The 56,298-nt window shown below is 56.3% G+C and carries 56 protein-coding genes and 1 riboswitch (2 of these 57 cut by a window edge); of the genes, 29 read left to right on the top strand and 27 right to left on the bottom strand.

The genetic code is table 11. The features are described 5' to 3' along the window. The 7 genes from ACR0EO_RS05780 to secG all read right to left on the bottom strand — a co-directional run. Window positions 1-27: the beginning of an ABC transporter ATP-binding protein gene (locus tag ACR0EO_RS05780; protein WP_480687879.1), read on the bottom strand. It extends 750 nt beyond the left edge of the window; 27 of the gene's 777 nt are visible here — the first part of the coding sequence; its start codon is at window positions 25-27; the stop codon falls past the left edge of the window. A gap of 125 nt (window positions 28-152) precedes the next feature. Then, window positions 153-905, bottom strand: coding sequence for a phosphate/phosphite/phosphonate ABC transporter substrate-binding protein (locus ACR0EO_RS05775; RefSeq protein WP_480687877.1), 753 nt, complete (start codon window positions 903-905; stop codon window positions 153-155). Continuing rightward, window positions 902-1,339: a tellurite resistance TerB family protein gene (locus tag ACR0EO_RS05770; protein ID WP_480687875.1), complete on the bottom strand. Its 438-nt coding sequence runs from the start codon at window positions 1,337-1,339 to the stop codon at window positions 902-904. Before ACR0EO_RS05770 ends, ACR0EO_RS05775 begins: the two co-directional genes overlap by 4 nt. Window positions 1,340-1,360: 21 nt before the next feature. Further along, window positions 1,361-1,810, bottom strand: coding sequence for a tellurite resistance TerB family protein (locus ACR0EO_RS05765; RefSeq protein WP_480688245.1), 450 nt, complete (start codon window positions 1,808-1,810; stop codon window positions 1,361-1,363). Window positions 1,811-1,932: 122 nt separating this feature from the next. Beyond that, the gene (locus ACR0EO_RS05760; protein ID WP_480687873.1) at window positions 1,933-2,706 is read right to left on the bottom strand and encodes an isocitrate lyase/PEP mutase family protein; all 774 of its coding nucleotides are present in this window, start codon (window positions 2,704-2,706) and stop codon (window positions 1,933-1,935) included. A gap of 101 nt (window positions 2,707-2,807) precedes the next feature. Then, window positions 2,808-4,451, bottom strand: a complete 1,644-nt coding sequence (locus ACR0EO_RS05755; protein WP_480687871.1) for a CTP synthase — start codon at window positions 4,449-4,451, stop codon at window positions 2,808-2,810. Between the two features lie 157 nt (window positions 4,452-4,608). Next, window positions 4,609-4,974, bottom strand: a complete 366-nt coding sequence (secG, locus tag ACR0EO_RS05750) for a preprotein translocase subunit SecG (RefSeq protein WP_480688243.1) — start codon at window positions 4,972-4,974, stop codon at window positions 4,609-4,611. A gap of 151 nt (window positions 4,975-5,125) precedes the next feature. Here secG and nthA point away from each other — a divergent pair, with 151 nt between their 5' ends. From nthA to ACR0EO_RS05725, 5 genes are all read left to right on the top strand, one after another. Further along, window positions 5,126-5,740, top strand: coding sequence for a nitrile hydratase subunit alpha (nthA, locus tag ACR0EO_RS05745; RefSeq protein ID WP_480687869.1), 615 nt, complete (start codon window positions 5,126-5,128; stop codon window positions 5,738-5,740). After that, complete coding sequence (gene nthB / locus ACR0EO_RS05740; protein ID WP_480687867.1) at window positions 5,737-6,414, top strand: nitrile hydratase subunit beta; 678 nt, start codon at window positions 5,737-5,739, stop codon at window positions 6,412-6,414. The genes nthA and nthB overlap by 4 nt, the downstream gene beginning before the upstream one ends. Continuing rightward, window positions 6,411-6,746, top strand: a complete 336-nt coding sequence (locus ACR0EO_RS05735) for a nitrile hydratase accessory protein (protein WP_480687865.1) — start codon at window positions 6,411-6,413, stop codon at window positions 6,744-6,746. Before nthB ends, ACR0EO_RS05735 begins: the two co-directional genes overlap by 4 nt. A gap of 184 nt (window positions 6,747-6,930) precedes the next feature. Continuing rightward, the gene (locus tag ACR0EO_RS05730) at window positions 6,931-8,226 is read left to right on the top strand and encodes an adenylosuccinate synthase (RefSeq protein ID WP_480687863.1); all 1,296 of its coding nucleotides are present in this window, start codon (window positions 6,931-6,933) and stop codon (window positions 8,224-8,226) included. After that, complete coding sequence (locus ACR0EO_RS05725; RefSeq protein ID WP_480687861.1) at window positions 8,226-8,468, top strand: DUF2842 domain-containing protein; 243 nt, start codon at window positions 8,226-8,228, stop codon at window positions 8,466-8,468. Before ACR0EO_RS05730 ends, ACR0EO_RS05725 begins: the two co-directional genes overlap by 1 nt. A gap of 43 nt (window positions 8,469-8,511) precedes the next feature. On the opposite strand, the gene ACR0EO_RS05720 is transcribed toward ACR0EO_RS05725, so the two are convergent. Together ACR0EO_RS05720 and ACR0EO_RS05715 are read right to left on the bottom strand one after the other, a co-directional pair. Further along, window positions 8,512-9,072 (bottom strand): N-acetyltransferase family protein, encoded by a 561-nt coding sequence (locus tag ACR0EO_RS05720; protein ID WP_480687859.1) that lies wholly within the window; start codon window positions 9,070-9,072, stop codon window positions 8,512-8,514. Window positions 9,073-9,263: 191 nt separating this feature from the next. Beyond that, on the bottom strand, window positions 9,264-10,895 hold the full coding sequence (locus ACR0EO_RS05715) for a hypothetical protein (RefSeq protein WP_480687857.1): 1,632 nt from the start codon (window positions 10,893-10,895) through the stop codon (window positions 9,264-9,266). 121 nt (window positions 10,896-11,016) lie between these two features. Here ACR0EO_RS05715 and ACR0EO_RS05710 point away from each other — a divergent pair, with 121 nt between their 5' ends. Next, complete coding sequence (locus ACR0EO_RS05710) at window positions 11,017-11,724, top strand: thiamine diphosphokinase (protein WP_480687855.1); 708 nt, start codon at window positions 11,017-11,019, stop codon at window positions 11,722-11,724. Here the strand turns inward: ACR0EO_RS05710 and ACR0EO_RS05705 are convergent. The 4 genes from ACR0EO_RS05705 to ACR0EO_RS05690 are packed head-to-tail and all read right to left on the bottom strand — an operon-like array spanning window position 11,669 to window position 15,147. Next, window positions 11,669-12,583 carry a DMT family transporter gene (locus tag ACR0EO_RS05705; protein ID WP_480687853.1) on the bottom strand — a complete coding sequence of 305 codons (915 nt, stop codon included), beginning with the start codon at window positions 12,581-12,583 and terminating at the stop codon, window positions 11,669-11,671. The genes ACR0EO_RS05710 and ACR0EO_RS05705 overlap by 56 nt on opposite strands. A 10-nt stretch (window positions 12,584-12,593) precedes the next feature. Then, window positions 12,594-13,034 (bottom strand): GFA family protein, encoded by a 441-nt coding sequence (locus tag ACR0EO_RS05700; protein WP_480687851.1) that lies wholly within the window; start codon window positions 13,032-13,034, stop codon window positions 12,594-12,596. A gap of 36 nt (window positions 13,035-13,070) precedes the next feature. After that, window positions 13,071-14,444, bottom strand: coding sequence for an L-serine ammonia-lyase (locus ACR0EO_RS05695; RefSeq protein WP_480687849.1), 1,374 nt, complete (start codon window positions 14,442-14,444; stop codon window positions 13,071-13,073). A gap of 1 nt (window position 14,445) precedes the next feature. After that, window positions 14,446-15,147, bottom strand: a complete 702-nt coding sequence (locus tag ACR0EO_RS05690; protein WP_480687847.1) for a glutathione S-transferase family protein — start codon at window positions 15,145-15,147, stop codon at window positions 14,446-14,448. 167 nt (window positions 15,148-15,314) lie between these two features. Between ACR0EO_RS05690 and rpiA the strand changes: the two genes are divergently transcribed. The 6 genes from rpiA to ACR0EO_RS05660 all read left to right on the top strand — a co-directional run bounded on the left by rpiA (window position 15,315) and on the right by ACR0EO_RS05660 (window position 21,520). Then, on the top strand, window positions 15,315-16,100 hold the full coding sequence (rpiA, locus tag ACR0EO_RS05685) for a ribose-5-phosphate isomerase RpiA (protein WP_480687845.1): 786 nt from the start codon (window positions 15,315-15,317) through the stop codon (window positions 16,098-16,100). A 148-nt stretch (window positions 16,101-16,248) separates the two neighbouring features. After that, window positions 16,249-17,607 (top strand): glutathione-disulfide reductase, encoded by a 1,359-nt coding sequence (gene gor / locus ACR0EO_RS05680; RefSeq protein WP_480687843.1) that lies wholly within the window; start codon window positions 16,249-16,251, stop codon window positions 17,605-17,607. Window positions 17,608-17,679: 72 nt separating this feature from the next. Then, entirely contained in the window at window positions 17,680-18,825 is a 1,146-nt protein-coding gene (hflK, locus tag ACR0EO_RS05675) for an FtsH protease activity modulator HflK (protein ID WP_480687841.1), read from the top strand. Beyond that, window positions 18,825-19,703 (top strand): protease modulator HflC, encoded by an 879-nt coding sequence (gene hflC, locus ACR0EO_RS05670; protein WP_480687839.1) that lies wholly within the window; start codon window positions 18,825-18,827, stop codon window positions 19,701-19,703. The genes hflK and hflC overlap by 1 nt, the downstream gene beginning before the upstream one ends. Then, window positions 19,703-19,897 carry a DUF2065 domain-containing protein gene (locus ACR0EO_RS05665; RefSeq protein WP_480687837.1) on the top strand — a complete coding sequence of 65 codons (195 nt, stop codon included), beginning with the start codon at window positions 19,703-19,705 and terminating at the stop codon, window positions 19,895-19,897. The genes hflC and ACR0EO_RS05665 overlap by 1 nt, the downstream gene beginning before the upstream one ends. Before the next feature lie 132 nt (window positions 19,898-20,029). Further along, window positions 20,030-21,520 carry a Do family serine endopeptidase gene (locus tag ACR0EO_RS05660; protein ID WP_480687835.1) on the top strand — a complete coding sequence of 497 codons (1,491 nt, stop codon included), beginning with the start codon at window positions 20,030-20,032 and terminating at the stop codon, window positions 21,518-21,520. Between the two features lie 219 nt (window positions 21,521-21,739). Here ACR0EO_RS05660 and ACR0EO_RS05655 read toward each other — a convergent pair whose 3' ends face one another. The 5 genes from ACR0EO_RS05655 to ACR0EO_RS05635 all read right to left on the bottom strand — a co-directional run bounded on the left by ACR0EO_RS05655 (window position 21,740) and on the right by ACR0EO_RS05635 (window position 26,013). Then, window positions 21,740-22,408, bottom strand: coding sequence for a Crp/Fnr family transcriptional regulator (locus ACR0EO_RS05655; RefSeq protein ID WP_480687833.1), 669 nt, complete (start codon window positions 22,406-22,408; stop codon window positions 21,740-21,742). 159 nt (window positions 22,409-22,567) lie between these two features. Continuing rightward, window positions 22,568-23,173, bottom strand: a complete 606-nt coding sequence (locus tag ACR0EO_RS05650; protein ID WP_480687831.1) for an inner membrane-spanning protein YciB — start codon at window positions 23,171-23,173, stop codon at window positions 22,568-22,570. Window positions 23,174-23,189: 16 nt separating this feature from the next. After that, window positions 23,190-24,092, bottom strand: coding sequence for an EamA family transporter (locus ACR0EO_RS05645; RefSeq protein WP_480687829.1), 903 nt, complete (start codon window positions 24,090-24,092; stop codon window positions 23,190-23,192). Between the two features lie 81 nt (window positions 24,093-24,173). Further along, window positions 24,174-25,316: a signal recognition particle-docking protein FtsY gene (gene ftsY, locus ACR0EO_RS05640; RefSeq protein WP_480687827.1), complete on the bottom strand. Its 1,143-nt coding sequence runs from the start codon at window positions 25,314-25,316 to the stop codon at window positions 24,174-24,176. A 58-nt stretch (window positions 25,317-25,374) separates the two neighbouring features. Next, a complete protein-coding gene (locus tag ACR0EO_RS05635; RefSeq protein WP_480687825.1) occupies window positions 25,375-26,013 on the bottom strand; it encodes a lysoplasmalogenase family protein in 639 nt (212 codons plus the stop codon). Window positions 26,014-26,148: 135 nt separating this feature from the next. Between ACR0EO_RS05635 and ACR0EO_RS05630 the strand changes: the two genes are divergently transcribed. Next, a complete protein-coding gene (locus ACR0EO_RS05630) occupies window positions 26,149-26,544 on the top strand; it encodes a hypothetical protein (RefSeq protein ID WP_480687823.1) in 396 nt (131 codons plus the stop codon). Between the two features lie 10 nt (window positions 26,545-26,554). Here ACR0EO_RS05630 and xseA read toward each other — a convergent pair whose 3' ends face one another. After that, window positions 26,555-28,048, bottom strand: coding sequence for an exodeoxyribonuclease VII large subunit (gene xseA / locus ACR0EO_RS05625; RefSeq protein ID WP_480687821.1), 1,494 nt, complete (start codon window positions 28,046-28,048; stop codon window positions 26,555-26,557). 75 nt (window positions 28,049-28,123) lie between these two features. On the opposite strand from xseA, the gene purD reads away from it, so the two are divergent. Beyond that, a complete protein-coding gene (gene purD / locus ACR0EO_RS05620; RefSeq protein ID WP_480687819.1) occupies window positions 28,124-29,386 on the top strand; it encodes a phosphoribosylamine--glycine ligase in 1,263 nt (420 codons plus the stop codon). Window positions 29,387-29,477: 91 nt separating this feature from the next. Here purD and ACR0EO_RS05615 read toward each other — a convergent pair whose 3' ends face one another. Together ACR0EO_RS05615 and ACR0EO_RS05610 are read right to left on the bottom strand one after the other, a co-directional pair. Continuing rightward, window positions 29,478-30,224: an FG-GAP repeat domain-containing protein gene (locus ACR0EO_RS05615; protein WP_480687817.1), complete on the bottom strand. Its 747-nt coding sequence runs from the start codon at window positions 30,222-30,224 to the stop codon at window positions 29,478-29,480. Further along, window positions 30,224-30,547: a 2Fe-2S iron-sulfur cluster-binding protein gene (locus ACR0EO_RS05610; RefSeq protein WP_480661255.1), complete on the bottom strand. Its 324-nt coding sequence runs from the start codon at window positions 30,545-30,547 to the stop codon at window positions 30,224-30,226. Before ACR0EO_RS05610 ends, ACR0EO_RS05615 begins: the two co-directional genes overlap by 1 nt. A 127-nt stretch (window positions 30,548-30,674) precedes the next feature. Here ACR0EO_RS05610 and ACR0EO_RS05605 point away from each other — a divergent pair, with 127 nt between their 5' ends. Together ACR0EO_RS05605 and gntH are read left to right on the top strand one after the other, a co-directional pair. Continuing rightward, complete coding sequence (locus ACR0EO_RS05605) at window positions 30,675-31,046, top strand: OB-fold nucleic acid binding domain-containing protein (RefSeq protein ID WP_480688241.1); 372 nt, start codon at window positions 30,675-30,677, stop codon at window positions 31,044-31,046. A gap of 119 nt (window positions 31,047-31,165) precedes the next feature. Next, a complete protein-coding gene (gene gntH / locus ACR0EO_RS05600) occupies window positions 31,166-32,512 on the top strand; it encodes a guanitoxin biosynthesis MBL fold metallo-hydrolase GntH (RefSeq protein WP_480687815.1) in 1,347 nt (448 codons plus the stop codon). Between the two features lie 103 nt (window positions 32,513-32,615). Here the strand turns inward: gntH and ACR0EO_RS05595 are convergent, their stop codons facing one another. Further along, complete coding sequence (locus ACR0EO_RS05595) at window positions 32,616-33,305, bottom strand: glutathione S-transferase N-terminal domain-containing protein (protein WP_480687813.1); 690 nt, start codon at window positions 33,303-33,305, stop codon at window positions 32,616-32,618. Between the two features lie 287 nt (window positions 33,306-33,592). Further along, window positions 33,593-33,670, top strand: a riboswitch (SAM riboswitch). Between the two features lie 65 nt (window positions 33,671-33,735). Between ACR0EO_RS05595 and metZ the strand changes: the two genes are divergently transcribed. Continuing rightward, on the top strand, window positions 33,736-34,926 hold the full coding sequence (gene metZ / locus ACR0EO_RS05590; RefSeq protein WP_480687811.1) for an O-succinylhomoserine sulfhydrylase: 1,191 nt from the start codon (window positions 33,736-33,738) through the stop codon (window positions 34,924-34,926). A 170-nt stretch (window positions 34,927-35,096) separates the two neighbouring features. Continuing rightward, window positions 35,097-36,200 carry a GTP cyclohydrolase FolE2 gene (folE2, locus tag ACR0EO_RS05585; protein WP_480687809.1) on the top strand — a complete coding sequence of 368 codons (1,104 nt, stop codon included), beginning with the start codon at window positions 35,097-35,099 and terminating at the stop codon, window positions 36,198-36,200. Between the two features lie 694 nt (window positions 36,201-36,894). Here the strand turns inward: folE2 and ACR0EO_RS05580 are convergent. Then, window positions 36,895-37,248: a hypothetical protein gene (locus ACR0EO_RS05580; RefSeq protein ID WP_480687807.1), complete on the bottom strand. Its 354-nt coding sequence runs from the start codon at window positions 37,246-37,248 to the stop codon at window positions 36,895-36,897. 148 nt (window positions 37,249-37,396) lie between these two features. Between ACR0EO_RS05580 and ACR0EO_RS05575 the strand changes: the two genes are divergently transcribed. Together ACR0EO_RS05575 and ACR0EO_RS05570 are read left to right on the top strand one after the other, a co-directional pair. Then, window positions 37,397-38,845 (top strand): TrkH family potassium uptake protein, encoded by a 1,449-nt coding sequence (locus tag ACR0EO_RS05575; RefSeq protein WP_480687805.1) that lies wholly within the window; start codon window positions 37,397-37,399, stop codon window positions 38,843-38,845. Beyond that, window positions 38,845-40,419 (top strand): thiamine pyrophosphate-binding protein, encoded by a 1,575-nt coding sequence (locus ACR0EO_RS05570; RefSeq protein ID WP_480687803.1) that lies wholly within the window; start codon window positions 38,845-38,847, stop codon window positions 40,417-40,419. The genes ACR0EO_RS05575 and ACR0EO_RS05570 overlap by 1 nt, the downstream gene beginning before the upstream one ends. Window positions 40,420-40,471: 52 nt before the next feature. On the opposite strand, the gene ACR0EO_RS05565 is transcribed toward ACR0EO_RS05570, so the two are convergent. Next, window positions 40,472-42,211 carry a serine protease gene (locus ACR0EO_RS05565; RefSeq protein WP_480687801.1) on the bottom strand — a complete coding sequence of 580 codons (1,740 nt, stop codon included), beginning with the start codon at window positions 42,209-42,211 and terminating at the stop codon, window positions 40,472-40,474. A 205-nt stretch (window positions 42,212-42,416) separates the two neighbouring features. On the opposite strand from ACR0EO_RS05565, the gene ACR0EO_RS05560 reads away from it, so the two are divergent. Continuing rightward, complete coding sequence (locus ACR0EO_RS05560) at window positions 42,417-43,346, top strand: glycine--tRNA ligase subunit alpha (protein ID WP_480687799.1); 930 nt, start codon at window positions 42,417-42,419, stop codon at window positions 43,344-43,346. 8 nt (window positions 43,347-43,354) lie between these two features. Here ACR0EO_RS05560 and ACR0EO_RS05555 read toward each other — a convergent pair whose 3' ends face one another. After that, window positions 43,355-43,987: a MarC family protein gene (locus ACR0EO_RS05555; protein WP_480687797.1), complete on the bottom strand. Its 633-nt coding sequence runs from the start codon at window positions 43,985-43,987 to the stop codon at window positions 43,355-43,357. Window positions 43,988-44,078: 91 nt separating this feature from the next. Between ACR0EO_RS05555 and ACR0EO_RS05550 the strand changes: the two genes are divergently transcribed. The 8 genes from ACR0EO_RS05550 (at window position 44,079) to glmM (ending at window position 54,962) form a co-directional block, all read left to right on the top strand. Continuing rightward, a complete protein-coding gene (locus ACR0EO_RS05550; protein WP_480687795.1) occupies window positions 44,079-44,600 on the top strand; it encodes a DUF6446 family protein in 522 nt (173 codons plus the stop codon). Window positions 44,601-44,607: 7 nt separating this feature from the next. Further along, on the top strand, window positions 44,608-45,822 hold the full coding sequence (gltS, locus tag ACR0EO_RS05545; RefSeq protein ID WP_480687793.1) for a sodium/glutamate symporter: 1,215 nt from the start codon (window positions 44,608-44,610) through the stop codon (window positions 45,820-45,822). 9 nt (window positions 45,823-45,831) lie between these two features. Beyond that, the gene (gene glyS / locus ACR0EO_RS05540; protein WP_480687791.1) at window positions 45,832-48,051 is read left to right on the top strand and encodes a glycine--tRNA ligase subunit beta; all 2,220 of its coding nucleotides are present in this window, start codon (window positions 45,832-45,834) and stop codon (window positions 48,049-48,051) included. A 64-nt stretch (window positions 48,052-48,115) separates the two neighbouring features. Beyond that, window positions 48,116-50,656 (top strand): putative PEP-binding protein, encoded by a 2,541-nt coding sequence (locus ACR0EO_RS05535; protein WP_480687789.1) that lies wholly within the window; start codon window positions 48,116-48,118, stop codon window positions 50,654-50,656. A 187-nt stretch (window positions 50,657-50,843) separates the two neighbouring features. Continuing rightward, window positions 50,844-51,485, top strand: a complete 642-nt coding sequence (locus ACR0EO_RS05530; protein WP_480687787.1) for a cell wall hydrolase — start codon at window positions 50,844-50,846, stop codon at window positions 51,483-51,485. A gap of 183 nt (window positions 51,486-51,668) precedes the next feature. Then, window positions 51,669-52,589: a dihydroneopterin aldolase gene (locus tag ACR0EO_RS05525; RefSeq protein WP_480687785.1), complete on the top strand. Its 921-nt coding sequence runs from the start codon at window positions 51,669-51,671 to the stop codon at window positions 52,587-52,589. After that, entirely contained in the window at window positions 52,586-53,584 is a 999-nt protein-coding gene (folP, locus tag ACR0EO_RS05520) for a dihydropteroate synthase (protein WP_480687783.1), read from the top strand. Before ACR0EO_RS05525 ends, folP begins: the two co-directional genes overlap by 4 nt. A gap of 34 nt (window positions 53,585-53,618) precedes the next feature. Next, window positions 53,619-54,962 carry a phosphoglucosamine mutase gene (gene glmM / locus ACR0EO_RS05515; RefSeq protein ID WP_480687781.1) on the top strand — a complete coding sequence of 448 codons (1,344 nt, stop codon included), beginning with the start codon at window positions 53,619-53,621 and terminating at the stop codon, window positions 54,960-54,962. On the opposite strand, the gene ACR0EO_RS05510 is transcribed toward glmM, so the two are convergent. Both ACR0EO_RS05510 and ilvC read right to left on the bottom strand, forming a co-directional pair. Then, window positions 54,959-55,861 carry a DMT family transporter gene (locus tag ACR0EO_RS05510; RefSeq protein WP_480687779.1) on the bottom strand — a complete coding sequence of 301 codons (903 nt, stop codon included), beginning with the start codon at window positions 55,859-55,861 and terminating at the stop codon, window positions 54,959-54,961. The genes glmM and ACR0EO_RS05510 overlap by 4 nt on opposite strands. A 127-nt stretch (window positions 55,862-55,988) precedes the next feature. Then, window positions 55,989-56,298: the end of a ketol-acid reductoisomerase gene (gene ilvC, locus ACR0EO_RS05505; RefSeq protein WP_480688239.1), read on the bottom strand. The gene runs 815 nt beyond the window's last position; the window shows 310 of its 1,125 coding nt (coding positions 816-1,125); its start codon lies beyond the right edge, outside the window; it ends in the stop codon at window positions 55,989-55,991.

Below are 56,298 nucleotides of genomic sequence, written 5' to 3'. Positions count from 1 at the left end.
TTCGATGACCGGAGTGGAATCTGTCACGGGTGGTCCAGGTGTTATTGGTGTTAGTGCGGTAATAGGGCTTAAATTTGGGTTCAATGCAATGCGCAAATCGTAAGGTTTGGGCCAGATACGTCCAAATTGACCGGACGTTTGCTACAAAACGATCAGAGAGTAATCAGTTGAGACGCGCCCGGCGGCGGATTGGGGACTGCAAGATAGCTCTCTGCCGGGATGTTAACGAGCCCGCGAAGATGCAGAAATTTCCGGTCATCGGCCGAAAGATCGTCAATCGCATCGCGGACGGCCTGGGCAATTTCTGGTGCGTCTTGCCCGATTGCGGTGATGTAGGGCAACGCCGGGGTAGGAGTGGTCACGTCGACCTCACGTAGTTCGACGCCCAGATTTGAATGTGTTTTCAGAAGTTCCCAAGTTAGGGCATCCAAGGAGGCGTAATCGGCACGTTTCTCAACGACCGCTTGGGCCGACAAAGCGTGGCCACCAGTTTCAACAACTCTTTCGGGCAGGCGGCTATGCCGAGACAAGTGGACCATGGGAGCAGCCCAACCGGACTGAGACAAAGCTTCGTTATAGGCGAAGCTCCCGTTCGCGAGACTATGCAGGTCGCGGGTATCATCATTGCGAGCGACAAAAACCGATCGGTAATACCCCGAAGGACATCCGGTCAGACCATAATCTGGCGTACCAACCAATTGAACTTTGCTGTGCAAACGGGTGCGATAGGGCATTCCGCAGGTTTGGGCGAAGACAAGATCCGGACTTTGCCACATCTCCCAGACATCGCGCTCCCGGGACAAGCGTTCAGGACCATAGCTCAAGTGTTTGCGAATCAAGCTCCAGAACCGGTCATTGGCCGATTGCAGCGCGGGCATGTCATACATGCCCAGCATCGCGATCACGATTTGGCGGCCTTTTGACGGGCCAGAGCTGAATCAACGTCACTGACACCCAAAAGGCTTACCACGAGGCGCAACAGCGAATCCTCTTCGCCGGTGCGATGACCGTCGGCAAGGGCGACCGACCACATGGCTTGAACGACGGCCAGACGGTCGTCATAGGCGACGGCTTCCTTAATCGCTCGGGTGAAGCGCACAGTATCGGGGGCTTCTGCCTCCAGATCTTCGGCGCGGGCACGCAGGGCAGCGGCTTCGAAAGGTGACAAGCCATAACGCTCGGCCGAAATTCGGTCGATTCGGGCCATCTCGCTATCGGCATAGTCGTTGTCGGATCGGGCGATGCGCACAAGGAGCGACGTCAAAGCAAGACGGGCGTCGTCATCGGCAAGCGGGTCGGGGGCGGGCTGGGTCAGCCGGGACAGGAAATCACTGAACATGTTGGTAGATATAGATGCGGTCTAACGCTCTTCCAAGCTTCTTTGCACGCGCTCACGGGCGGTTTGACTGTCATTGAAGCTCAGGCCCATTGCTATGCGCGCTTCTTCGACGATCTTCATCTCGCCTTCGTCAGAGTTTCCATCGGCAAGAACGACCTCCCACAAAGCATCCAGTGCGGCTAGGCGTTCGTTAAGGTCAGTGGTTTCCCGGATGAGCTTACCGAACGTGTCGGTTTCCGGGGCGGCTGCATGCAGTTTTTCACAAGTTGCACGAACTTTTGCGGCTTCAATCGCATTGTGCTGATAGAGCCGCGCAAGGATACGGTCGATGAGGCTGATTTCCTCAAGTTTGTAATCCCGATCGGCCTGCGCCACACGCACCATCAGCGCGCCGAGTGCCAATTCGGCGTCCGGGTCGGGCAGGTGGTCATGCTGCGGCGGGCGAAAAGCCTGTAAAAACTTCTTCAACATACCGTGAGGATATTCCATATTTTGTAGTCCGCCAAGCGCGGACTACACGTCATAGGCTCAAATATCCTCACCCGCATAAAGTCCGGCAAGAACACGCTGAGGGCGAATTGCTAAGTCGTCTATCAGCCAACCTCGAACGCCTGTTTCGCTTGTTGCTCCAACCAGCCTAACATCTGGCGATATGGAACAGGGCCATAGCTGATCCTCGCAACACCTAATGAGGCCAGAGTGGCAGTGTCCGGAGTGCCGGGTAGGGCAATGATGTTAAGCGGCAAATCGGTCGATTCGCACAACCGGGCAATCAGCGCTTTATCCTTCAGTCCGGGTGCAAAGAACCCACTGGCCCCAGCGTCAGCATAGGCTTTGGCCCGAGCGATCGCTTCGTCCAGCATCGCATCATCATGGGTTTCTGGCTTGGCTTTCAGAAAGATATCGGTGCGAGCGTTAATAAATGCCGGAATTCCAGCTGTATCACAGCCTTCACGCATAGCGCGGACGCGCGCTTCCTGCGTTTCGATATCGTACAGATCACTGGTGCCGACGATCTGATCCTCAAAATTAAAGCCCACGACTCCGGTCTCCAACGCCTGTTGAACGTTGGCGGCGACACCCAGAACATCCGGGGCGTATGCGCCTTCGAAATCGAGCGTTACAGGAAGGTCAACGGTCGCGACGATTCGACGGGCATTATCCAATGCGGCATCCATGGGGATGTTTTGACCGTCACCGAACCCTTGAGCCATTGCAACAGGAGCACTGCCCGTGGCGATAGCTTTGGCGCCTGCATCGCGCACCGCGCCAGCACTGCCAGCATCCCAGATGTTGTAGAGAATGACCGGTTCACCCTTTTTGTGCAGGGCTGCGAACTCTTCCGCTTGAGTGATCTGGTTGGTCATGGCGGTCTCCTGTCACTGATTTTCGACAGTTAACCGTGGAAACGGCAGACGCGTATAGGTTTTTTTGCGTCTGCCGTCACAATGGGGTGATTGGTCTGCTATCAGACCAAACGCGAGCTGTCCTTTGCGGCGCGCACAAAATCGCGGAACAGCGGGTGTGGGGCAAAAGGTTTGGACTTGAGCTCGGGGTGGTATTGTACACCAATGAACCAAGGGTGGTCCGACCATTCTACGATTTCCGGTAGTCGCCCATCCGGAGACATGCCTGAAAAGTTCAGGCCGGCCTTTTCCAGCTTTTCCCGGTACTTGATGTCCACCTCATAACGGTGACGGTGGCGTTCTTCGATTTGGGTCGCGCCGTAGACTTCGGCCACTTTTGAACCTTCGGCCAGCACGGCATTGTAGGCACCCAGGCGCATAGTACCGCCCTTGTCGTCGCCAACTTTGCGTTCCACCTTATGGTTACCCTGCACCCATTCCTTGAGGTGATACACGACTGGCTCGAAACGCCGTTTCCCGGCTTCGTGATCGAACTCTTCCGACCCAGCTTCGGTGATCCCGGCTGCGTTACGTGCAGCTTCGATCACTGCCATCTGCATGCCCAGGCAGATACCAAGGTAGGGGACCTTATGCTCACGCGCATATTGGGCCGCCTTGATTTTACCCTCGGTGCCACGTTCGCCGAATCCACCAGGAACCAAGATAGCGTGGAAACCCTCCAGGTAAGGCGCGGCGTCTTCGTTATCGAAGACTTCGGCATCGACCCACTCGATCTTGACCTTGACCCGGTTGGCCATGCCGCCGTGCGTTAGCGCCTCGGCAATCGACTTATAGGCATCTTCGAGCTGGGTGTATTTACCAACAATGGCGACCTTAACTTCTCCTTCGGCGTGATGGATGCGGTCGCTGACGTCTTCCCACTTGGCCAGATCTGGTTTGGGAGCAGGGCTGATCTGGAACGCGTCGAGAACCGCTTGGTCCAGGCCTTCACGGTGATAGGCCAGCGGAGCGTCATAAATGGTGCTCAGATCCTGCGCCGCGATAACGCTGTCGGGGCGGACATTACAGAACAGGGCCAGCTTCTCACGTTCCTTGGTGGGGATCGGACCTTCTGAACGGCAGACCAGAATGTCGGGAGCCAGACCAATCGAGCGCAGCTCTTTAACCGAGTGCTGGGTGGGCTTGGTTTTCAACTCGCCCGAGGCTTTGATGTAGGGCAGCAGCGTCAGGTGCATGAAGATACACTGACCGCGCGGCTTATCCTGGCTGAACTGACGGATCGCCTCAAAGAAGGGCAGGCCTTCGATGTCACCCACAGTGCCGCCGATCTCACACAGCATGAAATCGACCTCATCCTCACCAATCGAGATGAAATCCTTGATCTCGTTGGTGACGTGGGGGATCACCTGAATGGTTTTGCCGAGGTAGTCGCCGCGACGCTCTTTCTCGAGCACGTTAGAGTAAATTCGGCCTGAGCTGACCGAGTCGGTCTTGCGGGCTGCCACACCGGTGAAACGTTCGTAGTGGCCAAGGTCCAAATCGGTCTCGGCGCCGTCGTCAGTTACGAACACTTCGCCATGTTCAAAGGGCGACATCGTGCCAGGGTCAACGTTCAGGTAGGGGTCTAGCTTGCGCAAGCGAACCGAGTATCCCCGGGCCTGCAACAGCGCGCCAAGAGCCGCCGAAGCCAGTCCTTTACCCAAGGACGAAACAACACCACCAGTGATGAAAATAAAACGCGCCATGTTTTCGGCTGCTCCCGTGAGACGTCAATACCAACTGCCCGGCGGTTCAAAAAACCGCTGCATCACGGGACTTCACATATAAAGGATTCGCGCGCATAGCGCAAGAGAACCGCAAGATGCTGTTGCAGCTCTCTTTTAGATTTCTAAGTGTAGTGGATCAGTCTGCTTGCGGAATCAGCGGCGCGTTGTCGCCCTGAGTCGGAGGCAGAAGGTCATTCGCAGAGGGAACCGCAGGTGTGGCTTCCTCGGTCGCCGCCGGTGCCGGAACACCTAAACGATCGATAACCGAGCTACCCGAGGATTTCTGAGCGGCCAGAATGGTCAGCGTGATTGAGGTCACGATAAAGCAAGCCGCAAGGATCCAAGTGACCTTGCCCAACGCGGTTGCTGCCGCGCGGCCGGTCATGGCACCGCCACCGCCGCCACCCATGCCGAGGCCACCGCCTTCGGACCGCTGCATAAGGACAACGGCGATCAGGCCCAGAGCCAAGAGAAGATGGATGATGAGAACGACGTTTTCCATGGTGGTCCTGTACAGCGTGGCGTGTATCGCGTGGTACTTATGCAAGTTTGCCAGCGGGGGCAAGGGAGGAGTTGCCATCACCCATCGTGATGCGTGTTATCACAGCAAAGAGACTGGACAGACGTGTTGATCTTAACGCAGGCTCCGGCGCATGCCTCACGATAATCACGACCACCCGCACGCCCTGTTACCACCCGAACCAGCGTTACGAGTCAAAGCGCTTGAGACGATTCTAACCCGGAAAGGACTGATCGATCCGGAGGCGTTGGATGAGATCATTGACACCTATCAGAACAAGATTGGTCCCAAGAATGGAGCGCGTGTCGTAGCCAAGGCGTGGAGCGATCCGGCGTTCAAACAGGCGTTGCTTGAGGATGCGACGCCTGTTGTAGCTGAGCTTGGCTACTACGGTCGGCAGGGTGAGCATATGGTTGTCGTCGAGAACACCCCGGAGCAGCACAATATGGTCGTTTGCACCCTGTGCAGTTGCTATCCTTGGCCTTTGTTGGGAATTCCACCGGGTTGGTACAAATCTGACGCCTATCGTGCACGCGCAGTGCGTGAACCGCGTAAGGTTTTGTCTGAATTCGGCGTCGAACTTCCGCGTGAGACTGCTGTGCGCGTTTGGGATTCTACGGCCGAAATCCGCTATCTGGTTTTGCCAATTCGGCCAAAGGGGACCGAAGACCTTAGCGAGGACGACCTAGCGGCTCTTGTGACGCGCGACAGCATGATCGGAACAGGCTTGGCAAAGGTGCCCTCATGACCCGCGTTCACGATATGGGCGGGCGTTTTGGGGACGACGCCATTCAGCCCGAAGCCGAGGACGCTCCGGTATTCGCAGAGGATTGGCACGCGCGCGCTTTGGCGGTGACATTGGCCACCGGGTTTTTAGGTCAATGGAACATCGACACTTCGCGCCACGCCCGCGAGAGGTTGTCGCCGAAAGACTACGCTCGGTTTTCCTATTATGAAAAGTGGATATCGGGTCTGGCAGATCTTTTGGTTGAAAAAGGTGTTCTGACCAAAGAGGACCTTACTGGCGTTGATGCAGATATGGTGCATCCATTGTCTGCTCGAGTTCTAAAGGCTGATGCAGTCTCTGGGGCTCTTGCAAAGGGGGGGCCTGCCGACCGGCCGTCAAGCGTACCGGTTCGCTTCGAAGTTGGCCAAGAAGTTCGCACTCTGCGTCCAGCGCATAACCGTTTGGTGGACGGGGGGCATACGAGGTTACCGTTGTACGCCGCTGGCGCAAAAGGACGAATACTTCAGTTACACGGTACGCATGTCCTGCCGGATTCCAGCGCGCATGGCTTGGGTGAGGCGCCCGAACCTCTATATGCTGTCGTGTTCCCTGCATCAGAGCTTTGGGCAGAACCGGAACACCCCAAGGATGAGGTGGTTTTGGATTTGTGGCAAAGCTATTTGGAGCCGCTATGACCACGTGCATCTCTCACTCCGCACCAGAACCCGTCTTTGCCGAACCTTGGCACGCTCAGGTTTTCGCGGTCACCGTTGCCTTGAACGAAGCAGGGCGATTCGATTGGTCGGAATGGGCAGCGCGGTTTTCAGAAACTCTCAAACGCCACGGCTTGAGTCGCGAGCTTGACGGTGGAGACGACTACTTTCACGCTTGGCTAGAAACCTTGGAACAGCTTTTGGATGAGAACGGCGCAGCTGCGCTGGGTGAAGTTGAAAGAACCCAAGAGGCATGGGAACAAGCCTATTTGACCACGCCCCATGGTGAACCTGTGCGTTTAAGCCAATCCTAGCAAGGTGCTGATTGCCCTTGCGAAGGCTTTCGGTCGGATTACCGCAGGCATCAAATCCACCCAAAAACGCTCATCGGAACTGCATTCAGCAAGGTTGTTTATCTGCGGCGAATTACCGGTTCCCCTAGCGCTTTGTCCCGGCTATACGAGCGAGGTTTGATAACTCAGCGCAAAAGGACCGGATATGGCCAATGTGGTTGTTGTCGGCGCCCAGTGGGGTGACGAAGGAAAAGGCAAGATTGTCGACTGGCTTAGCGAGCGGGCGGACGTCATCGCGCGTTTCCAAGGCGGGCATAACGCCGGTCACACGCTGGTCATCGATGGTGAGGTCTACAAATTGAACGCACTGCCTTCGGGCGTTGTGCGTGGCGGCAAGCTCAGCGTCATTGGAAACGGCGTTGTGCTGGACCCATGGCATCTGGTGAATGAAATCGCGTCGATCCGTAAACAGGGCGTTGAGATCACGCCTGAAACGCTGATGATCGCGGAAAATACCCCTCTGATCCTGCCGATCCACGGTGAGTTGGACCGCGCGCGCGAAGAAGCTGCGAGCAAAGGCACTAAAATCGGAACTACTGGTCGCGGTATCGGCCCGGCTTACGAGGACAAAGTCGGCCGTCGCTCGGTTCGTGTTGCTGATCTGGCTGATGAGGCGACCCTTGAAGCGCGTGTCGATCGCGCGTTGCAGCACCACGATCCGCTCCGCAAAGGTCTGGGCATCGAGCCTGTCGATCGGGATGCCTTGGTTGCACAGCTTAAAGAAATCGCTGTCGAGCTTCTGCCGTATGCCGCTCCGGTTTGGAAAGTGCTGAACGAAAAGCGCAAGGCTGGCAAACGTATTCTGTTCGAAGGTGCGCAGGGTGCACTGCTGGACATCGATTTCGGCACCTATCCGTTTGTTACCTCATCGAACGTGATCGCAGGTCAGGCCGCCACTGGTGTCGGCATCGGGCCCGGTTCGATCGATTTCGTTCTTGGGATCGTCAAGGCCTACACCACTCGTGTGGGTGAGGGGCCTTTCCCAACCGAGCTTGACGACGACGATGGTCTGCGCTTGGGGACACGTGGGCACGAATTCGGAACCGTAACTGGCCGTAAGCGTCGTTGTGGCTGGTTCGATGCCTGCCTGGTGCGCCAGACTTGTGCGACCAGCGGCGTAAACGGAATTTCTCTGACCAAGCTTGACGTTTTGGATGGTTTCGAGACGTTGAAGATCTGCGTTGGCTACGAACTGGATGGTGAACGCCTGGATTACCTGCCGACAGCAGCCGATCAACAGGCGCGCTGCAAGCCGATCTACGAAGAGATGCCGGGGTGGAGCGAATCCACTGAGGGCGCGCGTAGCTGGGCGGACTTGCCTGCAAATGCGATTAAATACGTGCGCCGCGTAGAAGAATTGATCGAGTGCCCTGTCGCACTTCTTTCCACAAGCCCGGAGCGGGACGATACCATTCTGGTGACCGACCCGTTTGCCGACTGATGGCAGAGCAAGAGAAAACTGGCCTCAGCTACAAAGCGCGCCGCCGCTGGTCGCTGGTGCTGCTGTTGGTTGGCTTGCCAGTTTACATTGTAGCGGTGGTTACAATCGTGAACTGGCTTGATCGCCCACCTATCTGGCTGGAATTGCTGGTTTATATCGCCCTTGGTATCGTTTGGGCCCTGCCGTTCAAATTCGTCTTTAAAGGCGTCGGCAAAGAAGACCCAGACCATCCTTCTGAATAAAGAACTACCCAGTCGCCACTTAATTTGCGGCGATTGGGTGAGGTCAACCTGTACGTTGGTCCGGAGAGGGCCAACTCAGGATCGCGCGGGCGATGGCATGGTACTCTCCTGATATTTCTTCGGCCACGCTGAACGGGGTAGGCCACGGCGCAGTTAACGTGGCTTCGATCTGACCGGTCACAATATTCAATTCGGCGTCGTGCTTGGCCGCGAGACGCCTCATCTTTTGGTTAGTTGCCAGACAAAGCATGTGCACTTCGCGTATGCCTCGGTTTCGCGCCGCAGTGATAATGCGAGAGAGAAGGGCGTCTCCGATACCACGGTCCTGCCATGCGGCTTCAACGGTAAAGGCGGCTTCTGCAACTTGGTTGTGACCGTCAGGAAATAGACGGAGTTCTCCAACGCCGCGCAGGCAGAAATCCGGGAAAGCTCCAAATACCAGCGCGCCGTCGTCAAACAGACCGGAAAGATACGTCTGAATAAACGCCGCAGGGACCGGTGCTCCGAACCTAGATGTCAGAGCTTCGTCGTCCAGGCTATTGAAATGACTTATGACTTTCGGCTTGTCGTAAATTCTGAGACGCCGAACTGCCAATTCATACATGGTATGACCTCTGTTCGTGCGGAAGATGAATTTGAACCAGTTTGATGGCATCAATCTACCACGTTTCTGCGTTGCAGCATAGGAAATCAGGGTAGCGCGCCTAGGAAATGCAAGTTTCAGAGAGTTTGCGCAAAAGAAATGGGCCGAAGAAACTCTCCGACCCACTATTTGTCATGTACAGGTTTCAGTGATTAGCCAGCGGCACGTTCGTCGTCTGGACGGAACCCGATCTGAGTTGAAGCTGCGAAACGGCCACCACCTGCTTTCTCGATTTTCCCGTCGCGCAGCAACTGTCCAAACATGCGCAGGCTTTCTTCTCGGTTGAAGTCGTCCTGCTTGAGCGAGCGGATTTTGTTCATCAGTTGGGGACGCGAAAACTGTTCTTGACCTTCGATGAAGGAAAGATAAGCAGCGGCCGCTTCCAGCAAATCGGGCAAGGACTGTGCGCCTTGCTCTTGCGCGAACAGGGCGAAGCCGCCTTCTTCGGGTGTTTCTTCTTCTTCAACGTCCGCCGTGACACGGCGGGGGGTTACCGGTCCGGTCTCTTCGTCTTGGTTGTCGATCCGCTGCTCAGCAATCAGCTTCAAGGGCGCAGATGCATCGCTTGCAGGGCGCGCGCTAGTCACTTGAACCTCAGGGCGGCGGGGGCTGACCACCGAGGTCAAATCGCTGCGGTATCCTTCGTCGCCTTTGCCGGCAGCTGTGGCATCGCTGCGCTCGGCTTCGGTTGCAGCAACTGCAGCGCGCAGGCGCGAATAGGTTTCACGCTTGTTGCTGGTGTCCGGGTCGTTCAGTTGCTCTCCGGCCTTGTCCATCAGACGCGATACGTCGTGGTCCAGAGTGCCAGATGTCTTAGGTGCGCGTTCTGCCAGAATGTTTTCCACTTCGGAAATCTCGTCCAGCAGGTCGATCTCGTCTTCCTCAGTCAGGATACCGGTCTGAATTTCCTCTTCAGCGGGTTGAAACTCGGCATCATCATTCTCTTCGATTTCCTCGCTGAGAATATTCGTTGTTTCTTCAACTTCGGGCTCGTTCTCTTCGATATCCGAAAACAGAACGTCAGAGGTCTCGGCCTCTTCTTCTGCCAATAGATCAGAAACAAGCGCTGCGCCTTCCGCGGCACTTTGGGCATCGTCGCCGTCCGCGACTTCGTCCTCTGCATATGTTTCGGCAGTTGGCAGATCATGATGCGGAGCGGCGCCCTGTTCCTCTGCGACTTCAGTAGGCGCCTCGGAGACGGCTGGGCTGTCCAGATCTTCCGGTTCCAATGACCCGGCCGCGAATGCGGCTGCGACTGCGTCCGAGGGGCCCGCTGCGCTTTTCATAAGCGTAGTTTCTTCGTCTTCCGTGTAGATGACCGAGTTTTCCTCGGAATGCGAAACGACGGCCCGAATGCGCTGCAGTTTGGCGGCGATGCTATCTGCTGCGGGGGCAGGGGTTTCTTCGACGGGTTCGGCCTCGGCAAAGAAAGTCTGTGGCGGCTGCGAGGGGGAAGGTGCAGCGGTAGGGGTGCTTATGATGTTCAGATCCGGTGCAGTGGGGGCGGACTGCAACGGGGTGGTGGGTTCTTCGGTTGCCCGCAAGACTAGTCCTGCTTCGCTATGGCTTGCTTCGATTTTTCTGGATGCGTCACGACGAGCGATACGAGCCAGCATTTCAGAGTCTGGCTGCGGAGGTTCTGACCCAAAATAACGATCGTCGGCCGCGAGATCCCGAAAGTACTCTGCAATTGCTTTCATTGTCTCGAAGGAATCGTCGAACCCTTCTAAAGTGCACGAGAAGGTTCCATAGGATACGGTCAAAACCTTGTTATTCTGTACCATCAGACGCACGTCCTTTACAAACTACGAGAGCCACTCACCCGGCGACGGGCACACCAATGGCTCGAAACTTTCTGCATGAACCTACCATTTTGTGGTCTCAATGTGTCCAAATCCGGGAAAAATGATCAATCTTAGAAAAAATGTGCCAATTGTACGGTCATCAAAGCCAATTGGACTGGTCGGAGGCGGCCAAATCGGTGCGGATGACCTGAATCTGCTGCTGATTCGCGTCAGTGAGGTTGTTGCAGCGGATGGTGGCGCGGCCCCGCTGATAGAATCGGGGCGTATGCCAGATGCGGTTATCGGCGATTTTGATTCGCTTGATGATAGGTGCCGAAATTTGATCCCGGACGAGCGTTTGTTTCCGATCCGGGAACAGGACAGTACAGATTTTGACAAAGCCTTACGCCATATCGAGGCGCCTATAGTCTTAGGTGCAGGGTTCCTTGGTGGGCGATTGGATCACCAGCTGGCAGTTCTTAACGTGCTGGTTCAGCACCAAAACCGTCCGTGCATCCTTATAGGGAAGCATGAGATCGTCTTTCATGCGCCGCCGCATATCGCATTCAGTCTTACATCCGGCGATGTTGTTTCATTGTTTCCATTTAAGCGCGTAATTGGGCGCAGCCGCGGTTTAGAATGGCCAATCGACGATTTGGTGCTGGAGCCGGATGGTCGTGTTGGCACGTCCAACCGCGCATTGGCAGATGTTGATCTAGTGATGGATGGCCCAGGTCTTTTGGTGATGGTTCCCAGATACGCACTCGATCAGGTCATGCAGGCGTTTCTGTCGGAGCAGACCGAGCGCTGGCCCGCTCACGCAGAATAACGTACAGCCCGGCTGCTATGGTGATCCCGATACCAACGGCCGCTGTTCCATTCGGCAAGGCATGAAATATCAACCACCCAATGAGGGTGGCGGCCGGTATTTCAAGATACTGCATCGGAGCGAGGGTCGCCGAGGGCGCATAACGAAGCGACCAGGTCATGAATAAATGCGCGGCGGTTCCCAAAAGGCCAATTGCGACCAGCAACACCAAGCTATCGCCTTTCGGCAAGGCTAGGGAAAGCTCCCACACGTTTCCGAACGTTCCGATCAACAGGACTGGAAGCAGAAGGGCAGAGGCCACTATGCCGGACACAGCCTGCAATGCGATGGGATCAGCCTCTTTGGCGATCTGGCGCGTTACCAGCATGAAAAACGAAAACACAATTGCCACGACAAGCGGCAACAAGGCGGCCGCGCCGACCTGTGCAAAGCTGGGTTGAATAACCAGCAGTGTTCCAACAAACCCAACAGCGCAGGCGATCAGCCGGCGTAGGCCGACTTCTTCATCCAGCACGTATTTGCCCAGGATCAACATGATGAACGGCATAACAAAGACGATGGCGACTGCATCGGCCAGCGGTAAAAATTGCAAGGACGTGAACATCGCTGAAATGCCAATGATTTGCAGGATAGTCCTGACGAATGTCAGGCGTAGAACCCGGCCCCGCATACGTAAGGAACGATTGCTCAGCAAAGCCAAAGGGACCAAAACCCCGGCTTGGACAGCGAAACGCGCGAAGACCAAAAGACCCAGAGGAGTTGTTTCGCCAAGCAATTTAGCGATTGCATCCCCCATCGGTGCAAGCACGCAAAAACCAAGCATCAAGACGATGCCGAATACTGGTCGATCCTGTGTCATGCGCAGGACGCTAGGGGTTTTTCCAACCACTGAAAAGCGCCGAAGGCAACGGTTGAACTTTTGTGTAATCCGGTCCGATGCAGTGGGGCAGCCCGTCATAGAGCTTAACCCAGTTCAGCTTTTCTTCATGCGCGACGTGGAGGGTGGGTTGAAGGGCCTCGGGGTCTTCCAGCGTCGCAACATAGAGGTGCATTACATCCGACATGGATTGCGATCGGAAAGAAATAGGTGTGCCGCAATTTGGGCAAAAGCTGCGTTCTACTCCGGGGGAGGAGTTGAAGGTTTTAGGCACGTCGCCGGTCCAGCGCCATTGTCCGTCGCGGACGCCGAAATAGGTCGTCATCGGCGCCGCGCATTGTCGTCTGCAACTGTCGCAATGGCAGGTCACGCAGGACAGAACTGGTGGATCGACTTGAAACCGAACGGCTCCGCATAGGCAATGTCCTTGCATTTCGACCCCCGCAAATCTCCGTCCTGAGTGACGGTATCAGCAGTTTGGCACGTTCACCGCCAGACCGCCCAGTGAAGTTTCCTTGTATTTTTCGTGCATGTCATGGCCGGTTTGGCGCATCGTCTCGATTGCGGCGTCAAGCGGCACGAAATGATGCCCGTCACCGCGCAGCGCAAGTGATGCTGCAGACACTGCCTTGATCGCGCCCAGACCGTTGCGCTCGATACATGGTACCTGAACCAGTCCGGCGACGGGGTCGCAGGTCATGCCCAAGTGATGCTCCAATGCGATTTCGGCAGCGTTTTCGACCTGCTCAGGTGTGCCGCCCATGACAGCGCACAAACCCGCTGCGGCCATGGCCGACGCGCTGCCGACTTCTGCCTGGCATCCTGCTTCGGCACCTGAAATCGAGGCATTGAACTTGACCAGCCCGCCGATGGCAGCCGCTGTCAGCAGGAAATCTTCGATGTGTGTTTCAGATGCGCCGGGCACGTGATCGAGGTAGTAGCGTAGTACTGCGGGCAGCACACCAGCAGCACCGTTGGTCGGCGCGGTGACGACCTGTCCACCAGCAGCATTCTCTTCGTTCACGGCCATCGCGTAAACGCTCATCCAATCGTTGATTGTGTGTGGCGCATTCAGGTTCATGCCCCGTTCCGCTTGCAGCGCGTCATGAATGCCTTTGGCACGGCGACGCACGCTCAAACCGCCTGGGAGGATACCGTCGGTGCTTAGACCGCGCTCGATGCAGTCGTTCATCACCTGCCACAACCTCGCTGTTCCCTTGGCAAGGCTATCCTTGCAGCCGCGCGAGATTTCGTTGGCCCGTTTCATTTCGGCGATGCTTTTTCCGCTCGCCTTGGCCATGTCGAGCATCTCGACGGCGGATTTGAAGGGGAAGGGGACTGGTGCGCCTTCGTCGGTGGCCTTGCCCTCGGCTAGTTCTTCTTCGGTCAGCACGAACCCACCACCGATCGAATAAAAGACCTGGCGCAGGATCACGTCGCCCTGAGCGTCGGTTGCCATAAGGATCATGCCGTTGGCGTGGCCGGACAAGTGATGTTCGTAATCAAAGATCAGATCGGCCTTTGGGTCGAAATGCAGTGTCGGCAACCCTTCGGGGGTCACCGAGTGTGTTTCCGCAATCGCAGCCAGTGCCGCCTCTGCTTTTTCGTTGTCATAGGTGTCGGGGACAAATCCAGCCAACCCAAGAATGGTGGCTCGGTCGGTTGCGTGGCCAACGCCGGTAAAGGCCAGCGACCCATGAAGCGAACCGCGCAGACCGGCGAATTCGAATGGAGACGCGCGCATCATGTCAAGGAACCGGGCAGCGGCGACCATGGGCCCCATGGTGTGAGACGAAGACGGGCCGATGCCCACTTTGAACATATCGAAGACAGAGAGAAACATGTCAGGTAGCTGAGCCTTCTGGAGGGTTAGCGTAAGTCGGAGATGTGAACGGTGAAAGCCCCAGCCCCTCTGCCGCGACAGCAGTTTGGGTCGCGGGACGGGTTTCGAGCTCGGTTAGGATAGTCTGCAGGTGCGGGGTGTCCGCCAGCTGGAACCAGCTGCGATCAGCATTTGAAGGGTACAGCGCCATCCACCGCATTTGGCAGGCCAGATAGTAGGTTAGCACTGAGGGTTGATCCGGGTTCAACCACTTGGGCGTCTTTGCAGCCTCTGCGTCCAGCAACTTCAGGTGTTGTGCCAGACGAGGGCGTATACCGTCGCGCAAGGTGTTTGCTTGGGCTGCGTTGATGTATTTTTCGGCATAGAACAGGATGCGTAGATCGGCGTGCAAAGTGTTAGATGCAAAGAACAGCCATTTCAGAAAAGCCGCGCGGTCGGGGCTATCAGGGGTAGGGGCCAACCGCTTATTTGAGTCCGCCAGCCACAGCAGAATGGCGGCTGTTTCAAAGATCGGACCTTGCGGGGTTTCCAAAACGGGGATCAGGCCATTCGGGTTCAGCGCCCGATAGGCAGCACCATACTGTGCGTTGTTGCGACGATCGACTAAGGCCGTATCATAAGGCAGACCCATCTCCTCCATAACCAGCCGGATCACCAGCGAGGCGTTGTCGGGGGCATAGTGTAGAAGGTAGGGCGCGTTCATAGGAACTATGTATACCCCAGCCAGAATGTCGAAAGCCTCGATTGCGACGTTTCCCTTCGGAAACGCGTATTTTCGTCACATGTTTGCTAAGGAAAACGGTGTATTCGCTCTCGCAGTCGTCCTCCGCATTCCGTATAAGTCCGGCAGCAATAAAGGGGAACGCTGCCATGACCGGAGAAATGTCACCCATCGACAAGGCCAAATGCGTCGCTGCTCGGCGTGCGGCCGATATGGTGCAGGACGGTATGCGCGTTGGGCTGGGTACCGGATCAACTGCCGCCTGGATGGTGCGTCGTCTTGGTGAACGCGTGCAGCAAGAAGGTCTGAAGGTTAAAGGCGTTCCAACTTCTACTCGTACTGCGCAGCTGGCCCGTGAAGTCGGGATTGAGGTCGTCTCATTGGATCAGGCCGGTTGGCTGGACATGACCATCGACGGTGCTGACGAATTTGACGGAGAGCTGAACCTGATCAAGGGCGGTGGCGGCGCGCATTTGCAAGAAAAGATCGTGGCCACGGCCAGCGACCAAGTGGTGGTGATCGCCGATGCTGGCAAAGAGGTTGAGACACTCGGCGCGTTCCCATTACCGGTCGAGGTGATCCCCTTTGGATGGCAGACAACGCGCACGTTGATCGAAGAAGCCTTGGACACCATGGATGTTCTGGGAACGACGGCCGTTCTGCGCATGAGGGGTGAGGCGCCATTTGTTACGGACGAGGGCAATCACATTCTGGATCTGCACCTGCAACGCATTGGTAATGCAAGGCAATTGGCTCTGGTGCTCAACCAAGTCCCCGGCGTTGTCGAAAATGGGCTGTTCATCGATATCTGTGACAAGGTTGTCATCGGATTTGGTGATGGTCGTGTTGAACTGCGTGACATCAACGAAGGAACCGTGGAAACGGATCTGCCTGCAGATAGTGGTGAGAACCTCTTTTCTGACTTGGCGGACTGATTTACCCCTTGGCGAGCGGGAGCGCGTTTCAAAGCAAATGAAATAGTTATGACTTTGGCGGCATTTCTACACGGACAAGGGTTGGCACCGTGCCATTCAACCCCAGATAAACAACGAATTTTGGCCAGACTGAATAAAGGAACCCAGGATGAGCTTTGACTATGATCTGTTCGTCATCGGCGGAGGCTCTGGCGGGGTCCGCGCAGCGCGTGTGGCAGCCGGCGAAAACGGAGCCAAAGTGGCACTGGCGGAAGAGGACCGTTATGGCGGAACCTGCGTCATTCGGGGCTGTGTGCCGAAGAAACTGATGGTATTTGCCAGTGAGTTCTCGGGCATGGTCGGTGACGCGCAAGCCTATGGCTGGGACATTCAGCCTGGCGCTTTGGATTGGAACACATTCCACGACAAGCTGGTGACAGAACTCGACCGGCTGGAAGGTATCTATCGCAATATCCTCAAGAACAACGGCGTCGAGAGCTTTGATCAGCGTGCCACCGTCGTTGATGCACATACGGTTGAGCTGGCCGACGGCACACGCAAAACAGCCAAGCATATCCTGATCGCTACCGGTGGCCGTCCGGTCGTGCCCGAATTCCCGGGCTCGGAACTGGCCATTACATCGAATGAGATCTTTCACCTTGAGAAACTGCCCGAGAGCATCCTGATCGTTGGTGGAGGTTACATCGCCAGCGAATTCGCCGGGATCATGAACGGTATGGGCGTTAAAACCACTCAGTTCTATCGCGGTGCGCAAATCCTGCGTGGGTTTGACGAAGAGGCGCGTGGCCTGATCTGCGAAGAGATGCGCCAGAACGGTATCGATGTGCGTCTGGGCACTAACGTTCTTGAGATGACCAAAGAGGGTGACAAGATCCGAGTCAAAGCCACCGACGGCACTGAGGATCAGTTTGACGTGGTCATGTACGCTACTGGCCGTGCGCCGAACGCAGACAATCTTGGTCTTGAGGGTTTAGGCGTCGAGCGGGGCCGCAAGGGCGAGATCGTGGTGGATCAATACAGTCAGACCGCCGTGCCTTCGATCTATGCGATTGGCGATGTAACTGATCGTGTGAACCTTACTCCGGTCGCAATCCGCGAGGGGATGGCCTTTGTTGAAACTGTGTTCAAAGGCAATCCTACTCCGGTAGATCACGAGCTGATCCCAACTGCGATCTTTACGCAGCCGGAATTTGGCACTGTGGGCCTTAGCGAAGAAGAGGCCGCTGCACAGGAACCGATTGAGGTGTACGCAACATCGTTCAAACCTATGCAGAAGGCCTTCGCAGGTGGAACGCAGCGTGTGTTAATGAAACTGATCGTCAGCCAGGCCACCCGTAAGGTGCTTGGCTGTCATATCGTCGCTCCGGGTGCGGGGGAGATGATCCAACTGGCCGGTATCGCCGTAAAGATGGGCGCTACTAAGGAAGATTTCGACCGCACGGTCGCCGTTCATCCGGTAATGGCCGAAGAACTGGTGACAATGCGGCAACCTGTTCGCACTGCTTGATTTGCAACTGCGCGCACACAAGTTACAAGGGAAACCGTGATCACACGGTCCAACACAAGGGAATAGATTCATATGGCGGGCAACAGCGGTGGCCCCTGGGGGGGCGGAGGCTCTTCAGGCGGTGGAGGAAATCGGGGTAACAACGGGGATGGGCGCAAGCCCCCCGAAGGCGATGGCCCGCAGATCCCTGAGATCGATGAGCTGATGAAAAAAGGCCAGGAGCAGCTGCGCGTCCTGATGGGCGGCCGTGGCGGCTCGGGTCGTGGCGGCAGCGGCGGCGGTCAGGGCGGCGGTGGCCCTCTCTTTACCAAGGGCACGCTTTTGATCGGTGTTGCGGTAGCAGCAGTTTTGTGGGGCGCGGCCAGCTTCTATACCGTCAAGCCTGAAGAACAATCTGTTGAGCTGTTCCTGGGTGAGTTCTCGGCCGTGGGCAATCCGGGTCTGAACTTTGCTCCGTGGCCGTTTGTGACCGCCGAGGTCCTTCCGGTCACTCGCGAACAGACCGAAGACATGGGCGGCGCGCGCGGTACCGACGATGGTCTGATGCTGACAGGCGACGAAAACGTGGTTGATATCGACTATCAGGTCGTTTGGAATATCAATGACCCCGCCAAATTCCTGTTCAATCTTCGCGACGCGCGTCAAACTATCCGTGCGGTGTCGGAATCGGCCATGCGTGAGATCATCGCGCAAAGCGAACTGGCCCCCATCCTGAACCGGGATCGCGGTGTCATCGCAGACCGCCTGCAGGAACTGATCCAGTCGACGATGGATAGCTACGAGTCTGGCGTGAACATCATCCGCGTCAACTTTGACAAGGCTGACCCGCCGCAGGACGTTATTGCTGCCTTCCGCGACGTTCAGGCCGCGGCACAGGAACGCGACCGCGAGCAGAACATTGCGGATGCGTATGCAAACCAGGCGTTGGCTCAAGCTCGTGGTGAAGCTGCGCAGGTCTTGGAAGAAGCCGAAGCCTATCGTGCTCAGCAAATCAACAGCGCTCAGGGTGAGGCCAGCCGCTTTAGCGCGGTTCTCGAAGAATACTCCAAGGCTCCAGACGTGACTCGCAAACGCTTGTATCTCGAGCGGATGGAGCAGGTTCTGGGTGATGTTGACAAGATCATCCTTGACGAAAACTCGACCGGACAAGGGCAGGGGGTTGTTCCTTATCTTCCCCTGAATGAACTGCGTCGCAATCAATCCGGGGAGAGCAACTAATGCGTAAATCACCCATTATTCTCATCCTCATCGTTATTCTGGGCGTTGTCGGTCTTTCCTCGATCTTCATCGTCGACGAACGTGAACGCGCGTTGGTTCTGCAATTCGGTCGCGTCGTCGCTGTGAAGGAAGAGCCTGGTCTGGCATTTAAGATTCCTCTGATCCAGGAAGTCGTTCGCTATGACGACCGTATCTTGTCGATCGACGTTCAGCCACTTGAGGTAACGCCTTTGGACGATCGTCGTCTGGTGGTTGATGCCTTCGCCCGTTACCGGATTTCTGATCTGGAGCAATTCCGTCAGGCCGTAGGTGTCGGTGGTATTCCGGTGGCCGAAGATCGACTGGATCGTATCCTTCGCGCGGAAACCCGCGAAGTTCTGGGTTCGGTGTCGTCGCGCGACATCCTTAGTTCCGACCGTGCCGCCCTGATGCTGCGCATTCGGAACAGCGCAATTGCCGAAGCTCGCGCGCTGGGCGTTAACGTGATCGACGTGCGCCTTAAGGCAACTGACTTGCCGCAGGCAAACCTTGAAGCAACGTTTGACCGTATGAAGGCCGAACGTGAGCGTGAAGCAACAGACGAACGCGCACGTGGTAAAGAAGCCGCGCAGCGCATCCGTGCTCAGGCAGACAGAACAGTGGTTGAACTGGTATCGGACGCCAACCGCGAAGCCGAGATCATCCGTGGTGAGGCAGACGCCGAACGTAACGCGATCTTTGCGGAAGCCTATGGTGCTGATCCTGAGTTCTTTGAATTCTACCGCTCGCTTTCTGCGTACGAACAGGCTCTGGGCGGCGGCAACAGCTCTATGGTGCTGAGCCCGGACTCTGAGTTCTTCAACTACTTGAAATCACCCACAGGTCAGGCTGGCCGATAATGGGTATGATCCTTCTGGCCTTTGGGCTGGTATTGATTGTCGAGGGGCTGGCGTATGCGCTGGCCCCTTCGCTTATTGAACGTATGCTTGAGGCGCTGCGATCCCTGCCAGAGCAGGCGCGGCGGCTGGCCGGATTGATATGTGTTGTCAGTGGCCTGATAATGTTGTGGGGCGCATATCAGGTCGGCTTTTAATACATTGCTTTCAATTGCTGGTGATTTCCCCGCGATCCCGAGTTGCTAGCTTGGGTAAACTGACTACATTGGTTGTTAAGCAAGGTTGCCGAGGGGCGGCCGAAAGAAGAATTGTCGACAAGGAGTTCCCAAGTGCAGGCACAAGCACGCAGTATTACCGTCCGGCGGGACGACAGTGTTGGTTTCATGCGGCTAATGTGGCTGGCTTTTGCGGGGATGGTACTTGTGCTGGCCCAAACTGTCGCTGCGCAGGCGCGAAGCGAAAGTTTGGCGCCCTTGGCCGAAAAGATCAGCCCGGCCGTTGTTAACATCACCACGTCAACGTTGATCGAAAACCAAACGGGTCCTCAGGGGATCGTACCCGAGGGCTCGCCGTTCGAGGACTTTTTCCGCGAGTTTCAAGATCGCAACGGTGATGACGACAACCGACCGCGCCGAAGCAATGCACTCGGATCGGGGTTCGTGATTTCCGAAGATGGCTACATCGTTACGAACAATCACGTCATCGCCGAAGCCGATGAAATCCTCGTGGAGTTTTTCCCAGGTGATGGCCAGCCCAAGAAAGAATTGCCGGCAAAGGTCATCGGTACGGACGAGAAAACCGACATTGCTTTGTTGAAGGTCGAAGCTTCGGGGCCTCTGCAATACGTCCAGTTCGGTGATAGCGACGTGGCGCGTGTTGGCGATTGGGTTATCGCGATGGGAAATCCGCTGGGGCAAGGGTTCTCGGTCTCGGCTGGCATTGTTTCAGCTAGGAACCGCGCTCTGAGCGGGTCTTACGACGACTACATTCAGACCGACGCCGCGATTAACCGGGGTAACTCTGGCGGACCGCTGTTCAACATGAACGGAGAGGTTATCGGCGTGAACACAGCAATCCTCTCACCCAATGGCGGTTCGATCGGGATTGGTTTTTCGATGGCATCTAATGTGGTCGTGAAGGTTGTGGACCAACTGCGCGAGTTTGGTGAGACCCGCCGTGGCTGGCTGGGTGTGCGCATCCAGGATGTTACCGAGGATATGGCCGAGGCCATGGGCTTGGACAAACCCACAGGCGCTTTGATCAGCGACGTACCAGATGGTCCGGCCAAGGATGCCGGATTGCTCGCCGGGGACGTAATCCTGAGCTTTGATGGCGTCGAAGTCGAAGACACACGTGGCTTGGTTCGTCAGGTTGGTGAGACGACCGTTGGCAAGTCGGTACGTGTTGTTGTGCACCGCGAGGGCGGAACCCAAACCGTGCTGGTGACACTGGGTCGTCGCGAAGATGCTGAACGTTCTGACGACGGGGAAGAGGCCACTCCGGAAGCACCTGTGGAAGAAAACGCAGATGTTCTGGGGCTGACGATCGCGCCGCTCACCGATGCTATGCGTGCAGATCTTGGTTTGGACGCCGATGCCGAGGGGCTGGTTGTTACAGAAGTCGATGAAGCGTCCGAAGCCTTCTCAAAGGGACTGCGGGCAGGGGACTTGATTACAGAGGCGGGCCAGCAAAAGGTAACCTCAATCGAAGACCTGGAGGCTCGTATGGATGAGGCACGCGAGGCCGGTCGCAAATCCTTGCTGCTGCTGGTGCGTCGTGGTGGAGAACCTCGCTTTGTGGCGCTAAGCCTAGGCGAATAAGCCATCAGAACTGAATTGTGGAAGAGCCGGAGTATTCGCTCCGGCTTTTTCGTTTCAGCTATCTGAAAAGAAACGAGCCACACACCGGGGAGGTGTGTGGCTCTGATACAGGGAGAGGTCAGTGGACAGATATCGGGGATGATTCTCTGACCTCCTACGGTAACACCTACCAAGATAGGATTAACGCGGTAGGGTGTATGTGAAGCAGGTCACAAGAGATCAAATCAGGTCTGAGTCAGCTAATTCTCTAAGGGCGTCAAAGTCCTGAATCATCAAACCGCCGCGTGAAGCTTCGACGACGTTGTCCCGTTTCCAGGTGGAAATCGTTTTGGACACAGCCTCACGTGTTGCACCGACGAATTCGGCCAATTCGCTTTGAGATAGGGTGATCCGCATGGTTGGATCGTCCTGCAATTCGGATAAATGCAACAGTTTGCGCGCCAACCGGATTGGCATTGGTAAGAATACCTGCTCGTTCAGTTGCGATCCCATCCAGCGCATTCGCAGGCCGGCCAAGCGGATCATATCGACGGCCAGGTCGGGGTGCTTACGGATCTGGTTCATCACATCGCCCTGTCGCACGCGCAAAACACGCGACGGGTCAGCCGCCGCAATTGTTGCAGTGCGAGGGCCGCTATCGAATAAAGCGATCTCTCCAAAGACTTCACCCGGCCTCATCAACGTCAATGATAGTTTGCGGCCGCTCATTGCCAGAAAGGACACCTCAAGTGTGCCTTCCAAAATGGCATAGAGCGCATCACCTTCGTCGCCTTGCTCGAATAGAACGTCCCCTCGCTCCAGGTGAATTTCGGACGCCTGGGCAGAAAGCATTGCTTTCAGTCGGTCGGATGCTTCGGACAAGAAGCCGCTGTCTGGGAAAGCAGTCATGAGTGGTTGGAGCTCCGGCTGCAGTTGCTGAGTGGTGTCCCAGCTTTCCACAGCTTCAGAGCCAAGCCAAGGCTTTTGTCCAGTTTTTCGGCCAATTTACCCGTTAAACAACTCAATTCCCTGATATTCTTTGGGTTGAGTAGTGGGTTTAACGTTCGCCTATTGGCGGTCAGGGTCATCCATGTAGCTTTGCAGCATGTTGAACTGCACCATCAAATAGACCATGAGTGCGATTGGAAATCCAAAGGTCTCAATTTTTACCCATAGGTCTGTCGACATCGTGCGCCATACCAGTTCGTTCGCTACAGCCAGTACTGCAAAGCAGCCGCACAAGCGACGTGTCAGGATCATCCAACCCTCGTGCCGCATTGGCAGCATCTCGTCCAGAACATAGGCCAGATACGATTTACCCTGAAGCAATCCGATGCCCAGAATGACCGAGAAAAATCCGTAAACCAGCGTGGTTTTCATCTTGAAGAACCGCTCGTCATTGAACCATGCGGTGAGACCCCCGAAGAAAATCACCATGAAAGCGGTGAAAATCTGCATGCGGCTTAGCTTGCCGGTTAGGAACCAGAGAATTCCCATTGCAGCCAACATAAGGGGCACAAAGATGATAGTTGCTACGATAAAGCCTGAATACTCAATGCCGCCGATCAGGAAACTGTCGTCGCGAAGGCGCAGGTAGATAAAGAAGAAGGCCAGCGGAGGGCCAAGCTCCAGCACCTGTTTCAGAAATGGATTGATCTTTTTTTCACCTGACATTGGATATTCCTGCTGCTTACCCGCCCATTTCAACTATTACGGCGCCCAATGCAATCAATGCCATTAAAGCAATCCGTCGTGGGCCAACAGTTTCTTTAAGAACAAGCCAACCTATCAGTGCGGCAAACACAGTCGACGTTTCGCGCAGAACAGCGGCTTCGCCGACTTTGTCCAAGCGTGTGGCGAGCATGATAGCCCCAAACGACAAGGGGGCGATGATACCGCCAGCAAGGCCCCTCAGCATAAGTGGCCCGAGGGCAGGACGATTGATCATCGCTCGCCAGCGTAGAAACGCATAAATCGGCAGGGTGGCGCCATCGATCATGAAGAACCAGGCCAGAAAGGTAAACGGATCTGCGGTCGCCCGGATGCCATAAGCGTCATAGGTAGTATAGAGCGCCACGAACAGCCCGGTCGCGACGGCCAGCGCCAGGGCAACACCCAGTGTTTCTCGGTTGGTTTCAAGAAAGCGAAAGTTGTAGATAGCCAGTCCGAATATACCGCTCAACAGCACTGCGACGCCAAACCATTGCATACCAGTAAAGGTTTCATCGAACAGCAAATACGCGCCAATAACCGTGAACAGCGGGCCTGTGCCTCGAACAACGGGATAGACGACCGTGTAAGAACCCTTGGTGTAGGCCATCGCCTGCAGAACTTTGTAGACAATGTGGATCAGCCAAACGACGGCAAATATGGGCCACATGTAGGGCTCTGGCCACGGCACCACAAAAAGCGCGAAGGGGGCCGCCATCAGGCAATAGCAGGCATCGATGGCACCGCGCGACATCCAGGGATCGTGACGGCCTTTTTGCAACGCTCCGAACACCGCGTGCAGAAAGGCTGCCATCAGTGCAAGCCCTAGGGCCAGTTGATGACCTGCCTCGGTGCCTTCAAGTGAGATGAGCCATTCGCTCAAGACGCATACCTTTCGCGGGTGATACGGGCAGGGGCGTCTGACCCCCACACCTGCCGAGGATGCTCGGTCAGAATGTTTGGATTAGGTTGGTTCGAGTCCGGTCAGGGCAGCCGCAAATTCTTCGGGGTCAAATGGCGCCAGATCGTCGATTTGTTCACCCACACCGATGGCATGAATGGGCAAACCAAACTTGTCGGCCAGCGCCACCAGCACGCCACCTTTGGCGGTACCGTCCAGCTTGGTCATTACCAGGCCTGATACGTCGGCCAGCTTCTGGAACGTTTCGACCTGGCTCAGAGCGTTCTGTCCGGTAGTGGCGTCCAGAACCAGCAAAGTGTTGTGAGGGGCGGTTTCGTCAACTTTGCGAATGACGCGGACGATTTTGGCCAACTCTTCCATCAAGTCAGCCCGGTTTTGCAGGCGCCCGGCAGTATCAATCATCAGCAGGTCGGCGCCATCTTGCTGCGCGCGCGTCAGGGCGTCAAAGGCCAGAGAGGCAGGGTCCGAACCTTCGGGTGCTGTCAGAACCGGTACACCTGCACGGTCACCCCAAACCTGAAGCTGTTCCACGGCGGCAGCACGAAACGTGTCACCCGCCGCAATCACCACCTTTTTTCCGGCGGCTTTGAACTGACTTGCGAGCTTGCCGATTGTCGTTGTTTTGCCAGAGCCGTTGACCCCGACCACCAGAACAACCTGCGGGCGTTTCTGATAGATCGGCAGAGGTTTGGCGACCGGCTCCATCACACGGGCCACTTCTTGCGCCAGCAGTTGTTTGATTTCCTGCGTAGACAATTTGCGGCCGAACCGTCCTTCGGCCATGTTCGCCGTGACACGCAGTGCAGTGTCCACGCCCATATCAGAGGCGATCAACAGCTCTTCCAGTTGTTCCAGCATGTCGTCATCCAGGGTGCGACGTATAGCTGTTTTGGTATCGCTTCGGCCGAAAAGGCGGCCAAGTACACCTTTGGATGGCGTTACCTCGGGCGGCGTCGGGGCAGGGCTGGGGTCAACTGGCGCGGGTTCAGGAGTCTCAACCGGCTGAGGCACTGGTTCAGGCTGCGGTACTTCGGGTACAGGTACAGGCTGCGGTTCTGGCTCGGGGATGACCGGATCCGGCGCAGTAGTTTCCTCGCCACCATCTTCGACGATAGCTTCCAGCCCCTGATCGAGGCGCGACGAGGATTTGAACAACTTGTCCTTGAGCTTTGAGAAAAACGCCATTTTTGGTCTCCGCAGGTGTTCCCCTCACCTAATGCGGATTTGCGGCAGTTGCAAAGGGTCAGACAAACGCGATCAGGAAACCGGCTTGAGCAGCCCAGTAGAGCACCCAAACCACGTAGGGCGTAAACTTTTGAGCGGGATGATCCGATGGAAGCAGGAATTTTTCGGTTGCCAACGTGAGGTCTGAGACGATGAAGGCCAATGCCGCTGGCAGAGCCCAACGTAATGATCCTGCTTCGGGCAGGGACAACACGGTTACGCCCATGCCCAGAATGATGGGGATGTACACAAGAACGGGAACCTTGAGCTCACCCACTCGCGGCGCCAACAGGGTGGCGGCTATGATGCCAAGAATTATGAACGACCAGAAGAAACCGGGCCTGTCCAAAATCAGGGCGGTTTCACTGCTGGGGTGCGACATGAACAGTGCGACATAAGCCAAATGACCGGCTGCAAATGCACCAATTCCCGCCATGAAAGTACTGTCTGTTTCGCGTGACAAAAGCGCGTCACCCAAAGCACAGAGAGCAAGCGCTAGGATAAGCAAAATTGGCGCGGCACTCTGAAAGGCGATTATTGCCAGTAGGGCGACCGAACCGGTTTTCAGGGCGGATCGAACGGTGCTTGCAGGGCGCGGCGTCATGGGGAGATAGGCCAGAGCGCAAGCCGCCGCGATCCAGAAGAGTGCCGTAGTCATATATCCATCCCTTTATTCTGTTTTGAAAACAGCATCGTACCGGTTAGCTGTTTAATTCAACCGATGACGTTAAGGCAGGTTACCCGGCGAAATTGGTGATTGGCCTTGTTTACCGGCATCTGACAGAATGCGGTCATGATAAGGTTTCTCGCGATTCTTCTGCTACTACCTGCGCAGATGGCAACGTCTCAGACGGCTTTGTCCGGCGCTGATTTCGACGACTATACGCGCGGAAAAACCCTGTTTTACGGGTTCCAGGGACAGGTTTATGGGGTCGAGCGATATTTACCTAATCGCCGGGTCATCTGGTCTTTCTTGGATGGGAATTGCAAGGAAGGTGTCTGGTACGAAAGGAATGACCAGATTTGCTTTATCTATGAGGACAGGCTTGATCCTCAATGCTGGGTTTTCACCCGATCAGGTGCCGGGCTGATTGCGCAATTCGAAGGGGACCCGGCGCAAACAGAGCTCTACGAAGCCGAGGATGTCGGCGAAGAGATGCTCTGTTATGGGCCGGACGTCGGCGTCTAAAAACCCAGTGTTAAAAAAGAGATCCTTGATCCGGGGCATCTTTTTGAGGTGGCTTCTTGGTGCTGGGACGGGCTGTTGAAGACTGACCGGTAGTCAGTTTGCCATCCGCAAATTCGATCTGGAAGGTGCTGTGTTTCGAGGCCTGTTCCTTAGTGGTCAGCACCTGATCATCCGCACGAACAACCGCATACCCACGCTGCAATGTGGCTTTGTAGCTCAGCGTTTCCCGCAAACGATCAGTCGAGTCGAGCTGTTGTCGCACCCGGTCCAACCGTGCCGATTGCGCGGTGTTCAAGCGGTCGGCCAATCGGTTCACATTTTGGCGCTGCACTTCGATTTCTCGCTGGATAGGGCGCAACGATAAGCGAGAGGAGAGATTCCGCACGGCCTCTTGCTTTGTCGTCACGAGATTGCGCAGGGTCGACGGCCGCAGATGAGCAGACATTTCGACGACTTGTAAACGACGGTTTTGAACGCCGCGCTCCAAGGCGGGTGTTAGGCGATCTGCAATTAAATCAAGTCGTTGTCGCGGGTTGTTTAACAGGCTGTCTGGTCGCGGTAGGGCTCGGGAAAGGTCACGCAATCGCTGTGATCGCCTTTGGACAGCATCAGTCGCCGCACGTGATAGGCGTGCACCTTGTTCACCAGTCCAGGCCAACAGCTCCATTCGAACGGGAACAGCCAATTCTGCAGCGGCAGTTGGCGTCGGGGCTCGGCGGTCCGAAACAAAGTCGATGAGTGTTGTGTCCGTCTCGTGCCCAACGGCTGAAATGAGAGGGATGTCTGACTCTGCAGCGGCCCGTGCAACAATCTCTTCGTTGAATCCCCACAGATCCTCGATTGATCCGCCGCCCCGGGCGACGATGATCAGGTCAGGGCGGGGCAAGGCTCCGCCAGGGGAGAGCTGATTGAAACCTTTGATCGCGTTCGCGACCTCGGGGGCACAGTTCGCCCCTTGAACAGCTACAGGCCAGACCAACACCTTGCGCGGAAAGCGGTCCCGCAGGCGATGCAGAATGTCGCGGATTACTGCCCCTGAAGGAGAAGTCACAACACCGACGATCTGTGGCAGGTAAGGCAGTGGCTTTTTACGTTCGGGCGCGAATAGCCCTTCGGCCTCAAGCTGTTTCTTGCGCTTTTCGAGCAGCGCCATCAAAGCGCCTTGCCCCGCGACAGCGACCTCATCGACATTCAAGTTGTACTTTGATTGCGCCCCAAAGGCCGTAAGCCGTCCAGTAACGACGACTTCCAATCCTTCTTCCGGTACAACGGATAAGCCTGAGATCTGACCCTTCCAGGTGGTGCAGGCCAGCACATTCCGGTCGTCCTTGATGTCGTAATACAAATGTCCCGAGCGCGCCTTGAACACGCGCCCGACTTCACCGCGTACACGGATTCGCCCGAACGCGCCTTCGAGCGTTCGTTTCACTTCGCCCGAGATGTCTGAAACAGAGTATTCAGGGGTATTCTGGCCCGGAATCGGGTCATCAAGCAGGTCGGACATTTCAGCGCCTTGTTTCAAATGCTCACCCAGCTTAGAACGCCCGCAAGGCAAGGCCAAGCAGATCGGAGAGCATTCATGAATATCCTCATTCTCGGCAGTGGTGGGCGCGAACACGCGCTGGCCTGGGCGGTGATGCAGAACCCCAAATGCGACCGTCTGATTGTGGCGCCCGGCAACGCTGGAATCGCTCAGATCGCCGACTGCGCGGCATTGGATATCGAGAATGGCGGGGCGGTTGTTAGCTTTGCCGAGGAAAACGCAATCGATTTCGTGATAGTCGGCCCCGAGGCACCTTTGGCCGCTGGAGTGGCGGATCGCTTGCGAGAAGCAGGCGTGCTGGTGTTTGGTCCGTCGGCCGAAGCCGCGCAGTTGGAGGCTTCGAAGAGCTTCACGAAAGAGATTTGCGATGCATCGGGTGCCCCAACGGCGGCGTATGCGCGTTTCACCGAAGCTGAACTTGCCAAAGATTATATTCGATCGCAGGGTGCACCGATTGTCGTAAAAGCTGACGGTCTGGCTGCAGGCAAAGGGGTGATCGTGGCGATGGACGAGCAGACCGCACTTGAAGCAATCGACGACATGTTCGGCGGTGCTTTTGGTGGCGCTGGTGCCGAGGTCGTCATTGAAGAGTTTATGGAGGGCGAAGAAGCTTCTCTATTCGTCTTGTGTGACGGAGAAGACATATTGTCCGTTGGCACTGCGCAAGACCACAAGCGCGTTGGAGAGGGTGATACTGGCCTGAACACTGGTGGTATGGGCGCTTATTCACCAGCCCCGGTTCTGAGCGCTGAAATTGAAGCGCGTGCGATGGAGGAAATCATCAAGCCGACCGTGGCTGAGATGAAGCGGCGCGGGATGCCGTTTCAAGGCGTTCTCTATGCTGGTCTGATGATCAAAGACGGGCAGCCCCGTCTGGTTGAATACAACGTGCGATTTGGCGATCCGGAATGCCAGGTTCTGATGATGCGTCTCGGCGCGCAGGCGATGGACCTGATGCATGCCGCTGCCGAAGGTAGGTTGGGTGAAGCGCAGGTTAACTGGGCAGACGATCATGCCCTGACCGTTGTAATGGCAGCGAACGGTTATCCGGGATCGTATGAGAAAGGCAGTGTGATCAATGGCCTTGCAGGACTGCCCGAGGACAGCGCCAATATGGTGTTTCATGCCGGAACCAAGACCGCTGAAGGGCAGCTGTTGGCTTCTGGCGGGCGTGTACTGAACGTCACTGCTCGGGGGGATACCTTACAGGATGCGCGGGACCGGGCCTATGAAATGGTGGATGGTGTCGACTGGCCGGGCGGGTTCTTTCGGCGCGATATTGGCTGGCGGGCTCTCTGAGCCCAAGGGCTCCCGCGCCCTGACGCTGCATCAAAGATGCAACGCCACAGGCCTTGGGCCGCGCAGCCCGCATCAGCGGGCTGCGGGTGCTTTAAAATGAACAGTTCAGGGCTTGTTTCATCGCTGACCGGGTAAAGGTGGACAGCTTCCGCGTCGTCCAATCCTTGTCATGGCTGACACTGATAACGTCATTCCAATCTGCACTGACGACGATCAATTCGGGACCGGTGCCGCAATTTCGAATGCCGCCCGTTATGAAATCTTCGCCGATACGATGATTGGTCAGGCCGGGTAGGGCGGTGATCTGGGTCAACTCACCTTCCTTGAAACGCCAGATACGAAGAGTTTTAGCCAGATGAGGCCGATCGATATAGGCGATCTCCACATAGCCGTCGCCATCAAGATCAGCTGCGCCAATTGGGGCTAGCCAGCGAAAGCGAGTACCGATGTGAGGGGTGGCGGCTATTTTCTCTCCGCTACCGTCATAGACCGCAAGTTGAGCGCCCGTTTGGTCCTGAGACTCGACAACGATGACTTCGCGTGTGCCATCCATGTCGATGTCGACTAGCCGTGGGGCCAGGTCCTCAAAAACCCTGTCGGCAGGCAACCGAATGGCCAAGGTGTCGCCCGGCACCGTAATTTCGAGTGCGCCGTATTCGACGTTGTCACCTAAGACCCCGTGAGCATAGCGGGTGGTGGGCTCTGTGAAGCGGGCACTTGTGATCGTTTCGGCAAACGCGGGAGATTGCCCCGCTAGCCACATACCCGACACCAACAGCGCGCCGCGTGCCGTCAGTTGCCAAAGGCGACTGGGCCGACGCGGCGCTTCTGAGATCATTAGATCTGTTTTTCCGGCATTTGCACAACAAGACCGTCCAGCTCATCCGTAACCTTGATCTGGCAGGTCAGGCGCGAGCGGGCTGGGTCGGGCTCGTAGGCAAAGTCCAGCATGTCTTCTTCCATGTCATCCTTGGCCGGGACTTTTTCGACCCAGTCGGGGTGGATGTAGACGTGGCAGGTAGAACAGGCGCAGGCGCCGCCGCAATCGGCCTCGATGCCCGGGATGTTGTTGTCACGGGCACCTTCCATCACGGTCAACCCGTTGGCGACGTCGACTGTATGCTCGGTACCGCTGTGCTCGACATAGGTGATCTTTGCCATTGCGTGCGTCTTCCTTTTTCGATTGTCGAATTCTTCCTTAGTGAAGGCATTTAGGTCTTTCCAGCCTCATTTGCGACTCATCACGCCGCGTCTGGACTTTCCTGCTGTTTGTTCTATTTTTGTTCTCATGCTTGTTGTTCCTGCTCGCCCTGCAGTTTCAAACCGAGACTGGCCGCGCCCGCCTGCCTGTTTGCCCTCGGACCGGTTGGAGGAGCCGTCTGAGGGCGCGCGCGTGGCGGTAGCCGGTCTTGTGATCCTGCGGCAGAGACCAGGGACAGCCAAAGGGGTGATCTTCCTGACGCTCGAGGATGAGACCGGGATCGTGAACGTGGTGGTTTGGCGCAAGATCTATGAACGTTTCCGCCGCGCAGTGATCTCGGGGCGGTTGCTAAAGGTTACGGGCCGAATGCAGCGAGCGCATTCGGTGACACATGTGATTGCTGAAGAGATCGAGGATATCTCATGCATGTTGGATGTGTTGGTGAGGGGAGAGGGCTAAGAGGTGCGCGGCAAGCGCAAATTCGTCAAAAATTAAGAAACATGCTAATGTGTGAATAATACGCGCGATAAAAGAAACAGGCTTTAGTACGCAAAGCAAATTCAGGGGGGAATGACGATATGAGACACTTGGCTATAGGCACCGCAGTATTCGCGACACTCGGAGTTGGCATAGCGGTGGGTTCGTGGATTGAGCGAACAGACATTTCGGCAGGCCCCGTTCTGAAATCCACTATTACGGCATTGGGCCCGGGGATGGCTCTGGCAGAAGAGACCGAACAAGAAATATCGCCTACTCTGGTAAGAGACCGGCCGCGAGACGCGTATTATCCAAACACTGAAGACCTGAATGCAGACGAAATGCGCGTGGTTGCGTGCGGTACGGGTATGCCAACAACACGCGCTGCACAGGCTGCTGCGTGTTTCCTTGTAGAACTTGGCAACGGTGACAAGTTCTTCTTCGATATCGGATCTGGTTCGTCCGAGCGAATTTCATCACTGCAAATTCCCTACAACTATCTGGACAAGGTCTTCATCGGACACCTTCACACTGACCACTTTGGGGCGCTGCACGAACTCTTCATTGGTGGCGCCTTAATGGGGAGAAACAGACCTTTGCGGGTGTGGGGGCCCAGCGGATCAGTCCCGGAACTCGGCACGGCGGCGGCCACCGACAGTATGAAAGACATGTTGTTGTGGGACCTAAGCGCACGGGTAGGGGCCACAGACCCACGTGGCTATCAAATGGATGTCACTGAATTCGACTATAAGGGTGAGAACCAAGTCATCTATGACGAAAACGGGGTTGTGGTTCGAAGCTTCCCAGCAATCCATGGGATCGACGGGGCGGTTAGCTTTTCACTGGAGTGGAACGGTTTAAAGTTTGTTTACAGCTCAGATACTTACCCGAATAAATGGTTTATCGAACACGCCAAAGACGCTGATATCGCGATCCACGAGTGCTTTATCGCGGTCCCTGATATCGTTGGTAAGCTCGGTTTCACTCCGGAATCCGCTCTTCAGGTTGGCACCCAGATACACACCGCGCCCGAGGCATTTGGCAAAGTGATGTCCGAGATCAAGCCAAGGATCGCAGTCGCTTATCACTTCTTCAACGATTTCGACACCGCGGGCGGCGTCGAGGAACGTATTCGCACGACTTATGATGGACCGCTGAGCTTGGCCGAGGACTTCATGGTCTGGAATATCACCGAGGACGATATCCGCGTACGTATGGCAGTAACCGAAGAGCATACCTGGTCGCCGCCGCTTTCAGAGCCTCCGATCCCGCCGGGTGAAAATGACCGTGAGACTTTTGCCCAAAATCAAGGGATACCAGTCGAGTCTGTGGGCTTTTCAGACTTTATCGAAGGCGGAAAATGGGACGTAGACGATGCGCTGCGTCCAATCTACGAGCAAGCAAGCGAAATGCTTGGTCGTGATTTTCCGTACCCGGGCGATCAATAATCAAGGACGGTCGCCCTTACAGAAATCACTGGGCACTACTGCTCGTTGCCGGTTCGTGACTAGTAGGCTCGCGCCGTTTGGAAATGGGTTTCAAGCACCAGCTTCATCGCTTGAAAAGGTTGCTCTGCGATTGCTTGTCACGATGGTCCCCACGCAATTCTGCATGTAGTGCGCGCCCGGCCTGAACACCGGGGCGGGCGCTGACCGTTTCAAGCCAGCGGGTGAAATGAGGTTTGTCGTCCAATACTTGTTGCTGGCCTTCCCAAAGGCTCGCCCATCCCCAGATGGACATGTCGGCGATAGAATAGAAGTCACCAGCGACGTATTCGTTCTCGGCTAGCCTCCGGTCGAGCACGCCGTAAAGACGTCCGACCTCGGCGCGATAGCGGTCCTTTGGATAGGGCAGGTCCTGCGGCGGGTCTAGCTGCGGGGCGTATTTCAGGAAGTGATGTGCCTGACCGGCCATCGGACCAACGCCGCCCATCTGCCACATAAGCCATTCCTCGACCGCGATGCGATCACGTTCGGTTTTGCCATAAAAGAGCCCGGTCTTGCGGGCCAGGTACATGAGGATAGCTCCGCTCTCGAACACCGAAACCGGAGCACCGTCGGGGCCGTCGGGGTCAACTATGGCAGGCATGCGGTTGTTTGGCGAAATTTTCAGGAATTCGGGATCGAACTGATCGCCCTTGCCGATGTTGATTAGATGAGTGGTGTAGGGCAGTTCCATCTCTTCCAGAGCGATGGACGCTTTCCATCCATTCGGCGTGGGCCAGAAATACAGGTCGATCATGGCGTCTCCTCAGTTTGATGCGATCATGAGGCTTTCTGAGTAAACGGCAAGAGGTCTCGCGTTTAAGGTTCCGCAAAAGGCCGTGACTGGACCCGAACAGCCTGACCGGTCTGTGGCGCGGCGGTAGTATTATGCGCTAAGCGATTGATGGCATTGGCTCTGCCTTTCACAAGATGTTGTGTCGCCGTTCTTCTCGAACGGGGTAACGCTTGGGTAAAAGGAAGGTTACAGATCCGTGACGTTGTCCATGCCGGGGTTGACGAGTTCAAAAGTGGGGCGTAATGGCATCGTCACTACGTGGCGATTTGTTACCGGATTGCGGGCCACGCTAAACAACACCGCTAAAAGGTCAGGATGAAAGGCCCCTTTCGCTTGACCGCGTCTGGGGTTTTTTTGATGCCCTTGCCAGACAAGGGTCGAGAGGATTGACATGAGCGAGAGCTGGAACAAACGCACCCAAGCCGTCCACGGCGGCATTCGTCGCAGCCAATACAACGAGGTCAGCGAAGCTATCTTTCTGACCCAAGGCTTTGTCTATGAAACAGCCGAACAGGCCGAGGCGCGATTTATCGAAACTGGTCCGGACGAATTCATCTACGCCCGTTATGGCAATCCGACTGTGTCAATGTTCGAACAACGCATCGCCGCGCTGGAAGGTGGCGAAGATGCGTTTGCCACTGCTTCTGGCATGGCGGCGGTGAATGCGGCGCTGACCTCGATGCTGAAGGCAGGGGATCATGTCGTTTCAGCTAAGGCTCTATTTGGTTCGTGCCTGTATATTCTGGAAAACATCCTGACCCGTTACGGCGTCGAAGTGACTTTTGTTGACGGTACAGATCTGGATGCCTGGAAGGCGGCAATCCGGCCTGAAACCAAGGCTGTTTTCTTTGAATCCATGTCGAACCCGACGCTGGAAGTAATTGACATCGCAGCGGTTGCCGAGCTCGCTCACGCTGTTGGCGCACTGGTGGTGGTGGACAATGTCTTTTCCACTCCGGTTTTCTCACGTGCGATCGAGCAGGGTGCTGACGTTGTCGTTTATTCAGCGACCAAACACATCGACGGGCAGGGACGCGCACTTGGTGGCGTTATCATCGGTACCAAGGACTTCATCCGCGGCACTGTTGAGCCTTATCTGAAACACACAGGTGGAGCGCTTAGCCCGTTCAACGCGTGGATCATGCTCAAAGGTCTTGAAACGATGGCACTGCGTGTCAACGCTCAGGCTGAAAGCGCTCAGACCATAGCTGAGGCGCTAGAAGGGCACAGTGCGTTGGAGCGGACACTGTACCCAGGGCTGACGACCCACGCACAGAACGCGCTTGTGCAGTCGCAGCTGGGCGGAAAGGGCGGAACGGTTCTGTCGTTGGACATCAAAGGCGGTAAGGATGCAGCGTTTGCGTTCCTGAACGCACTTACGATCCCGGTGATTTCGAACAACCTGGGTGACGCCAAGTCGATCGCGACACACCCGGCAACTACGACGCACCAAAGGTTGAGCGACGAACAGAAGGATGAATTGGGTATTACGCCCGGATTGATCCGTTTTTCGGTTGGGCTTGAGGATGCAAACGACCTGCTTGCCGATATCAGCCACGCATTGGACGTTTCTCAACAATAAAGTCGCAAATTCGCCTGTTACAGCCGTTTCGAAATTGACGATGAGGGGCGCAAGCTAAGTGTCCCTCACGTAAATTCGATCCGGGCTGTGTTTTGGTGCGTATACGGTTAGACTGGAAAACGCGCCGAAGCTGTATATAGTCCGGCGATCAACCCGAGGAGCCCTGATCGATGAACGTGCACCCCCGCAGCATTGATGACGCACCTGACCACGACGAGGCCGCCGCGGCGCTGAAAACGCTGCGCAAATGGGCCGAAACCGCGACTGAAGCCGAGATCAGCCAGCTTGATCCCGCCATTGCGCGGCTTGTGCCTGGGTTGGTCCCTGTGAATTATCCTTCTCTGTCTCGGGAATATCCCGAGGGTTTTGAGGTCGATGCCGCATATCGCGCGACGCTGCCTGATCTTCAGAATGGTCCTTCCAGCCTGATCCGTGGCGCGAAACAGCAGATTCAGCATGTTGGCATCTCAAACTTCCGCCTGCCGATCCGGTTCCACCGTAAGCATGGCGAAGACCTGACGCTTGAAACGTCTGTTACGGGTACGGTCAGCCTTGATGCCGAAAAGAAGGGCATCAACATGTCCAGGATCATGCGCTCGTTCTACAGACATGCCGAGCGGACATTCAGCTTTGAGGTCATGGAGGCCGCGCTGGATGACTATATGACCGATCTGGACAGCTTTGATGCGCGCATTCAAATGAGGTTCTCTTACCCAGATCGCGTAAAAAGCCTGCGTTCCGGGTTGGAGGGGTATCAGTACTACGACATCGCTCTGGAACTGGTCGAACAGAACGGCGTGCGCCAGAAGATTATGCATCTGGACTATGTCTATTCATCAACTTGTCCGTGCTCGCTGGAGCTTAGCGAACATGCCCGTTCGACGCGCGGTCAGTTGGCGACACCGCATTCTCAGCGGTCCGTCGCGCGGATTTCTGTAGTTGTCGATTGTGAGGCCGATTGCCTGTGGTTCGAAGACCTGATCGCGCTCTGCCGTCGTGCGGTGCCGACGGAAACGCAGGTGATGGTCAAGCGCGAGGACGAACAGGCCTTTGCCGAGTTGAACGCCGCTAACCCTATCTTTGTTGAGGACGCGGCCCGACTATTTTGCGCCGAGCTTTTGGCCGATCATCATGTCGGTGACTTCCGCGTTGTAGCCAGCCATCAGGAAAGTCTGCACAGTCACGACGCAGTGTCTGTTTTGACAGAAGGGCCGACCTTTGTTTCGCCCAGTTTGGATCCGCGATTGTTCTCGACGCTTTTCCATGTTGGCTGACCTCTGAAGGGTCTCCAAATTAGTGGCAATTTGAGACAAGTGGCGAATTTTTGCCGCAGCGCAGCAACTAATGCTGCGCTCGCATGGTTTTTCGCGGTAAACTAAGGCGGAATGCAGCCACGGTGTGACCGCTATTCCAGCGGACATGCCAGTCTGAAAGGAAGCCGACACGTGCGACGTCCAGGTCTGCAAGGCAACGCAATCCCTCCGAGTGTTCGGTACGGGCAGGATCCTTCTCTCTTTCGTTGGTTGCATCGCTTTCACAGGAGAAAAAACTCATGAATCCGATTACCCAACCGCTGGAATTTCAGGCAGCGGCTATTCGCATGGCCGGATACGCGGTTAGCAACCAGATGAAAATCATGCAGATTTTGACCTACTCTGCCATGGAGCTGCCGTTTGTACCGGTGCAGGCTTTGCACGCGTCGTCTTCGGTGCCAGCACCGGTTGCCAAGGAGCCTGAATTCAAAACTAAGGCGAAAACTGCGGCGCCAGCGGTCAAGGCGAAACCGAAGCCAGCGGCAAAACCCAAGCCGGCTGCTCAGACAAAAAGAGTGGTGAAGGCAAAGGCCGAATCACCCAAGCCGACAGCTGCAAAAACTAAGGCTCCGGTCGCTGCAGTTGCAAAAAAAGCTGCAGCTAAGCCTGCAGTTGCGAAACCTGTGGCCGCAAACACCGCGCCAATGCCAAAGTCTCAAGATTCAAAGCCTGCCGCCGCGGCGGCAAAGCCCGCAACCCGAACTGGCCGTGTTGCAGCGCCAAAGCCTGCAGTTTCGAAAGAAACTGCAGCCAAGCCTGTGACTGCAAAGGCGTCAGCTTCACCTGCTAAGTCGAAAGCAACACCGGCCAAGCCTGCAACAGCTAGGACAGTTGCAACAAAACCTGCAGCTTCCAAACCTGTTGCAGCGGCAAAGCCAGCGGCGCCTAAGGCGGCTCCATCAAAACCTGCAGCACCCAAAACTGCTACGGCTAATTCAGCCACACCGAAGCCAGCGGCCGTCAAACCAGTAGAAGCGAAGCCCGTTGCAGCGAAACCCCAGCCTGCCAAGGCGGAAACGGCTCAGACTGCGGCGCCGGTTCGCCGTACAAGGGCGCCTTCCAACCCTCCTGCAATGCCAGCAGCGGTCGGTAAAACAGAAGAGTAATTCGGGACACCCGCTTGACACAGTCGTGCAGGCGCGCCAACGCTGCGCCTCATGACGGACATGCGCCCGGTTGGATATGTGATTGGCCTGTTGGTCGCCATTCTTGGGGCGACCATGATGCTGCCTATGCTTGCGGACCTCATTGAGGGGCGGGGAGAATGGCATGTATTCCTTGAAAGCGGCGTAATCACTATCCTGACCGGGATAGTCTTGGCTATCAGCTGCTCCAACGGGGTAGGCGAGGGGCTGACGATCCGTCAGACCTTTTTGCTAACGACAGGTGTTTGGGTCGCTCTGCCGTTTTTCGGTGCGATACCGTTTTTGTTTGGTGAAACCGAACTTCGTTTCGTCGACGCTTACTTCGAAGCGATGTCAGGTTTGACCACAACCGGCTCAACCGTACTTTCGGGGCTAGACGATCTTCCTCAGGGCCTGCTGTTGTGGCGCGGTTTGCTGCAGTGGTTGGGCGGCATCGGTATCATTGTCGTTGCCATGGTATTCCTACCTGAGCTTCGAGTTGGGGGGATGCAGATTTTCCGCTCGGAAGGGTTTGAAACGATGGGGAAAATCCTGCCCCGCGCGCAGGAAATCGCAGGGCAGATTTCCCTGATTTACGTCTTTCTAACCGTTGTGTGCGCCTTGGTTTATGCGGGCTTGGGGATGAGCTTTTTCGACGCTGTGGTTCATGCGTTGACGACGATCTCGACCGGAGGGTTTTCGAACTACGACGCGTCTTTCGGCACCTTTTCTGGTCCCGCGGAATACGCGGCTGCTGTTTTCATGGTTCTCGCGGCACTACCGTTTGTGCGTTATGTCCAATTCGCAAATGGCAACACGAGTTCATTGTGGCAGGACAGCCAGATAAAGACGTTTCTAGCGACCATCCTAGTTTTGGTTATGGTCATGGCCGTGTTCCTGACATCAGTATTTCCGCACCATTGGGAGCAAGCTTTCCGAGAATCCCTGTTCAACATCACCTCGATCATTTCCGGTACCGGCTATGCCAGTGTCGATTACATGGGGTGGGGTAGCTTCCCGGTTATGCTTTTCTTTCTGATAGGCCTGATCGGCGGGTGCGCGGGTTCCACCGCCTGTTCGATTAAGATCTTCCGTTACCAGTTGCTGTTCGCGTCGATTAAAACGCAGATCCGCCGCATTCGATCACCACACGGCGTATTTAACCCTCAATATGATGGGCGCACGATCGGCCCGGATGTTCTGACCTCGGTCATGAGCTTTTTTATGTTCTTTGCTCTGTCGCTTGGGGCATTGGCTTGGGCGTTGGCTTTGACCGGATTGGATTTCATCACCTCTGTTTCAGGCGCGGCGACGGCGCTTGCCAATGTGGGGCCGGGACTTGGGGATCAGATCGGACCGTCGGGCAATTTTTCGGGGCTGAGTGACACCGCTAAGTGGCTGTTGTCCATTGGCATGTTGGTGGGGCGACTGGAGCTGCTGGCCGTCTACGCACTGTTTACCGTTCAATTCTGGAGAAGTTGATGAGAAGACCTCTGGGGGCCCAGATTTCCCACATGCTGAAGGATCGGGGTGTTGACGTGATCTTTGGTATTCCTGGTGTGCACAATCAAGAAATGTACCGAGGTATCGAGGAAGCTGGCATTACTCATGTTCTGGCCCGACACGAACAGGGCGCAGGCTTCATGGCCGACGGCTATGCCCGTGCTACTGGGAAACCTGGGGTAGCTTATGTGATCACCGGCCCCGGGCTGTGCAATATCATGACGCCGATGGGGCAGGCTTACACAGACTCGGTTCCAATGTTGGTGATGTCGTCTTGCCTAGATGAAACGCAGGCGTTTCAGGGGCAATTGCACCAGATGAAGGATCAACAAGGTGCTGCCGAAACTGTAACAGACTGGTCCCGTCAGGCGACTACGTCCGACGCGGCATACAGTCTGGTCGAGCGCGCCTTTGAGGAGTTTGAGCTTTCGCGTCCGCGTCCAAAGCATATTCAAATCCCGATTGCTCAATTGGAAGCCGAGGCAGATCCGGCACCGTTCCCCAACCAACCTGCATTGCGCTCAAAGGTCTTGCCACCTGATATCGCTCCGGTGATGTCGCTGCTCAATATCGCGCGGCGGCCTTTGTTCATTCTGGGCGGCGGTGCCCGGTCGAATCTCTGGCGGCAAATCCTGACTCAGCTTGGGGCGGCATGCTTCACGACCTATGCCGGAAGAGGAATGGCTGGAACGGGATATGCCTTGAACTTTGGTGCCTCGCTGTCGCGCCCAGGTAGCGCCGAAGTAATCGGCTCTGCTGATCTTGTGGTCGTGGTCGGCGCCGAGTTGGGTGAGGTCGATCTCTGGCGGGATTCACTTGGCAACACTGCCCATCTGGTGCGCATAGACTTAGACCCACAGGTTTTGTCGGACCATCATAGGGCAGCAGTTAAACTACAGGCAGACGGAGAGAGCTTTGCCCATACGCTTTGGGCATCTATCGATCACGTTAAACCGGCAACAGGTTGGAAGCCGGAAGAGGTGGCTGAGGCGCGCAGCCGATGGCGTGCCGAGGTGGACGCCGAGCGGCCGGGAATTACCCCGGTGATTGATGCGCTGCGCGAAGCCATGCCAGCCGACACTATGATTTACTCTGATATGACTCAGTTCGCCTATGTGGCCAAAGAAACCTGGGACATGGCTTATCCGTACCATTGGCACCACCCGACAGGGTTCGGCACACTGGGATACGCGCTTCCGGCCGGGATTGGGGGCGCGGTGGCACGTCGTGGTAAACCAACCGCAGTGATCGCCGGTGACTATGGGTTCCACTACACGATGATGGAGCTTGGGGCTGCTGTCGAACTGGGACTGTCTTTGCCGATCATCCTTTGGGACAACGGCAAACTAAAGGAGATCGAAGATAGTATGATCGGCAGTCAGATCGCTCCGAATGCGGTCGTTGCGCTTAACCCTGATTTCTGCAAGTTGGCCGAGGCTTTTGGCGCTATGTCTGCTGCGCCATCCAGTTTGGAAGAGATGCAAGTCGCAGTGCAGCAGGCTTTTGACGCGCCTGTTCCAACCTTGATCAGGCTGACGCCAGACATTCTATAGCCCACAAAAAACGCCGCCTATGAAGGCGGCGTTTTTCTCAGTTTGTTGATCCTCAATCCCAGCAATGGACCAGAACTGTCATTCCGTTTGCCCGACGATTGAGTTCGTTCGGCGAAATCTCAGCCGCAGGTTGGCTGGTTTGGCCCGAAACACCGGCTTGGTCTAGCACCGCGTTCAGGCGTTCAGCGGTTGCAGCCAGACTAACCGAAGCAGGCAGGGTGCGCCCCTCGGACGGAGTAGGTAACAACATCCCAACGACTTGTCCGCTGTCATTGAGGACGGGGCCGCCCGCGTCGCCTGGCTGAGCCGCTAGGGCAAGACGTTTCACACCATCTTCGCCATCAAGGCCGCGTACATCCGCCACTTGGCCAAAAGTCAGTGTAGGTGCGCCCAAAGCGCCTTGATAGGAAAAGCCTGAAACGGCCACTTCGGATTGGATGCGAGGTTTGTCTGCGCTGAAATCGGCAATGCTGATCGGGGCAAGGTTGCGATTGGGGCGCAATACAGCGATCCCGAGATCTGTGTCGCTCAGCGCCACCTGAACCTCTTGATCATTATCCAGCGTCACGCGTGTGCAGCTTTCGGTGGCCTCCGAAACAGTAAGTACAGTCCCGTTTGCGTCGGTAAAGAAGCCGGAGCGCGACAGCCGCGGTTTGCGCACTTGCAAGCCCGAAACCAAATCGATGCGCTGTTCAGCATCTGCGCCAGCGCCGGCATCCAGAACGGCATCGTTTGTTGAGAAGCTAGCCTTGATTGCCGCCAAAACGCGTGCCCGACGAGCTTCGTCTCCTTCTGGCCAGACAAGGGTGAAGCCCTTGATTTTGTCATCTTTCAAAGACGCCTCTGTGTAAGAGACGATACCGTTGCCGCGCCCTTCAAGGACAAAGCTGTTACTGCTCAGTTGGCGTCGCCCGTTTAGTGGTACGATCTCAAGCGATTGCATCACTTCATACAGTGCCCGCAGTGTCGCTTTGTTGCCCGATTGGCTGATCAAAAGCGCCTTGGCGCCAAGGTCGGTCGAACTGTTGAAATGAGCGAACGGCGCCTCATAGCGATCAAAGGCGATTACCCCCAGCGGTAGATCAAGCTCGATACCAGCCTGGGTATCAACATATCGATCCATGCCTACACTGATCAGCGGTTCGTTGTAGTCGTCGATCAGCAGCTTGCGCTGAGCGGTCGTCAGAACACCGGTCGCCTCATAGCCGTTGAACCGCTGCCAATCCCCCATCGAACGGCGAGTACCCTGACCAAAGGCCCCGTCGATCGTTGAGTTATAAAACCCAGCGGCCTGAAGTGCGGTTTGCAAATCCTTACGATCTTGAGCGGTTAACAACCGTTCAGACTGCAGCGCTTGTGAACGCGTTTCGTCGGATGTTTGTGGCGTCAAACCAGACAGGGACGGATCCTGTTGGGGCGTTTCTTCTACTGGAGGGGAAACAATGCCTCGATCCAGAATGTTCGCGCCAATCGGCCAGAACTGTTGGCCCAACGAACTTGAGAAAGCGATGAAGCTGTCTGACGGGATCTGCCCTTCGGCTCGATAGACGCGAAGAACCTGCTCGGCATCATTGCGAAGATATGGTCCAACAACAATGGCATACCAGCCAGAGTTCAGGCGAAATCCGTTCACATCCGGCAGGGCATTCGCATATGCCTGTGCCCGCTCTTGCGCCTCGCGCAATGACGGCTGTGCCTCGACCTGCACCCAGACGCCAGCGTCCTGTTGTGCAAAAACGGCCCGTACGCCGAAGAGAAAAAGAAACAAAATTGCAGTGAAAATGCGTGTCATTGTCTGCCCGTATCCGCAGTGTTTTGGCTTTGCGGCACACTACGCGATTTGGGGATTGAAATACCATGCCTCGAATACGGGGAATTTCCAGTGTGGCGGTGCAGTGACAGCCACACCCCATTGGCCCGTTGACGCCCCTTGGCCCCTTGCATAGGAAGGACAAAACCGACCGGAACCAGGCGCATATGTGCCCAAAGGGAATGTCATGACCGAACTGTCCAGCGCACCACGTTCTTTTCAGGAAATTATCCTGCGCCTTCAGACCTATTGGGCCTCGAAAGGCTGCGCAATCCTACAGCCCTATGACATGGAGGTTGGGGCAGGGACATTCCACCCGGCAACCACCCTGCGCGCTTTGGGTTCAAAGTCTTGGGCCGCGGCCTACGTGCAACCCTCGCGCCGCCCGACCGATGGTCGGTACGGCGAGAACCCGAACCGATTGCAGCATTACTATCAGTATCAGGTGCTGATCAAACCCAGCCCGCCGGACCTACAGGACCTATATCTGGGTAGCCTTGAGGCCATCGGCATCGACATGGACCTGCATGACATCCGCTTTGTCGAGGATGACTGGGAAAGCCCGACGCTGGGTGCCTGGGGACTGGGATGGGAGGTCTGGTGCGACGGAATGGAAGTCAGCCAATTCACCTATTTCCAGCAGGTTGGGGGCCACGACTGCGCGCCAGTTTCGGGCGAGTTGACTTATGGGCTTGAGCGTCTGGCGATGTACGTACTTGGCATTGATCACGTGATGGACATGCCGTTCAACGATCCGCAATCACCTAGCCCGCTGACCTATGGCGACATCTTCAAACAGACCGAAGAGGAATACGCCCGCTGGAACTTTGACGTGGCCAACACCGAAGTTCTGTTGCGCCATTTCGAAGAGGCTGAGGCCGAGTGCGCTGCCATTTTGGCGCAGGAATACGACGATCCCAAAACGGGCAAGCGCATCGTCATGGCACATCCTGCCTATGATCAGTGCATCAAAGCCAGCCACGTTTTTAACCTGTTGGACGCGCGGGGCGTGATTTCAGTGACTGAACGCCAAGCCTATATTGGTCGTGTTCGGGCGCTGGCTAAACAATGCGCTGATGCGTTCCTGTTGACCGAGGCTGCCGGGTTCGAGGCCTGATGGGGCGTTCAGGCCAACCCCGGCAACAGCACTTTCAGGCCGTCTGCGATCATACCGATTGCAATGGCCGACAGGATCATGCCCATAAATCGGCTCATGATCACGCGCGCGTTGCTGGAAAGCCGCTTGGACAGGGTCGAGGCGTTCCAGAAAGTAATAAACAGCAGGAACAGAACGGCCAAAAAGACTGCGGCGTAAATAATGGCGTCCATGGGCTTGGCGATGTGGTGCGCGTACAGGATCAGCGTTGTGATCGTGCCTGGCCCAACCAATATGGGGAACGCCAAGGGATAGAATGCAACGGTCGCCGGTTCGGGGTAGGATTGCTTTTCCCCCTCGGTTCCGTGATGCGTCGTGCTTTCCTTGCCGCTCAGCATGTTCAGGCCGATCATCAGAACGACAAGGCCGCCCGCGACGCGCAGATCGTCTACACTGATCCCAAACAGCCCCAGCGTCTGGTTGCCGATTGCTGCGAAGCCACCACCGAGGATCAGGCAATACGTAGCCGTTTTTGCGGCGACCTTGCGCTGATCCGCGGGTGTCAGCCCTTCAGTGACGCTCAGAAAAACGGGCAGGTTGGTGATCGGGTTCATGATCGCAAAAAGCGCGCCGAAGAACCCAACGGCAAGGGTCATGTCCATTCCAATAACCTCGTTCCGACCTGTATCGGGTTGGAAACTGGCCTATTTCTTGTGAAGTTGAAAGAGGCCGCGTGATCAAGGTGCTTAAAAGATGACCGGAAAACTGCTCGCAATCATACTCGTCATATCAGCGGCAATTGCCGGTATCGGCATGTATTACTTGCAGGTGTACGGGTTCTATTATGAGGTTGATGCTGAACCGGGTAGGGACGTGGCTTTGCTCGCCGCAAATGCAGATGCTCCGCTGCCGATCCCGTATTCAGAGTTCCGGGCGATTGATGCCGACAGCTCTCCAATTCGGTACCGGGCATGTTTTGAAACCGACCTGACGGCGGAAGACTTGGCGGCGTTCCAAAAAGTCGAGAATCCAGAACCCTTAACTGCACCCGGTTGGTTCGAATGCTACGATGCTGTGGCAATCGCCGACGCGTTAAAGTCCGGGCAGGCGCAAGCCTTTATGGGGACGAAGAATATCCACTATGGCGTTGACCGTATTGTTGCTGTGACTGAAGACGGCAAAGGATATGTTTGGCACGCGTTGAACAATTGCGGTGAAAAAGCCTATGACGGAACTGTCGTGGGTGAGGAATGCCCGCCCCGGCCAGAAAACTGAGGGTGCCATGACCGACGCAGCGATCTACGTTCCCAATTTCCTGACCGCCACGCTTGGTATCGCGGTTTACTTGATAGGGGCCGAGATTAACGCTCGGGTCGCGTTGTTGCGTCAGTTCAACATCCCCGAGCCGGTCACGGGTGGGTTGCTGGCCTCTTTTGTGTTGCTGTTTCTGTATCTTGTAGCGGGTATTGAGCTGAGCTTTGATTTGGCATCACGTGACTTCCTGCTGATCGTATTTTTTGCAGGCATTGGCTTGAATGCCCGGTTGTCTGATTTGATTTCGGGCGGCAAACCTTTGTTTTTGCTTTTGATTCTTACTTTAATCACGATTGTTGCGCAGAATGTCGTGGGTGCGGCCGGTGCGGTTGCCTTTGGGTATCCGGCCCAAGCTGGGGTTCTATTCGGGTCTGCCTCTTTGATCGGAGGGCACGGAACAGCAATCGCCTGGGCCCCTGAAGTTGGGGCCGCAACCGGGCTCGAGGGTGCGACTGAACTCGGTGTAGCGGTGGCGACTCTCGGCCTTGTACTGGCTGCGCTGGTTGGCGGGCCGATTGCCCGTCTGCTGGTCGAAGGTAAGAACTTGACGCCTGAGCGCCCGGACGAAGAGCACACGGTGGGCCTGCCGGATGATGCAACCGAAGCTGAAACCCAGATAGATCATCTGACGATAATGCGGGTCTTGTTGCATCTGAATCTGGCTATCATCTTCGGCTATTTCTTGAACGAGATCATTCTGGTGACCGGGCTAAAGCTGCCTTTGTTCGTGCCCTGCCTGATCATGGGCATTGTTATTTCCAACCTTCGCACGGCCTTGGCCCCGAACGCGCCGCCGGTTTCGCGCACGCCGTCGCTGGCGCTGATCTCGGAATTCTCTCTGGGAGCGTTTCTGGCCATGTCGCTGATGAGTCTGCAACTTTGGACCATTGCCGAGCTTGGTCTGGCCATTGCCGTCATTATGACCGCGCAAACCCTGTTTGCTGTGGCTTTTGTGATCTGGGTTCTGTTCCCGGTGATGGGCGGCAACTATCGCGCCGCTGTGCTGTCCGCCGGTTTCGGTGGTTTTGCTTTGGGTGCGACGCCGACCGCTATCGCCAATATGACCGCAGTTACCAAGCGATATGGCCCGTCGCCTATTGCCTTTATCGTGCTGCCCCTTGTATCCGCCTTTTTTGTGGACATCGCCAATGCCATCGTCATCCAGACGATCGTCAATTTCTAAGGACCGAAAATGCCCGACCTGCTGATCGAACTGTTTTCCGAGGAAATCCCCGCCCGCATGCAGACCCGTGCAGGTGAGGACCTGAAAAAGCGGATCACCGATGGTTTGGTCGAGGCCGGCCTGACCTATGCAGGGGCGGCTGCTCTGACTACGCCGCGTCGACTGACGCTGGCGATTGAGGGGCTTCTGGCGGAAAGCCCGACGATCCGTGAAGAACGCAAGGGTCCTAAGGTCGGGGCACCGGACAAGGCTATCGAAGGCTTCTTGCGCGGTGCCGGTCTGACACGTGATCAACTGGAAGAACGCGAAACGCCCAAAGGCGCGGTTTACTTTGCGACGATCGAAAAGGCTGGACGTCCTGCCGCCGAGATCGTGGCCGAAGTGCTTGAGGCAACTATTCGAAACTTCCCCTGGCCCAAGTCGATGCGCTGGGGCAGTGGCCCGCTGCGCTGGGTCCGTCCGCTGCACTCGATTTTGTGTGTTTTGTCCGACGAGGCTGGCGCGCAGGTAGTACCGCTTGATGTTGATGGCATTACGTCAGGGGATACCACCGCGGGCCATCGCTTTATGGCGCCGAACCGTTTTACGGTTGCGTCGTTTGACGACTATTCCGCAAAGTTGAAGCGTGCCTTCGTCGTTCTGAACCCCGCCGACCGCGTCGAGCATATCTGGAACGACGCTCAGAACATGGCCTTCGCCGCCGGTCTGGAAGTAGTTGAAGACAAGGGCTTGCTGGCCGAAGTCGCAGGACTGGTCGAATGGCCCGTGGTGCTGATGGGAAAGATCGACGAAGAGTTTCTGGAATTGCCGCCCGAAGTGCTGCAAACCTCAATGAAAGAGCACCAAAAGTTCTTCTCAGTCCGCAATCCCAAGACTGGGCGGATCGAGCGTTTCATCACTGTCGCCAACCGCGAAACCGCCGACAATGGCGCGACCATTCTGGCAGGCAACCAAAAGGTGCTGTCCGCGCGTCTGGCCGATGCGAAGTTCTTCTGGGAGAATGACCTGCGCGTTGCCAAATCGGACATCGCCCAATGGACCCGCGCGCTGGAGAATGTGACCTTCCACAACAAACTAGGCACCCAGGCCGAACGCATCGACCGCATTGCCGCGCTGGCCCGCGAACTTGCTCCGGTGACCGGAGCAGATGCCGATCAGGCCGAAAAAGCCGCGCGTCTGGCCAAGGCCGATCTGAACTCGGAAATGGTCTATGAATTCCCTGAACTTCAGGGGCTTATGGGGCGGTACTACATCGAAGCCGCGGGCGAAGACGCCGCCGTGGCCGCCGTGGCGCAAGAACATTACTCGCCGCTGGGGCCGTCTGATGACGTGCCGACCGCGCCGCTCTCGGTGACCGTGGCGCTGGCCGACAAGCTGGATACGTTGACCGGGTTCTGGGCGATTGATGAGAAGCCGACCGGATCGAAAGACCCGTTTGCCCTGCGTCGTGCAGCATTGGGTGTCACACGGTTAATACTCGAAAACGACCTACGACTAACTCTGGATCGGTTCTTTGACAGCCAATTGATAAGAGCAGAGGGCGCGATCAACGAGGCATTGCCGGAAGCGAACATTCTTGATCTATTGGAAGAAATCGCAGATCGAGGTGTCTTTGGCGCTGCATTCCAGACCGTTAAGGACAAAATCGGAGAACTGCCTGCTTCGGCCTTTCTTGAGCTTGAGAAAAAGGTTCCTGATGCATCTGACGACCTTCTCTCGTTCTTCCATGACCGCCTCAAGGTTTTCCTTCGCGATGAGGGTATTCGTCACGACATCATCGACGCCTGTATCGCGATGGAGGGGAATGACGACCTCAACCTGCTGGTCAAACGCGCCCGTGCTCTGAACGCGGTGATTGCGACCGAGGATGGGGAAAACCTGGTGCAGGGCTTCAAACGCGCCAACAACATTCTGACGCAGGCCGAAGAGAAGGACGGTGTCGAATACTCCTATGGTGCGGATGTCAAATTCGCCGAGACGGACAGTGAAAAGGCGCTGTTTTCTGCGCTGGACGCAGCGCAGGGCGAAATCAATGCAGCGTTGAAGGACGAGGATTTCCCTGCCGCCATGTCCTCAATGGCCGCTTTGCGCAGTCCAGTTGATGCGTTTTTCGAGGACGTTCAGGTCAACACCGACAATGACATCTTGCGCCGCAACCGCCTGAACCTGCTAAGCCAAATTCGTCAGGTTTGCTCTAGTGTCGCGGACCTGAGCAAGATCGAAGGCTAAGCCAGAACGCCCTTGCGCCATTGGTGCAGGGGCTTATGCTGCGTGCAAACCAAAAGGTGCCGCAGTGCAGAATAATCCGCATACCACTCTGATCACGTCCGAAGCGCCCGTTGCCGCCAACACACATGGCGGGCGGGCAAAGTGTCTACAACGTCTTGTTCGGCTCGAGTTGCCTGTGCCGCGTACAGTGGCCCTGTCTTTCGAAGCGGTCGAGCAAATTGCGAAAGGTCACGTGCCGGATATCGAGGCTATTCTTGAGCAATTCGACAACACGGCGTTGCTATGTGTGCGACCCAGTTCCGAAGATCCTGACTGGGGTGGACCCGGGGCCATTTTGAACATCGGAATGAACGATGCCCGTTATGTGGACTTGTCGGATTCGATGGGGGCAGAAGCTGCGGCTGCGTTGTATCTACGTTTTGTTCAAAGTTACGCGATCCACGTCGCGCGGTTGGATGCTGACGTGTTTGATGACATTGACGCAGACGGAAGCGATGGTTTGCGTCAATCTTTGCGGGCTTATGAAGACGAGACGGACGAGGCCTTTCCTCAGGATCGTGGTGAGCAATTGATCGCTGTTTTGCGGTCGATGGCGCGTGCGTGGGATGGAACTTCGGCCCGATTGTTGCGTCAGGCCAAAGGTGCGCCTGCGGATGCCGGTCTTGGGCTGGTTATCCAAGAGATGATACCGGGTGTCGGTCAGGGTGAGTGCGGGTCCGGAGTCTTGCAGCTTGTGGACCCGACAACTGGAATGCCTCAGATCACAGGGCGTTACCTGAGCCAAAGTCAGGGGCGGGATGCGTTGGGTGAAGGCGTTGCGGCCCTTTATCTTGAGAAAGACCCACGCGGGAAATCTCTGGAAGAGGTTGCACCAGAGGCTTTTGCCGACCTCAAAGCGCACGCCGCTCAAATGCGTGTTAAGCTGCGCGAGGAAATGCAGGTCGAGTTCGTAATCGAAAACGGCCACGTTCACATATTGGACGGCGTCCGGGTGCAGCGCAGCGCTCGGGCCGCAATGCGGATCGCGGTGCGATTGGCCGAAGATGGCATTATTCCACCGCAAGAAGCCGTTATGCGGGTCGATCCGCATTCGTTGAATGAACTACTGCACCGACAAGTCCATCCCGATGCAAGTCGGGACGTTCTGACCACCGGAATTGCGGCCAGCCCAGGGGCGGCCACAGGTAAGATCGTGTTTACCGCAGCAGAGGCGCAGGCCAGTGCCGCACGTGGTGAGCCCTGTATCTTGGTTCGTCGGGAAACCTCGCCCGAGGATGTGCGTGGAATGCATGCGGCCGTCGCGGTTCTGACGGAAAAGGGCGGTATGACCAGCCACGCGGCTGTGATCGGACGCGGCTTGGGTTTGCCCTGTATCGTCGGGGCCTCGGAAATGAGGTTTCAGTCAAAGAAAAAGCTGCTGACCGCTCCGGGGGGGCGGGTGTTTAAGACAGGCGATATTCTTACAATCGACGGTACCTCGGGTCAGGTATTGGCGGGGCACCCTGCCATGCTAGAGGCCGCGTTGGATGATTGCTTCCAGACGCTCATGGGCTGGGCCGATGATGAGAGGGACATTGCCATTCGCGCCAATGCGGACACGCCGGCCGATGCGCAGACAGCTCGCAACTTTTTGGCGCAAGGGATCGGCCTGTGCCGGACCGAGCACATGTTCTTTGAACCTGGTCGCCTTATCGTGATGCGCGAGATGATCTTTGCGCAGACTTCCTCTGGAAGGGCCGCTGTTCTTGAGCGGTTGTTGCCAATGCAACGCGAGGATTTTGTGCAGCTGTTTAGGATCATGGAAGGACAGCCGGTTTGTATCCGGTTGTTTGATCCACCATTGCACGAATTCCTGCCAACAACGCGGAGTGGGCAGCGAGAACTGGCTGAGGCGTTGGACCTACCAGTGTCCGATGTTGAGCGTCGGGTCGCGGCGATGACCGAATACAACCCGATGCTGGGCCTGCGAGGGGTTCGGCTGGGCGTCACGCTTCCCGAAATCTACGATATGCAGGCCAGGGCAATTTTTGAGGCTACGCTTGAGGCCAGCAAGGACGGTGCTCCAGTTGTACCCGAAGTGATGATCCCGCTCGTGTCAGCCAAGCGAGAGGTTGAGCTGGTTAAGTCGAGAATTGACACCGTTGCAGCGGCAGTTGCTGCCGAGCAGGGGCAAGAGTTCGAATACCGGCTGGGTGTCATGGTCGAAACTCCCCGTGCTTGCCTTCGGGCGGATGAGATATCGCCGCAAACGGCATTCCTCAGTTTTGGTACCAATGACCTGACCCAGATGACCTATGGTCTATCACGCGATGATGCGGGGCGGTTTATGTCGGCCTATGTCCGTCAGGGCGTTTTTGCCGAAGACCCGTTTCACGTCCTCGATCCGGACGGAGTGGGCGAATTGCTGAAGCTCGGAGCCGAGCGCGGGCGCAAGGCGCAACCCGATGTAACCTTGTCAGTTTGCGGGGAACACGGCGGAAATCCCGAATCAATCGCTATTTGCCGTGATCTTGGGTTCGACTACGTGTCATGTTCACCTTTCCGGGTGCCTGTCGCTCGGCTGGCTTCCGCTCAGCTCGCGATTTCGTCCAGACTTGGGGGTTGACACAGGCCCTTTCCCCAAGGATTAGTGGGTTTCAGGCGACCTTGTGGCGGAATTAAATTTCCACACGGGCGATTTTCCACTTGTGTTTTCTTCTGATCTGGACGTCTGGGTCGGAGTGCGTTAAATGCCTCGACGCGCCCGCCGGGGGAGGGTTCGGCGCGTATAAGTGCCTGTGCGAGGTTATCTGATGCTACGAATTACAATGGTGGTTGCCGCTATGGCAGCAACCGTGCTGCCGAGTGCGTCCTTCGCCGAGAGGGAAGCAACTGATACTGCCAAACGCGAATTGGTTTCCCGGACCGAAATTCCCGGTCAGGAATTCCGTGACTATCTTGGCCTGTTCAAGCGTGGAAAAAAGGTTGAGCCGGTACAAGTGTCCTTCTCTAAGGATTGGCTGGATAAACAGCCGACTGCAACTGGTGATGCGGACTTCAAATGTCTTGCCGAAGCTCTGTACTTTGAGGCGAGAGGGGAAAGCGTTCGCGGACAGTTCGCGGTGGCCGAAGTCATCCTGAACCGTGTCGAAAGCGGCCGTTTTCCAAACTCACTGTGCGGTGTGATCAAGCAAGGGACCGGCAAGAAGTATCAGTGCCAGTTCACCTATACATGCGACGGACAAAAAGAAGTGATCCGTGAGAAGAAGGCGTACGAGCGCGTGTCCAAAGTGGCTCGTGCAGCGATCGACGGCTCTGCAAAAGCGCTGACCGAAGGCGCAACGCATTACCACACCAAAGCGGTTCGCCCGTCTTGGTCGCGTGTCTACAAAGAAACGGCTCGCATCGGTGTGCATATCTTTTACCGGCACAACTACCGAACAGCGAGCAACTAACAGGCGTAAGAAACCGTCGAGAGAAGGCGGGCTGGAAGCCATCGAAGCGGCGTCAGGAAAAGTGCGCAATAGCACGCCTGACGCCGCATTCGATAACTGGAAAGGCGTTTGCTGCGGTGCTATACGCCCGCGCAAAGTCTAAAGTGGGTCATCCAATCCACCGAGCCCGAAAAGGTCCGCCGAATGAGTTCTGAAATCCGTCTTGCCTTTGCGCACCCGTCTGAGCGGTCCGAAGCGACTGCGACCCGGGGGCCTTTGGATCGTATCTCGTTGCGGGATCATATCGTCGAAGTCGAGATCGGAGCGTTTCAAGCAGAGCGCGGCACCACTCAGCGTATCTGCTTTAATATCGTGGTCGAAGTTCGGCCTCTGACTGATCCTATCGACGACGATGTTGACCGGATCCTGTCCTACGATCGTGTCACCGAAGCAATTGCCTATGAGCTTTCGGCCGAGCGACTCAACTTACTAGAGACACTCGCCGACCGAGTGGCTGAGCGTATCCTACTTGAACCACAGGCGGTAAGGGCCTTTGTTCGCATTGAAAAATTGGATCGTGGCCCCGGTGCGCTTGGCGTTGAAATCGTGCGTGGTAAGGATAACGTTCACCACGACATGGTCGAGGAAGAGCGCCCACATCCAAGGCTCGCTTTTCTGTCCAACGAAGCCATCGCCTCAAGTAATCTAACGGGTTGGATTGACCAACTGGAAAACCGTCAAAGACCCCTGATCTTGTGTGTTGGTGCGGCGGATATGGCTGTGCCCCAGACGGGGCATGAAATGACACAGCGTCGAATTGATTTGCTCGCTATCGAGCAGAACGCTTGGGTGCTGGCGGCTCGTGATCATCGGTGTGTCGTAGTTTCCACGAGAACTGAGCTGGATTGGGCTATGAAAAATGGCCAAATCAGCGTTTGGGCGCCGTCCAAGATTGTTTTGGATGCCGTGGATGGTCCGTCAGCTGCTCCGTCAGACGCAGTCGCTTTGGCGGCATGGTTTGCAGCGACGTTCGAAGCCAGTGAAATGATGGTGATTGGTGGTGCCTTGCCCGAAGCACCAAAGACGCCTTTGCGCGCGATTTCTGTGGATCAGGCCCAACTGTGACCGGATACTATCGCCCGCTGGTTCAAAACGGCTCTGCGCGTCCGGCTGAGGCCGTTTCGCTGGCGGGGCAGGCGCTATGGTTCACGCACGCAGAAAGGCTGGCCCGTGGTAAGGACCCAGAGGTTGTCACTGCTCAAGAATTACCAAGTGATGTTCTGGATCGCCTGACACGCCCGCGGCCCGAAATTGCAGGCATCTCAATGGATTGTCCGCAGATCATGGGTATTCTCAACGCGACGCCAGATAGTTTCTCGGACGGTGGGGTTCACAACTCGGTGGACACTGCAGTGGCTTCTGCCGAGCAAATGGTCTCGCACGGTGCGAGCATATTGGACATCGGCGGCGAATCCACGCGCCCCGGCGCAGCTTTTGTGCCAGAGGATGAGGAGATTGCGCGCACACGGCCGTTGATCGAGGCTATTCGAGAAAAAACAGACGCCTTGATCTCAATCGACACGCGCAAAGCTAGCGTGGCAAGTGCTGCATGGAGCGCCGGCGCAGGGCTGATTAACGACGTGTCTGGGTTTACGTTCGATCCTCAGTTGGCTCCGTTTTGTGCAAATGTCGGGGCGCCGGTTTGCGTGATGCATATGCAAGGTGATCCGGCCACGATGCAGGATGACCCCCAGTATGATGACGTTCTGCTGGACGTTTACGATTTTCTGGAAGGGCAAGTAGCCAAGCTAGAGCAAATGGGGTTGCGACGAGAACTGATCGTTGTTGACCCAGGAATTGGTTTTGGCAAATCCGAAGCGCACAATCTGGCCCTTTTGCAAAACCTGAGCCTGTTTCACAGTCTGGGTTGTCCGATCTTGTTGGGCGTCTCGCGCAAAGGTTTTATCGGCAGTATTGGCAAAGAACCCCGTAAAGACGCGCGCGCTCCGGGGTCAATTGCCGTTGCACTGGCTGGGTTGGCGCAGGGCGTGCAGATAATCCGGGTTCATGATGTTGTCGAAACGGCTCAGGCCTTGCGTCTGTGGGCTGTCGTCCGGTAATTCAGTCCCAGGCAAGAAATCTCGGAGTGAAACCATGCGCAAACTGTTCGGAACCGACGGCGTGCGAGGCACAGCTAACACGTATCCGATAACGGCAGAGATGGCCCTGCGGATCGGTGCCGCTGTTGGGCGGTACTTTCGCCGTGATCATTCTGCTGCGCATAGGGTCGTCATTGGCAAGGATACGCGCCTGTCCGGTTACATGTTGGAAAACGCTCTGACGGCGGGCCTGACCTCGACCGGTATGAATGTTCTGTTGTTGGGTCCAGTGCCTACACCGGCAGTGGGGCTCATGACGCGGTCTATGAGGGCCGATCTCGGTGTCATGATTTCTGCCAGTCATAACCCCGCTGAAGACAACGGAATCAAGTTTTTTGGTCCTGATGGGTATAAACTGTCTGATCAGGCGGAAATGGAAATCGAACGCTTGATTGAGGAAGGCGTGACGCCGACTCAAGCCCAGAACATCGGTCGGGCCAAAAGGGTGGATGATGCGCGTTTCCGGTATGGCGAACGGGTCAAATCCTCTCTCTCCCGCGACCTGCGTTTGGATGGCCTCAAGGTGGTGGTGGACTGCGCAAACGGCGCGGCGCACCGCACGGCCCCCGAAGTTCTTTGGGAATTGGGGGCGGAGGTTATTCCTGTCGGAGTCGCCCCGAACGGTAAAAACATCAACTTGAACTGCGGTTCGACCAAGCCACAGCTGGCGGCCGAAACGGTTGTCGCGCATGGCGCTGACGTTGGGATTTGTCTCGATGGGGACGCCGACCGTGTGGTTATGGTGGATGAAAACGGGCAGGTGGCTGATGGGGATCAGCTGATGGCGCTGTTGGCGACCAGCTGGGCCAAGGCTGATCGCCTAAAGGGCGGCGCTTTGGTTGCGACTGTGATGTCCAACTTGGGGCTGGAGCGACACTTGGCTGAGCATGGGCTGCGTCTTGAACGGACCGCTGTCGGGGATCGCTATGTCGTCGAGCGCATGCGCGAGGGTGGCTTCAATTTGGGCGGGGAACAGTCTGGTCACATCGTCATGAGCGATTACGCGACCACCGGTGATGGTCTTATGGCAGGCCTGCATTTCCTGGCTGAGATGGTGCACTCGGGTCGCAAGGCATCTGAACTTTCGGTTCAGTTTGAAACGGTGCCACAGTTGCTAAAGAATGTCCGTTACGGGGAAGGTCAGGCCCCGTTAGAGGCTGCAAACGTGCAGGCCGCTATCGCAGATGCCGAGGCCCGTTTGAACGGTCACGGGCGCCTGTTGATCCGTAAATCGGGAACAGAGCCGTTGATCCGGGTTATGGCAGAATGTGAAGACGATGCCCTGTTAACTCAGGTAGTCGACGGTATTGTTGCCGAAGTTGAATCGGTTGCCAGTTAACGGCCGATCAACATCTTTCTCAAACTGAACCATTGGCTGATCGCCAAGCCTGTCAGGATCATCACCAGAGCGACATAGAAACGAAGCGGCAAGGCCTCGGATAGAATCCATGCGCCAAACACCATCGACCAGATCGGAACTTGGTAGTTAACCAGCGTCAGGAAAACGGATCCTGCGCTGCGAATGATCGACACACGTAGCAGTGTGGCAAAGGCCGTGGGCAAGAGGCCCAATGCAATGATGGACAATCCGGGGCGTGTGCCTGCCCATGTCGGAATACCTTCGGTCACGAGCATGATGGGCAGCAAAAGCACCGCGCCAACTACCAACGATAGAGCTGCCAAAACTACGGGGTCGATCGGTGGGCAGCGGCGCGTAAAAATCGAGGCGCAAGAATAGCACAATGCCGCTCCGATACAGGCCATTTGCGCTAAGGGTTCAGCGCCCTGTCCGATCTGTGCCAACCCAGGGCCGATCAGCACCAACGCTCCGCAGAAGCCCAGCGAGACCCCCAAAAACCTGCGAAGGTTCAACGGTTCGTCAGAAAAGAAATGGGCTAGCGGCAGAACCATCAACGGTATTGCAGCCATCGACAGGCCTGCAAAGGCCGAAGCGACATATTGCTGGCCCCAGCTGAGCAACATGAAGGGCAGGGCGGTCGAAAGAACGCCAATGATTGCAATGTATCCCCAAAGCTTAAGATCGCCCGTCGGAAGCTTGCGCCCGGTCAGCGCCATCATTCCCAGCAAAGTCAAAGCACCAAGAGTCGTTCTCGCCGTTGCGACAGTGACGGGACCGTAGCCCTCAAGTGCTAAGGCAACGACCATAAAAGTGCCGCCCCAAATGAGGCCAAGGGCTATGACGCCGCTCCAATCACGTGAGCTGGGCTGATCGACCATGTGCTTGAAACCTGACCTTGTGAATCGTTGTGGCGATTGATTGCCCGAAGCTAGAGCAACTTCAATAGGGGCCTTTAAACAAAAAGGGCGGTCACAAGGACCGCCCTTTGGCTGACGATAATCAGGCTTAGTTCTTTTCTTTGTCGACCATTTTGCCGGCCGAGATCCAAGGCATCATCGCACGCAGTTTTGCGCCGGTTTCCTCGATCATGTGCTCGTCGTTGGCACGACGGGACGCTTTGATGGTCGGCTGACCAACGGCGTTTTCCAGCATGAAGTCGCGAACGAATTTACCCTGCTGGATATCGTCCAGAACAGCTTTCATACGCGCTTTGGTTTCGTCGTATTTCAGGATACGCGGACCGGTGACATACTGGCCGTACTCGGCGGTGTTCGAGATCGAGTAGTCCATGTTTGCGATGCCGCCTTCGTAGATC

It is taken from the genome of Ruegeria sp. BE9 (assembly GCF_056538765.1).
The sequence above is the reverse complement of the archived record's forward strand: the minus strand, read 5'-3'. Positions and strand labels throughout refer to the sequence as shown.

Coding starts and splice junctions, on each gene's coding strand:
- ACR0EO_RS05770 (WP_480687875.1), bottom strand. CDS start 1,339: ATGTTCAGTGATTTCCTGTCCCGGCTGACCCAGCCCGCCCCCGACCCG.
- ACR0EO_RS05765 (WP_480688245.1), bottom strand. CDS start 1,810: ATGTTGAAGAAGTTTTTACAGGCTTTTCGCCCGCCGCAGCATGACCAC.
- ACR0EO_RS05760 (WP_480687873.1), bottom strand. CDS start 2,706: ATGACCAACCAGATCACTCAAGCGGAAGAGTTCGCAGCCCTGCACAAA.
- ACR0EO_RS05755 (WP_480687871.1), bottom strand. CDS start 4,451: ATGGCGCGTTTTATTTTCATCACTGGTGGTGTTGTTTCGTCCTTGGGT.
- secG (WP_480688243.1), bottom strand. CDS start 4,974: ATGGAAAACGTCGTTCTCATCATCCATCTTCTCTTGGCTCTGGGCCTG.
- nthA (WP_480687869.1), top strand. CDS start 5,126: ATGCCTCACGATAATCACGACCACCCGCACGCCCTGTTACCACCCGAA.
- nthB (WP_480687867.1), top strand. CDS start 5,737: ATGACCCGCGTTCACGATATGGGCGGGCGTTTTGGGGACGACGCCATT.
- ACR0EO_RS05735 (WP_480687865.1), top strand. CDS start 6,411: ATGACCACGTGCATCTCTCACTCCGCACCAGAACCCGTCTTTGCCGAA.
- ACR0EO_RS05730 (WP_480687863.1), top strand. CDS start 6,931: ATGGCCAATGTGGTTGTTGTCGGCGCCCAGTGGGGTGACGAAGGAAAA.
- ACR0EO_RS05725 (WP_480687861.1), top strand. CDS start 8,226: ATGGCAGAGCAAGAGAAAACTGGCCTCAGCTACAAAGCGCGCCGCCGC.
- ACR0EO_RS05720 (WP_480687859.1), bottom strand. CDS start 9,072: ATGTATGAATTGGCAGTTCGGCGTCTCAGAATTTACGACAAGCCGAAA.
- ACR0EO_RS05715 (WP_480687857.1), bottom strand. CDS start 10,895: ATGGTACAGAATAACAAGGTTTTGACCGTATCCTATGGAACCTTCTCG.
- ACR0EO_RS05710 (WP_480687855.1), top strand. CDS start 11,017: ATGATCAATCTTAGAAAAAATGTGCCAATTGTACGGTCATCAAAGCCA.
- ACR0EO_RS05705 (WP_480687853.1), bottom strand. CDS start 12,583: ATGACACAGGATCGACCAGTATTCGGCATCGTCTTGATGCTTGGTTTT.
- ACR0EO_RS05700 (WP_480687851.1), bottom strand. CDS start 13,034: ATGCAAGGACATTGCCTATGCGGAGCCGTTCGGTTTCAAGTCGATCCA.
- ACR0EO_RS05695 (WP_480687849.1), bottom strand. CDS start 14,444: ATGTTTCTCTCTGTCTTCGATATGTTCAAAGTGGGCATCGGCCCGTCT.
- ACR0EO_RS05690 (WP_480687847.1), bottom strand. CDS start 15,147: ATGAACGCGCCCTACCTTCTACACTATGCCCCCGACAACGCCTCGCTG.
- rpiA (WP_480687845.1), top strand. CDS start 15,315: ATGACCGGAGAAATGTCACCCATCGACAAGGCCAAATGCGTCGCTGCT.
- gor (WP_480687843.1), top strand. CDS start 16,249: ATGAGCTTTGACTATGATCTGTTCGTCATCGGCGGAGGCTCTGGCGGG.
- hflK (WP_480687841.1), top strand. CDS start 17,680: ATGGCGGGCAACAGCGGTGGCCCCTGGGGGGGCGGAGGCTCTTCAGGC.
- hflC (WP_480687839.1), top strand. CDS start 18,825: ATGCGTAAATCACCCATTATTCTCATCCTCATCGTTATTCTGGGCGTT.
- ACR0EO_RS05665 (WP_480687837.1), top strand. CDS start 19,703: ATGGGTATGATCCTTCTGGCCTTTGGGCTGGTATTGATTGTCGAGGGG.
- ACR0EO_RS05655 (WP_480687833.1), bottom strand. CDS start 22,408: ATGACTGCTTTCCCAGACAGCGGCTTCTTGTCCGAAGCATCCGACCGA.
- ACR0EO_RS05650 (WP_480687831.1), bottom strand. CDS start 23,173: ATGTCAGGTGAAAAAAAGATCAATCCATTTCTGAAACAGGTGCTGGAG.
- ftsY (WP_480687827.1), bottom strand. CDS start 25,316: ATGGCGTTTTTCTCAAAGCTCAAGGACAAGTTGTTCAAATCCTCGTCG.
- ACR0EO_RS05635 (WP_480687825.1), bottom strand. CDS start 26,013: ATGACTACGGCACTCTTCTGGATCGCGGCGGCTTGCGCTCTGGCCTAT.
- ACR0EO_RS05630 (WP_480687823.1), top strand. CDS start 26,149: ATGATAAGGTTTCTCGCGATTCTTCTGCTACTACCTGCGCAGATGGCA.
- xseA (WP_480687821.1), bottom strand. CDS start 28,048: ATGTCCGACCTGCTTGATGACCCGATTCCGGGCCAGAATACCCCTGAA.
- purD (WP_480687819.1), top strand. CDS start 28,124: ATGAATATCCTCATTCTCGGCAGTGGTGGGCGCGAACACGCGCTGGCC.
- ACR0EO_RS05615 (WP_480687817.1), bottom strand. CDS start 30,224: ATGATCTCAGAAGCGCCGCGTCGGCCCAGTCGCCTTTGGCAACTGACG.
- ACR0EO_RS05610 (WP_480661255.1), bottom strand. CDS start 30,547: ATGGCAAAGATCACCTATGTCGAGCACAGCGGTACCGAGCATACAGTC.
- ACR0EO_RS05605 (WP_480688241.1), top strand. CDS start 30,675: ATGCTTGTTGTTCCTGCTCGCCCTGCAGTTTCAAACCGAGACTGGCCG.
- gntH (WP_480687815.1), top strand. CDS start 31,166: ATGAGACACTTGGCTATAGGCACCGCAGTATTCGCGACACTCGGAGTT.
- ACR0EO_RS05595 (WP_480687813.1), bottom strand. CDS start 33,305: ATGATCGACCTGTATTTCTGGCCCACGCCGAATGGATGGAAAGCGTCC.
- metZ (WP_480687811.1), top strand. CDS start 33,736: ATGAGCGAGAGCTGGAACAAACGCACCCAAGCCGTCCACGGCGGCATT.
- folE2 (WP_480687809.1), top strand. CDS start 35,097: ATGAACGTGCACCCCCGCAGCATTGATGACGCACCTGACCACGACGAG.
- ACR0EO_RS05575 (WP_480687805.1), top strand. CDS start 37,397: ATGACGGACATGCGCCCGGTTGGATATGTGATTGGCCTGTTGGTCGCC.
- ACR0EO_RS05570 (WP_480687803.1), top strand. CDS start 38,845: ATGAGAAGACCTCTGGGGGCCCAGATTTCCCACATGCTGAAGGATCGG.
- ACR0EO_RS05565 (WP_480687801.1), bottom strand. CDS start 42,211: ATGACACGCATTTTCACTGCAATTTTGTTTCTTTTTCTCTTCGGCGTA.
- ACR0EO_RS05560 (WP_480687799.1), top strand. CDS start 42,417: ATGACCGAACTGTCCAGCGCACCACGTTCTTTTCAGGAAATTATCCTG.
- ACR0EO_RS05555 (WP_480687797.1), bottom strand. CDS start 43,987: ATGGACATGACCCTTGCCGTTGGGTTCTTCGGCGCGCTTTTTGCGATC.
- ACR0EO_RS05550 (WP_480687795.1), top strand. CDS start 44,079: ATGACCGGAAAACTGCTCGCAATCATACTCGTCATATCAGCGGCAATT.
- gltS (WP_480687793.1), top strand. CDS start 44,608: ATGACCGACGCAGCGATCTACGTTCCCAATTTCCTGACCGCCACGCTT.
- glyS (WP_480687791.1), top strand. CDS start 45,832: ATGCCCGACCTGCTGATCGAACTGTTTTCCGAGGAAATCCCCGCCCGC.
- ACR0EO_RS05530 (WP_480687787.1), top strand. CDS start 50,844: ATGCTACGAATTACAATGGTGGTTGCCGCTATGGCAGCAACCGTGCTG.
- ACR0EO_RS05525 (WP_480687785.1), top strand. CDS start 51,669: ATGAGTTCTGAAATCCGTCTTGCCTTTGCGCACCCGTCTGAGCGGTCC.
- glmM (WP_480687781.1), top strand. CDS start 53,619: ATGCGCAAACTGTTCGGAACCGACGGCGTGCGAGGCACAGCTAACACG.
- ACR0EO_RS05510 (WP_480687779.1), bottom strand. CDS start 55,861: ATGGTCGATCAGCCCAGCTCACGTGATTGGAGCGGCGTCATAGCCCTT.